We start from the raw sequence: 57,671 nt of genomic DNA, 5'->3' as shown, positions 1-57,671 counted from the left end.
AAAAGCGGCGGGTTGTCCACATGTCGATCAACAGGTGGTGGCTCGGTCGCGACGCTGGTGTTAGAACCAGCGTTCCAGGAGTTGGGCCACGCCGTCTTCGTCGTTGGAGGCGGTGACTTCGTCGGCGGCGTCGAGCGCGTCTTGGTGCGCGTTGGCCATGGCGACGCCGTGGCCGGCCCACTCCAGCATCGGCACGTCGTTCGGCATGTCCCCGAACGCGATCACGCCGGAGGCCTCGATCCCGAACCGCTCGGCGACGTCGGCCAGTCCAGTGGCCTTGGTCACGTCCGCCCGCGAGATCTCGATCAAACCGACACCCGTCGAGTACGTGATCGAGACCTCGTTCCCGAGCACCTGAACGGCGGCCTCGGTCATCGCGGCGCTGCTCATGCCGGCCTGCCTGGCCAGCAGCTTCACCGCCGGGAACCCGAAGACCTCCGCCCGCGAGTACCGGCCCGCGTTCTCCGCCCAGGCGTGCAGGTAGTCGTGCTCGGCGAGGAACGTCGGGCCGTCGCCCACGCGTTCGGTGGCGAAGGTCACGCCCGGGATCACCTCGCCCAGGGCGTGCGCGATGTCGTGCAGCTGCACCGGGCCGAGATCGCGCTGCCAGACCACCTCGTCGGCGCCGATGTCGTAGAGCACGGCCCCGTTCGCGCAGACGGCGTACCCGGTGAGCCCGGCCTGCGTGGCGACCACCGGGACCCAGCGCGGCGGACGGCCCGTGACCAGCACGAACGGCGTTTCGGCGGCGAGCACTCGGCCGACCACGGCTGCCGTGCGCGCGCTCACGCGTTCGTCCAGGCCGAGCAGGGTTCCGTCAACGTCCGATGCGATCAACAGGGGCTTCTCCACGACACCCATCCTGCCTTGCCGCTTCGCTGTAATACGGACGTGTGGATACTGTTCGGTCGTGCGTATCGGCATCGTCATCTTGCCCGAACACCGCTGGTGGGTCGCTGAACACAAGTGGCGTGCGGTCGAGGAGATGGGCTTCCACCACGCGTGGACCTACGACCACCTCGGCTGGCGGACCCTCGTGGACGGTCCGTGGTTCGGTGCTGTGCCGACCCTGACCGCGGCCGCCCTGGTGACGTCGCGCATCCGGCTCGGCACCTTCGTGGCGTCCCCGAACTTCCGCCACCCCGTGCCGTTCGCCCGCGAGCTGATGACCATCGACGACCTGTCCGACGGACGGCTCACGGTCGGTCTCGGTGCAGGTGGGGCCGGGTACGACACCACGGTCATGGGTTCGCAGCCGTTGATGCCCGCGGAACGCACCAAGCGCTTCGGCGAGTTCGTCGAGCTGCTCGATTCGCTGCTGGTCCAGGACCGCACGACCTACGCCGGCAGCTACTTCAGCGCCGTCGACGCGCGCAACGCCCCCGGCTGCGTCCAGCGCCCGCGTCTGCCGTTCGTGGTGGCCGCGAACGGGCCGAACGCGATGTCCATCGCCGCCCGCTACGGCACGGGCTGGGTGACCACGGGCCCGGCCACCGACGACGTCGAACAGTGGTGGCGCGGAGTGGCGGAGATGGCGGAGCGGTTCGACGAGAAGCTGCACGAGATCGGCCGGATGCGCCACACCGCCGACCGGTACCTCAACCTGGACTCCGCGCCGGTGTACTCGCTGTCCAGCGTCGAGTGCTTCCGCGACGCCGCGGGCCGCGCGCGTGAGCTGGGCTTCACCGACGCCGTGTCGCACTGGCCCAGGCACGACGGCGTCTACATGGGCCGCGAGTCGGTCCTCGAGCAGGTCGCCGAGGACGTGCTGCCGGAATTGATCACGAAAAAGCCCTGATGATCAGCTGAAACGTCGTCCGAGGGGGCCTCAAGGCTGCGCAGAGTAGCCAGGTATCCTCGCTTGCCGTGAGCTTCGCAGGTTATGACCTGATTGTCGTCGGATCCGGATTCTTCGGTCTCACGGTCGCCGAGCGCGCCGCGTCCCAGCTGAACAAGCGGGTGCTGGTGCTGGAGCGTCGTGCCCACATCGGCGGTAACGCCTACTCGGAAGCTGAGCCCGAGACAGGAATCGAGGTGCACCGCTACGGTGCGCACCTCTTCCACACCTCGAACAAGAGGGTCTGGGACTACTGCAACCAGTTCACCGAGTTCACCGGCTACCAGCACCGCGTCTTCGCGATGCACAAGGGCACCGCGTACCAGTTCCCGATGGGCCTGGGCCTGATCACCCAGTTCGTCGGCCGGTACCTGAGCCCGGACGAGGCCCGCGCGTGGGTCGCGGAGCAGGCGTCCGAGATCGACACCAAGGACGCGTCGAACCTCGAGGAGAAGGCGATCTCGCTGGTCGGCCGCCCCCTCTACGAGGCGTTCATCCGCGACTACACCGCCAAGCAGTGGCAGACCGACCCGAAGGAGCTGCCGGCCGCGGTCATCAGCCGCCTCCCGGTCCGCTACAACTTCGACAACCGCTACTTCAACGACACCTACGAGGGCCTGCCGGTCAACGGCTACACCGCGTGGCTCGAGAAGATGGCGGAGCACGAGAACATCGAGGTGCGCCTCGACACGGACTTCTTCGACGTGAAGGACGAGATCCCGGCGGGCACGCCGATCGTCTACACCGGTCCGGTCGACCGCTACTTCGACTACTCCGAGGGCTGGCTGGGCTGGCGCACGCTCGACTTCGAGCAGGAGGTCGTGGCCACCGGTGACTTCCAGGGCACCCCGGTCATGAACTACAACGACGCGGACGTCCCCTTCACCCGCATCCACGAGTTCCGCCACTTCCACCCGGAGCGGGACTACCCGAAGGACAAGACGGTCATCGTCCGCGAGTTCTCCCGTGCCGCGGAGAAGGACGACGAGCCGTACTACCCGATCAACACCGCCGAGGACCGCGAGAAGCTCGAGCGCTACCGCGAGCTGGCCAAGAGGGAAGCCGCGGAGAAGAACGTGCTGTTCGGCGGCCGTCTGGGCACCTACAAGTACCTCGACATGCACATGGCGATCGGCGCCGCGCTCAGCGCGTTCGACAACAAGATCGCCCCGCACCTCACCGAGGGTGCGCCGATCAACGGCGACCTCGACTGATGGTGTTCTAGACGCATTTCGCCCGGCCGTACAACCTGTGCGGCCGGGCGATCGTCTTTGGACAGTGAGTACTATTGGCGCCTGACGCGCCGCGCCACCGCATACGTTCTGTGGCGGAAGCCATCCATGAAGCTGACCCGAACCGAGTGAGTTCGGTTCGCCGGAGGAAGCACGTGACCGAGCAGGCCAAGGCCGCAAGCGCCACCAAGATCAGCCCGACCCAGGTCCTGCAGCGGGTGATCATGCCGCGGGACGAGGACCCGCTGGACGTGCGGCCTCTCTACCTCGACGAGCCCGAGAACGTGCACAGCCACGTCTCCTCCCGGCGCGCGGTGACGGTTCCGACCTCGGCCAAGGTGTCCTTCGCGTCGTACTTCAACGCGTTCCCGGCGAGCTACTGGAAGCGTTGGACCATCGTCGAGGACGTCGTGCTGCGCATGACCGTGCGCGGTGCGGGCCGCATCGACGTCTACCGCTCCAAGGCGAACGGCGACACGGTCCACCTCGACGGCCAGGTCATCCGCAGCCCCAAGGCGTGGAGCCAGGTCGAGGTGCCGGTCTCGCTCAAGCCGTTCGAGGACGGCGGCTGGATCTGGTTCGACGTCTTCACCGACGACACGACCATGGAGATCGACGAGGCGGCCTGGACCACGGACCAGCCGCTGCCCGCGCAGACGGTCGCCATCGGCATGACCACCATGCGCCCGGTCGACGCGGTCATCGCACTGCGCGCCCTGGGTGAGGACCCGGCCGTCTTCTCCGTGCTGAAGAAGGTCTTCGTCGCCGACCAGGGTTCGGTCAAGGTCCGCAACACCCCCGGCTACGACGAGGCCGTCAAGGCCCTCGGCGACAAGCTGGAGATCATCGAGCAGGACAACCTCGGTGGCTCCGGCGGCTTCACCCGCGGTCTGTACGAGGCGATCGAGCACACCGACGCCGACCAGATCATGCTGATGGACGACGACATCCGCCTGGAGCCGGACGCCGTCCTGCGCTCGAACGCGTTCGCCCGCGCCGCCGCGCAGCCGGTCATCGTCGGTTCGCACATGCTGAACCTCCAGGCCCGCGCCCGCCTGCACAGCATGGGCGAGGTCGTCGACCTGGGCACCTGCTACTGGCGGGCCGCGCCGGGCGCGCTCACCGACCACGACTTCGGCGCCGAGTCGCTGCGCGAGACCGAGGAACTGCACGCCCGCATCGACGCCACCTACAACGGCTGGTGGATGTGCCTGTTCCCGCGCGAGGTCGTGCAGCGCACCGGTTACCCGCTGCCGCTCTTCATCAAGTGGGACGACGCGGAGTACTCGCTGCGCGCGCTGGAGAAGGGCTACCCGACGGTCTCGCTGCCGGGTTCGGCCGTGTGGCACATGCCGTGGACGGACAAGAACGACGCCACCGACTGGCAGGCGTACTTCCACACCCGCAACCGGCTGATCCTGGCCGCGCTGCACAGCCCGTACGACGTGCGGTCGACGCTGCTCAAGCAGGGTCTGAAGCTGTCGCTGCGGCACCTGCTGTCGATGGAGTACTCGACGGTCGTCGTGCAGCAGAAGGCGATCGAGGACTTCCTGGCCGGCCCGTCGAAGCTGTTCGACTCGCTGCGCACGGCGCTGCCGGAGATCCGCGAGCTGCGCAAGCACTACGCGGACGCCCAGGTGCTCCCGTCGGCGCGTGAGTTCCCGCCGCCCACCTTCGACATGGTGCGCGCGGAGCAGATGCTGACCCCGCCGACCAACCCGGTGACCATCGCGTCCGAGGCCGCCAAGGCGCTCATGCACAACCTGCGCGAGCCGCAGGCGGCTACGACCCAGCGCCCGCAGATCAACGTGCCGGCGTCCAACGCCCGCTGGTTCCTGCTGGGCAACCTCGACAGCGCCACGGTGTCGAACGCGGACGGCAGCGGTGTCGCGTTCCGCAAGCGCGACCCGAAGGAGTTCCGCCAGCTGATGAGGCGTGCGGTCCGCAACTACCGCCGGCTGTCCTCGGAGTGGCCGCGGATGCAGAAGGTGTACCGCGACGCGCTGCCCGAGCTGACCTCGGTCGAGTCGTGGCGCAAGGTCTTCGAGGCCAACAGCTGAGTCTCGTGATCTGAGGAGAAGGCCCCCGAACATTTGGGGGCCTTTTTCGTGGCAACCGCGCCCTGTCGCAGTGCGTCTTGCCTGCATGGGGGACATCAAGCGAGCTGATTTCTACGACGGACCAGCCCACGACTACCTGGGCTACTGGAAGGGCCGCGACTACGAGCACGAGGCCGAGCGCATCGCGATCGACCGGCTGCTGAGCGGTCAGCACTTCACGCACGCGGTGGACGTGGGAGGCGGCTACGGCCGGATCACCGCGCTGCTGCCGCAGTACGCGGACCACGTCACGCTGGCCGAACCGAGCAAGGTCCAGCTGGACAAGGCGGCGAAGTACCTCGGCGAGAACATCGAACTCGTTCAGGCGCAGGCGGCGGCACTGCCGTTCGCGGCGGGTTCGATCGACCTGGTCACGATGATCCGGGTCATGCATCACCTGCCCGACCCGACCGCTGAGCTGGCCGAGATCGCCAGGGTGCTGGACCCGGTCGGTCTGGCCGTCGTCGAGGTCGCGAACCTCGGCCACGCCCGCAACCGTCTCCGCCACCTCGGCCGGCCTGTTCCGGCCGAACCGGTGGACATCCGGTCGCCGGAGAACCGCCACGACGACGAGATCCCGTTCGTCAACCACAACCTCGACACCGTGACCAGGCAACTCTCCGACGTCGGACTGCACGTCGTGCGCAGCCTGTCCGTGTCGAACCTGCGCTCGGGCGCGCTGAAGCGGGTTGTGCCGCACCGCGTGCTGCTGCGGGTGGAACGCGCGGCGCAACCCGCGCTCGCCCGGTGCCGGTTCGGGCCGAGCATCTTCCTGCTGGTGAGCAAGAAGGGCTAACCCTTGATCCCCGTCTCCGTCACGCCGCGCACCAGGAACCGTTGCAGCGCGACGAACACGATCACCAGCGGCGTGATGGACACGGCGGCGGCCAGGAACAGCTGTTCCACCTCGATCGACTGAGCGGTGAGGAACGTGGACAGTGCGACCTGCACCGTCCACGAGTCCTGGTCCTGCGCGATCACCAACGGCCAGAGGAACTGGTTCCAGCTGGTGATGAACGCGATCACGCCCAACGCCGCGAAGAACCCCTTCGAGTTCGGCACCACGACCCGCCAGTACGTGCCCCAGTGGCCGAGGCCGTCCATCCGGGCGGCCTCCTCGATCTCCTTCGGGAAGTTCAGGAAGTACTGCCGGAACAGGAACGTCGTGAACCCGCTGAACAGCCCGGGGATCACCAGCCCGCGCAGGTCGGAGATCCAGCCGAGGGTGGAGACGACCACGAACGTCGGCACGAACGTGACCGCCGCCGGGATCATCAGCGTCGCGATCACCAGGTACAGCACCACGTTCGCGTACCGGTAGGGGATGCGCGCGAGCCCGTAACCCGCCAGCCCGCACAACACCAGCTGTCCCACCGTCTGCAGCACGGCGACCAGCAGCGAGTTGATCAGGCTGCGCACCAACGGCACCGCGGGGTTGGCGAACAGCTCGGCGAAGTTCTCCCAGCGGATCTCGCTCGGCCAGAACGTCCACGTCGGCGAGGTGATCTCCTGCTCGCTCGCCAACCCGTTGCGCAGCACCAGGTAGAACGGGATCAGGAACAGCACCGCGGCGACCGACAACGCCAGGTACCTGGCCACCCTCATCGCGTGATCACCTTGCCCTGCACCAACGTCACGCCGGCGATCAGCAAGGTCAGGATCATCGCGCCCGCGCTGCCGTGCCCGAAGTCCTGCCCGCCGGAACCCAGCGCGGTGTAGTAGAGGTAGATCAACGGCGGCCGCGCGAACGGCGGGTACCCGCGATCGGTGCCCAGCACGTTGTAGAACTCGTCGAACGCTTGGTACGCCGCAACGAGCAGCAACAGCAGCACCGCCACCGAGGTCGTGCGCAGCTGCGGGAGAGTGATGTACCGCAACGTCTGCCAGCCGCGCGAAGCACCGTCGATCCACGCGGCTTCGTAGAGGTGCTGCGGAATCCGCTGCAGCCCGGCGATGAACAGGATCATGTAGAACCCGAGCTGCAACCACAGCCGCAGGGTCACGAGCACGAGCCAGTACCAGGGCGGCGACGTCGAGACCGTCCACGCCACCGGCTCCGCGCCGAACCAGCCCAGCACCGTGTTCGCGAGCCCGAACCGCACGCCGTTGAAGATCGACAGCTTCCACACCAGCGACGCCACCACGTACGAGCACGCCGTCGGCAGGAAGAACACCGACCGGAAGAACGCCTGCATGAAGCTGATCTGGTTGACCAGCAACGCGAGCGCCAACGCCAGCACGAACGTCAACGGCACGATGAACGCCGCGAACACGCTGAACGTGCCCAGCGACTGGAGAAACGGCCCGTCGGTCAGCATGTCCGCGTAGTTGCCCAGCCCGACGAACTCGGTGGGCGTCACCGTGTTGCGCGCGTCGAAGAACGACAGCAACAGGCTCCACCCGATCGGCACGTACACGAACACGAGCAGACCGACGGCGAACGGTCCGACGAACAGCCAGAAGGCCCGACTGTGTTTCATTTCGCGGGCTTCATCCGTACAGGCGCTTCAACTCGTCCTTCACCTTCGCCGCCGCGGCCTTGAGCTCGTCGTCGGCCTTCGCGCCGTCCCGCACGACCCGTGACACGGCGTCGTTGAACGCCGTCCGCATCACCGACGTCCAGTCCGGCGGGTTCGACGCCTTCGCGTTGTCCCGCACGAACTTCACGGCCTCGGCACCCGCGCCGGAGGTCAGCTTCGTCGCCTTCTCCGCGAGCGACTTGCGCGGCGGGATGTGGAACCCGTAGCTGAGGTTGAAGTCCTCCTGGTAGTCAGTCCTCTCGATCCACAGCCACTTGACGAACTCCTTGGCCTCGTCGATCCGCTTCGACTTGGCGTTGATCATCGCGCCGAACGCCCCGACCGGCACGCTGGTCTTGCCGCCCGCGTTGAGCTTCGGGAACGGCAGCACGCCGAAGTCGTCGCCGAGCGCCTTCTGCACCGCGGGCACCGCCCACAACCCGGTCCACTGCATCGCGACCAGGCCCTGCGTGAACGCGTCCGGCTCCGCCCAGTCCTTCACCGCGCCGAGCAGCAGCGCGCCGCTGGAGTAGAGCTCACGCAGCTTGCCGATCGCCTGCGCCGCAACGGGATCGTCGAACCCGACCTGGTGGTCGCGCACGTAGTCGAGGCCCGCCGACCACAGCGCCGGGCCGCCCAGCACACCCCCGCCGCCGTCGTTGCCGGCGAACAACCCCTTCACGCCACCGGTCGTGAGGCGTCGGGCCGCGTCGATCAGCTCATCCACAGTGGACGGTGGCTGGACGCCCGCCTGGGCGAAGAAGCTCTTGCGGTAGAACAGCATCTGCATGTCCACCGCCTGCGGTACCCCGTAGATCTTCCCGTCAGCGGTGTGCCCGGCGAGAATCGAGGCGGTGAAGTCGCTCTTGGCGTCGCCGAAGACGTCGTCGAGCGGCACGAGCTGACCCGCCCGGACCGAGCTGATCTGCAGGGTGGACTCGAAGACGTCCGGTCCGCCGTCGGACAGCAGGCTCGTAGCGAGCTTGGAGTCGTAGTCGCCGGGGTTCCACTGCACGTCCACGGGGACCTTGCCGTACGCCTTCGCATAACGTTCCACGGCTTGCTGCACACCGGGTTCGCCGTATGCGTGGTACCACTGCCGCAGGGCCTGACCGTCGCCCCCGCGACCGGTGTTCGAGCCGCACGCAGCGAGAAGCATGGTCGCGGCGCCGGCGCTGAGCAGTCTGCGTCGAGAGATCACCCCTCACGTTTACTCCCCTTACTCGAAGTAAGCGATCACAACGTGCGAGAAGTTCACTACGTATTGTTGCCCCTGGGAGCCCGCAATCGTTTGCGTGTGGCCGTTTCGCACGATCTGGACGAGCCGGTCGCCGAGGTCCTCGGCGACCTCCGGCTCCACCGCGAGCGTGATCGCGTTCGGGTTGCCGGCCATGAAGAGCACAAGATGTTTGTTCATGAACAGAGCGGACCACTGACGGCGAACCTGGGACAACAAGGTTCGCTATCAGCGGTTCTGCTCGGGGCGGATCGCCAGCTCGCTCCAGTCGACCTCGTACACCTGGATGTCCCGGTTGCGGTACACCGCCTTCAACGCCGGCACGTCGTCGAGGTCCGTCATGCCGGGAGAGCGTTTGAAGTCGGCCATCAGCCCGCTCGACACCACGGCGTAGCGGATGTTGAGGTCGCGCACGATCCGCGCCGCCTCGGGATCGGTGCCGATCCTGTTGAAGCGGTCGAGCAGCACCTTGCGCCGCGGGCTGAGGGTGGCCGGGTTGGGGTAGTGGCCGACGATCGGTTCGGCGCCGCTCAGCGCGTACATCCAGACCGTGCCGTCGACGCCGTCGTTCATCACCCGCTCGCCCGGCTTGACGATCTTCCCGAGCTCCAGCAGTCCCTCTCGCTCCTGGTCGGTCACCACGGTGCTGCGGAACGTCCAGTGCAACCGGATCGAGTTGCGGTCCGTGTACCCGCCCGACACGAGGACATAGCCACCGGCGGCCAGTGCGGCGACCACGATCAGCACCACGTGCCCGCGCGGCTCCACCAGCTTGACCAGGTGGTTCAGCGCCCACCCGGCGGCCAGCGTCGCGGGCAGGACCAGCACGGCGACGAGCCGCCAGCGGTCGTTCCACCACGGCGAGGTGATCGCGGTCGCCCAGCCGGCGTCCACGGCGTCGGCCGCGACGAACAGCCCCAGGAAGATCACGTACGTGCCGAGCACCCACCGCCACGCCGGCTCGCGGAGCAGCAGGTAGAGGCCGAAGAGCGACAACGCGGCCAGCAGGTACTGCGGCGCCTCGGCCTCGTGCCCGAGCAGCACCGCGTCCCCGAACGCGCGCGACGGCGTGGTGATGGCGGGCCAGTTGTAGGCGGACGTCCGCCCGGCCATGGTCGAGGCGCCGAGCAGGTACGGGACGGCGATCACCGCGGCACCCACCGCGAGCAGACCCAGTCGAGGCAGGTCGCGGCGCAGGAACTCGCGTGGTGCGGGCACGGCCCGTTGCACGAGGTAGCAGAGCACGAGCAGGACGGCAACGAACATCATCGCGGAGTGCACGGCGGCGAGTCCCACCGCGACCACGGCCACCAGCACGCCGAGCCGGTCTGCCCGCGTGTCCAGCCACCGCACGAACAGCGCCAGGAACGGCAGGATCAGCGTCAGGCCCGCGACGTACGGGTAGAGCTGCCCCCACTGCCACAGGTCGAACGGATACGCCGCGAACGACGTGGAGACCAGCGCCGCAGCCGCTGCGAAGCCCGCACGGCCGCCGAACGCCTTGACGAGCGCGACCGTGCCCAGCGGCACCACGAGAGCCGCGGTGACCAGCATCCCGGTGTTCATCACCAGCGGGATCGTCACGCCGGTCAGCTTGTAGATGAGCGCTTCGAACGCGTGGTAGGCGTTCGGGTAGAAGGCCCCGGCGGGATTGTCCGGCACGTCGATCCAGCCGAACGCCCTGTTGCCCGCGTTGCCGGTCTCGGCGATGAACCGGATGCCGTTGCCGTGGTAGGGCGCGTCCCAGCCCTGCGGCACCGAATCGAGCCCGTAGGTGCCCTTGAGGACGGTCAGGGCGGCGATCCCGGCCGCGGTGATCACTCCCGCGACCACGGCGAGCGAGCCGGCGAGCGACCACGCGGGCTGGGTGACGGGCGTGCGGGCGAAGCGCTGGACGACCAGCAGCACGACCGCGATGGCGACGGTGCAGCCGAGCAGGACCCAGATGTTCCAGCGGAGCCCGGCGGCTGACGTCAGAGGCGCTCCCACGCCCACGATCCCCATCGTGATGGCAGGGGCCGAACCTGCGAGCAGCCACCCTCGAAGACCGAGGATGGCTGCCAGCAGTGTTCCGGGGCCCCAGAGCAGGGCCGCCGTGAGAGCGAGTGCCTCTATCAGGGCCGGCCCAGACCGTTGACGTTGGTGAGGCCCGGGATGTCCAGCGGGTTCACGTTGACGACACCCTGCGGCGGCTGACCGGCGAGGGCGTTGACGTCGCGGACCTGGCGGATCACGTACAGCGGGCGGCGACGGGCGTCGTCACCGGCGCGGTACAGGTACTGGCCGAGCATCGCGGTGCAGCCGAGGTTCGCACCGGCCGCGAAGAGCACGACACCGACGATGATCCCGATCGCGTTCGGCGCGGACAGCGTGATCAGGGCACCGAGCAGGAAGCCGAAGATCGTGGCCAGGCCGACGCCCGTGAAGGCGACGCCCGCGACCATCATCAGCATGATCGGCATGACCGAGAACTCGACGAACGAGTCGAACACCAGCTTGATCTTCTTGCTGGTCGTCCACTTGCTGTCGTCGGCCGCCCGCGGCTTCTGCTCGAACGCCACGGTGGTCTGCTTGAAGCCGGCCCACGCGACGAGCGCCAGGATGTTGCGGTTGAGCTCCGGCATCTGGTTCACGACGTCCAGCACGGGACGGCTGACCAGCATCTGCGACGGGCCTTCCTTGGGGAAGGTCTCCGGCACGTCGGAGTGCTTGGCGAAGAAGTCGTTGAACTTCAGCGCCAGCTTGTTCGCGAGGCCCTTCGGCACCGAACGGACCGCGCGAACGGCCCACACGATGTCGTTGCCGGCGCGCCACTCGGCCAGGAAGCGGTCGATGACCTCGACCGGCTCCTGCAGGTCGGCGGACAGCGTGAGGGCGCAGTCACCGCGGCAGAGCGCGAAACCGGCGCTCAGACCCGCGTGCGAACCGAAGTTGCGGGAGAACGAGGCGACCCGGGCCACGTCCTGCTCGCCGAGCTCGGCGATGAACAGGTCGGCGGTGCCGTCGGACGAGCCGTCGTCGATGAGCACCAGCTCGAAGTCGACGTCCGGCTGGGACTCCTTGATCTGGCGGAAGAGCGAGACTGTGCCCTTCACGTTCGGGGCTTCGTCGTAGGCCGGCACCACGATCGACACCAGAGGTCGGCGCGTCTGGTCGGTCACTTTCGGTCTCCTGTTCCGACGGTCTCGCGGATCACGTCGTCCAGTGGCTCTTGGTCGGAGTTGCGTTGTGGCTCGTCACGGCGCCTGCGCCGCTGCGAGCGGTCGAGGAAGATCAGCCCCAGGGTCAGCACGATGCCCACCGCGCCGGTGATGAGGCCGATGGTCATGCCCGGCATGACCCAGTCGATCTGCAGTGTGCCCTCCCGGACGCCCTTCGGCAGCTCGACCTCGAGCAAACCGGCAGGTCCGAGCTTCGCGGGCACGTCCTGGCCGTTGACCTTGGCCACGTAGCCCGGCCACGCGAGGCGGGAGAAGACCAGCTTGCCGCCGTTCGCACCGCTGAACTTCACCTCTTCGCTGACCTTGCCGGTCATGCGGTCGGACTCGATCCTGGTGCCGTCCGGGTAGGACGACAGCCTGCCGTCCGGGAACGCGAGCTTGGCGTCGCGCTTCCAGACGACCACGCGGTCGGAGGACTCGGCCTTGTGCCAACCCTCCGGTGCAGGGACGTTCCGGGTGTCGATGAGGTTGTTCTGGACGACGACCGTTTCCGCGCGGAGCAGGTCGGCCAGCGGCTTGTCCGAGCCCTTCGGAGGAGTCCACAGGGACTTCCACGACTCGGGGCAGTCAACAGACCCGTTGTAGGCGGTGCAGAGTGCGGCGTCCATGGCGTTGAAACCGACACCGCTGTACGCGGTCAGGGCTTCGACGTTGGCGACGCTGAAGTTCGTGCCGAAGATGAAGTCCTGGTAGGCGCCACCGGGGTACAGATCGCCCGGTTTGACCTTCCCGATGTTGCTGAGCGAGACCGTCACGCCCTCGTAGCGGTGTTCGAACCGCTGTTCCAGACCCTTTTCGCTGGTCGGGAACTTGTAGTCGGCCACGCTGTAGTTGCCGGGGAACCACACGGTCTGCATCGCGAGGAAGCCGATCGTGCCGACCGCCATCACCGCGAAGCCCTTGAACGAGCCGATGCCGACCCGCAGCAGCACGAGCACCGCGACCATCACGATGACCATCGTGTAGGCCTGGCGCAGGTTGGTCTGCGGCAGCGCTGCCCAGCCGAAGTACGCCCCGACCAGCACGATTCCGAGCGAGCTGAGCGTGCGGGCCTTCGTCTTGGTCTTCTGCAGGCCCTCACTGGCCACGATCGCCCAGATGATGACCAGCGGGATGAAGAAGAACGGGATCAACCGGGCCGGCCAGCGGAACACGTTGAGGTTCGACGGGCCGAGCACCAGGAGCAGGTAGGCCAGCGTGTAGAGGTACAGGCCAAGCAGTTCCCTGCGCTTCTCCCACAGCACGCTCCAGCGGAACCACGGGAGCAGCGGCAGGAAGAACCACGCCAGGTAGAGCGCGGGGAACGTCGGGTTCTCGCCGCTCCAGATCTCCATCAACGGCTGCGCGGCCGGGTTGCTCATCCCGAAGAAGTCCTGCAGCTGCGGGGAGAGGAACCCGTCGTTGAACGTCCGGCTGTCCTTGCGGTAGCTCACCGACGAGGTCAGCGAGAACGGCAGGTACACGATCACGTTCAGCATCAGCACGGCGAAGCCGGCCGCGAACAGGTTGATGATCTTGCGCTTGTCGAACGCCAGCCACGCCTCGAGCGAGACCGCGAGCACGATCAGGAAGATCGACACCAGCACGTACGGGTTGCCGGTGGTCGCCGCGAGGAAGCCCGTGAGGACCACCCACGCCGTCGACTTGCCGAGCCGCGCGGTGCGCCTGGCCGTCCACCACACGTACGGGAGGAAGCCGTACGTCGTGAGGGCGTTGATCCAGGACGTGCCGTCCATGAACAGGACGTAGCCCGACAGCGGCAGCGCGGTGCCGATGGCCGCCGCGATCCACGGCCGTGCGCCGTACTCGCGGGCCAGCAGGAACGTGCCGATCGAGAACGCCACCAGGAACGCGAACTTCACGATCGTGATGCCGAGCGCGATGTTGTCGATCCAGCCGGTGCCCACGGCGAGGAGAACCTCGACCGGGTTCCACATGCCCGTGGCGACCTCGGCGGCGAAGTTGCCGCCGCGCCACATGTCGAGCTCGAGCAGCGGCATCCGGCCTTCGCTGAACGCCTCTCCGACCCGCTGCCACACCGGAACGGCGGCCGCGGCCGTGTCGTCCCAGAAGTAGAAGATGTGGTTGCGGTACATCGGGATGGCCGCACCGAGCAGTACCAGGACCACCATGGTGAGCGGTGGTGTCACGCGTTCCCGGAATCCGGGTTTGCCCGACTCCACCGCCGGGCTCAGAGTTGCAGTCATCTCAAGCAATCGGTTTCGAAGCGCTCACTTGCGGAAGAATTGCTCACGCCGCCCCAGGCGTACCAGGCGCAACCACTCGACGAAGGCCTTCGGGTCCTTGCGGACCCCGAGAAAGTACAGGCCGAAGCGGAAGACTTCCAACACGCCCAGCTTGCGCATGCCCGGCTGGGAGAGCAGGTAGCCGCGGTTGCGGTAGGTGTAGTAGCGCTTGACCGGGTTCTCCGGGTCCTGCGCGTGGAAGCGGCCACCGAGCATCGGCTTGAACTCGTCCGAGCCGTCCGGGTGGACGTAGGCGACCTTCAGCGACGTGCCGAACGGCAGTCCGCTGCGCACCAGGCGGCGGTGCACCTCGACCTCGTCACCGCGGAAGAACAGGCGGTAGTCCGGCACGCCGACGACGTCGAGCGTCGTGGCGCGGAACAGCGCGCCGTTGAACAGCGAGGCGATCCCGGGCAGGAAGTCGGCGCCCAGGTCGGCGGCCGAGCGCTTCCAGGTCAGGCCCCTGCGCAGCGGGAACGCGAGCTTGTCGGGGGAGTCGATGTTCGTGACGACCGGCGAGATCTCGGCGAGGCCCCGGCGCTCGGCCTCCTCCAGCAGCACGGCCAGCACGTTCTCGTCCGCCGGGCGGCCGTCGTCGTCGGCCAGCCACACCCACTCCGCACCCAGCGAGAGCGCGTGCAGGATGCCCAGCGCGAAGCCGCCGGCGCCACCGAGGTTGCGGTGCGACGCGAGGTACGTCGTGGGCAGCGGGCACTGCTCGACCAGGTCGTTGACCGGCTGGTCCGGGCCGTTGTCGACGACCACCAGGTGGTCGGGGACGCGCGTCTGGGTCGACAGCGCCTTGAGCGACTCGGAGAGCAGCTCCCTGCGGTGGCGGGTGACCACCACCGCCACCACGGAGCCCTTGGGCAGTGCCTCGGGGATCACTTACTCGCCACCATTTCCGCTGAGCACGGGGGTCGGGTCGTGCTCGTGCATCCGCTCGAACGGGTCGAAGCCCTTGTACGCGGTCAGCACCTCGCGCAGACCGCTGTGCATCTTGACGTGGCCCTCGTCCATCCAGATCGCGGTGTCGCAGAACTCCGCCAGGAACTCGTCGGAGTGGTTCGCGAACACCAGCAGGCCGGAGCGGGCCACCAGGTCCTTGAGCCGGTCGCGGGCCTTCGCCATGAACGCCGCGTCGACCGCGCCGATGCCCTCGTCGAGCAGGAGGATCTCGGGGTTGATCGAGGTGACCACGCCCAGCGCCAGCCGGACGCGCATGCCGGTCGAGTACGTGCGCAGCGGCATCTGCAGGTAGTCACCGAGCTCGGTGAACTCCGCGATGTCGTCGACGCGCTTTTCCATCTGCTTGCGGGTCATGCCGAGGAACAGGCCCCGGATCATGATGTTCTCGTAGCCGGAGATCTCCGGGTCCATGCCGACGCCGAGGTCGAAGACCGGCGCCACCTTGCCGACGATGCGCGACGCGCCGCGGGTCGGCTCGTAGATGCCCGCGAGCAGGCGCAGCAGCGTGGACTTGCCGGCGCCGTTGTGCCCGACCAGGCCGACCCGGTCGCCGTCCTTGAGGGACAGCGTGATGTCGTGCAGCGCCTCGATGATCGGGACCCGGCCCTCGGAACCGATCTTGCCGCCGACCTTGCCGAGCGCGAGCTTCTTCAGCGACCTCGACTTCGCGTCGAAGATCGGGAAGTCGACCGATGCGTTCCAAACGTCGATGCTGACCATGGGTGTCGACCTCCTCTAGACCCAGTAGGAAACGCGGGCGCGGTAGTTGCGCAGGATCACCAGCGCGGCGAACCAGCCGAAGACGGTGAAGCCGCCGACGATCGCCCAGTGGTGCCAGTCGACCGTGTGGCCGAGCAGCGGGGCGCGGACGATCTCGACGAAGTGGTACACGGGGTTGAGCTCGGCGATGAGCATGCGCCAGTCGCCGTCGCCGCCACCGGTGACCCGGTTCAGCACGCCTGCGTCCCAGACGATCGGCGTCATGAAGAACACCAGGTTGATGAAGCTGTTCACGACCGGCGGGATGTCGCGGAAGCGGGTGCTGATGACGCCGAACAGCAGCGAGATCCACACCGCGTTGACCGCGAGCAGCGCGAAGCCCGGGATCGCCAGCACGATGGTCCAGCTCAGACCGGGCTGCCACGGACTGGTCTCGCCGATCCGGTACTGGTGGTCGAGCGAGGTGAAGAAGATGGCGAGCACGACCGCGTAGACCACGAGGTTGTGCAGCAGGAACAGCACCTGGCGCCACACCATGCGCATCACGTGGACCGTGATCGGCGCCGGCAGGTGCTTGATGAGCCCCTCGTTCGCGATGAAGACGTCGGTGCCCTCGGTGACGCAGCCGACGATGAAGTTCCAGACGATGAAGCCGACCGTCACGTACGGCAGGAAGGTCGCGACGTCCGTTTTGAACAGAACGGAGTAGAGCAAGCCGAGCGCGAGTGCTGTCGTGCCCATCGAGATCGTGATCCACAACGGACCGATGACCGAGCGGCGGTAGCGCTGCTTGATGTCCTGCCAGCCGAGGTGACCCCACAGTTCGCGGTGGTCCCACGCCTCGCGCACGTCGGCGAACGCGCGCTTGAAGCTGCGCGACTTGACGGCAGGCGGCGCCTCGGGGTGGTCGGGGGTAGTGGTGGCTTGCACGAGGACTGAGCGTACCGGCGCCCTGGGAACGACCTGGACGCCGGTACGTCACGGAGTGGTCACCGGGCCGGGATCTTGATCACCTTCATGGCGACCTGCTCGTTGTCGTAGGTGAACGCCTCGTAGCTGAACTCGATGCCGGTCTGCTCGAGGTACTCGGTCCACGCCTTGTGCTCGTGGTCCTGCCAGCCCGGGAAGTTGAAGTACTCGTCGAACAGGATGACGCTGCCCTCGACCAGGCGGGGCCCGACGAGCTCCAGCACGGTCTTGGTCGAGGAGTACAGGTCGCAGTCGACGTGCAGGAACGTCACGGGGCCCTCGTGGGCCTCCAGGAAGCCCGGCAGGGTGTCGTCGAACCAGCCCACGACGAGCTCGGCGCCCGGCACCTCGGGCAGGCCCTCGACGTTGAACGTGCCCGCGGGGAAGCTGTTGCGCCAGTTCTCCGGCAGCCCCTCGAAGGAGTCGAAGCCGTAGACGCCGGCACCTTCGCGAGCGGTCGCGATGATCTTGAGCGTGGTGCCCGTGTAGACGCCGAACTCCAGCGCGAGGCCGTCCTTCGGCGCGAGCGACAGCGCGTACTCGAGCGTCTCGTGCGGGTGGCCGAACTGCGGGGTGTGCGGCATCTCGTCGCGCACGAAGTTCGCACTCTGCAGCGCGGCTTCCGCTTCTCCCTGGAACACGAGGTCGCGACGTGTGCGCACCTCCAGCTGGCGCGTCTGCTCCACGGCGCGGTCACCCTGGTGACGGATCTCGACGCGCAGCTCGTCGACCTGTTTCTGCAGGTCGTCGATCTGGGCACGGATAGGCGCCACGGCATCTGCGACGAGTTCGATGGCCTTGATGCGCAGTTTGTGGCGCAACTGCTTGGCGGACAGGCCGCGACGCACCTGCTCGAGCACGATGGCTCCTCTCACGGGAAGTTCAGCGCGCATCGTAGGGCCACCACCCGGTACCTCGGCTAGAGGTACTGGCCGGTGCCTTTGCCCGTGGTGGCACCGTCGGTGTTCTCGCCACCGCTGCCGGCGGGCAGTGCCCGGCCGCGCATCTGCTCCAGCTGTGCCCGTGCCGCCATCTGCTGGGCGAACAGCGCCGTCTGGATGCCGTGGAACAGGCCCTCCAGCCAGCCCACGAGCTGGGCCTGCGCGATCCGCAGCTCGGCGTCGGACGGGGTGCCGTCCTCGGTGAACGGCAGCGAGAGCCGCTCCAGCTCGTCGCGCAGCTCCGGCGCCAGGCCGTCCTCGAGCTCCTCGATGGACCGCTTGTGGATCTCCTTGAGGCGGTTGCGGCTCGCCTCGTCCAGAGGTGCCGCCCGCACCTCCTCGAGCAGCTGCTTGATCATCGTGCCGATCCGCATGACCTTCGCGGGCTGTTCCACCATGTCGGTGATGTCGCCGTCCTGGCCGCCGACGATCACAACGGGCTGCTCCTGGTTCATGGTCTCCATCCTTGCCTCTTTCGTTCGTTGAGGGTTATCCGGGTGGGGGCTGGCCGACACCGTGTTTGCCTTCATACGTACGGTGTGAGGCATGGCGTTCGACGTCGCACGGGTACGGGGGCTCTTCCCGGCGCTCGGCGACGGCTGGGTCCACCTGGACGCACCCGCCGGCATGCAGGTGCCCGAACAGGTCGCCACCGCCGTCTCCACCGCGCTGCGCGCCCCGGTTTCCGGCCCGGGTGGCATTTTCCCGGCCTCGCAACGGGCCCAGGGCATCGTGGACGCCGCCCGCAGGTCCGTCGCGGACCTCGTCGGTGGCGACCCGGCTGGTGTGGTGCTCGGTCCGTCCTCCGCGGTGCTGCTGCAACGCCTCGCCGACGTGATGACCGACGACTGGTTCATGGGCGACGAGGTGCTCGTGTCCCGGCTGGACCACCCGACGAACATCGCACCGTGGCTGCGCGCCACCCAGCGCACCGGCAGCGCGGTCAAATGGGCAGAGATAGACATCGAGACCTGCGAGCTGCCGAGCTGGCAGTACGACGAGCTGGTCACCGACCGCACCAAGCTGATCGCGATCACCGCGGCGTCCGGTGTCGTCGGCACCCGGCCGGACCTGGGCAAGATCTCGGCGGTGGCGCGGGCGCACGGTTCGCTGATGGTCGTGGACGCGTCGTCGGCCGCGCCGTTCGTGCCGCTGGACATCGTCGGCATGGGCGCCGACGTCGTGGCTCTTTCCGCTGGTCAGTGGGGTGGCCCGCCGGTCGGTGCGCTGGTCTTCCGCGACCCGTCGGTGCTGGAGCGCCTGCCGTCGGTCTCGGTCGACCCGGCCGCCCGCGGCCCGGAGCGGCTGGAACTGGGCCCGCACGCCTACCCGATGCTCGCCGGTCTGGTCGCGTCCGTGGAGTACCTGGCGGACCTCGACGACTCGGCTTCGGGCACGCGCCGTGAGCGGCTGGTCACGTCTTTGGGATCCGTGAAGGCCTACCAGGCCGGGCTGCTCGCTAATCTCATCAACGAACTGCGTTCGCTGCGACACGTGATGGTGATCGGCGACGCCATGCGCAGGGTTCCCTCGCTGGCGTTCACGATCGCCGGGGTCAAGGCGGAGGACGGCGTCGAACACCTCGCCTCGCGAGGCGTCTGCGCGTTCGCCGACCCCGGTCAGCACGGGGTGTTCTCGGTGCTGGGCGTCGGCGAGGTCGGCGGCGCCATCCGCGTCGGGCTCGCGCACTACACGAACGCGCTGGAAGTGGACGACCTGGTGCGGGCGGTGGCCGAACTGGGCTGAGTGTTTGGGAGATCTTGTTTGGACGACTCGCTGGCTCGCGAGCTCGCGGATCTCTCGGCCCTGCAGCGCATCGGCTCACTCAACACCGAGTACCTGCCGCAGCTCTCCGGCGACCTCCGCCCCGCTGCCCTGGTCGCGGTGATGGACGAGATCGTGCTCGGCGCCCGGACCGTCCTGGTGGAACTGGGCTGCGGCTCGTCGTCCGTCCTGTTGGCACGGTTGTTGCAGCAGCGCGGTTTCGGGCACCTGTTGGCGATCGAGCACGACGAACGCACGGCTGCTTTCGTTGCCTCACAACTACGTCGCGAAGGCCTCGGCTCGGTCGCGCGCGTTGTGCACGCACCGCTGTCGCGTCATCCGGCGGCGTTGTCGCGGCACGGCCAGTGGTACGCGCCGCAGCAGGTGCACGACGAAGTGCTCGGGTACGTCGAGCGGTTCGGTCTGGTGGACCTGTTGCTGGTGGACGGACCGGGGCTCGGCGACTCGCGTTATCCGGCGTTGCCCGTGCTGCGCGCGGTGCTGGCGCCGGGGGCGACCGTGCTGGCGGACGACGTCGATCGGCCGGACGAACAGGCGGTGCTGACGCGGTGGTCCGAGGAGTTCGGGCTGGAGTTCCGCACGGCTCCCCGGACCTCGCTGGCCGCTGCTACCGCTCTCGCCTGAGCAGCACCTTCCCGAAGACGTCGCTCGCCTCCAGCATCCGGTGCGCCTCCGCGGCGTTCGACATCGGCACGACCTGGCCGACGATCGGCTTGACCGCACCGCTCTCGATCAACGGCCACAGGTGCTCGCGGACCTGCGCCACGATCGCGCCCTTGCTGTCGACGGACCGTCCCCGCAACCCGGTCGCCATCACCGACGCCCGCTTGGTGAGCAGCTTGCCGATCGGCAGCTCGCCCTTCACGCCACCCTGCATGCCGATGATCATCAACCGGCCGTCCGGGGCGAGGACGTCGATGTTGCGCGGCAGGTAGGACGCCCCCATGTTGTCGAGGACGACGTCCGCCTGCTTGACCTCGGCCACGAAGTCCTGGGTCTTGTAGTTGACCGTGATGTCCGCGCCGAGCTCCGCGCACTTGCGCAGGCGTTCGTCCGAACCCGCCGTGACCGCGACCGTCGCGCCGAGCGCCTTGGCGACCTGGATCGCGTGCGTGCCGATGCCACCCGCACCGCCGTGCACCAGGAACGTCTCGCCGGTCTTCAAGCGGCCGTCCATCACGACGTTCGACCACACCGTGCACGCGACCTCGGGCAGCGCGGCCGCCGTGACGACGTCGACGCCTTGCGGCAGCGGCAGAACCTGCGGTGCTGGCACAGCGACCTTCTCCGCATAGCCGCCGCCGGCCAGCAGCGCGCACACCTCGTCGCCGACGTTCCAGCCGGTCACGCCCTCGCCGAGCGCCGCGATCGTGCCGGAGCACTCCAGCCCGATGATGTCCGACGCACCCGGCGGTGGCGGGTAGAAACCCTGCCGCTGCAACAGATCCGCACGGTTGACCGCACTCGCGGCAACGTCGATCAGCACCTCACCGGGACCGGGCACGGGGTCGGGAACCTCGGTCCACTGGAGCGCGTCCGGGCCGCCAGGTTCGCGAACAGTGATGGCATGCATACAGTCGACCGTAATACCGATCGACAGGTCCGGCACCATCGGATCATGAACGCTTGGCCGCTACGACAACTGGTCCTCCGCACCCCGCGCCTGGAACTGCGCCCGGACGACGACGAGGGGCTGTTCGAGCTCGTCGAGGTGGCGAAGCAAGGCGTGCACGACCCGGCCGAGATGCCGTTCTACGTGCCGTGGACCGACACGCTCCCGGACGACCACGGTTTCGGGATGCTGCAGCACTTCTGGGGCATGCGCGCGAAGGTCGCGCCGAAGGACTGGACGATCAGCTTCCTGGTGCGCCACGAGGGCGAGGTCATCGGCGTGCAGGACGTCGGCGCGCGTGACTTCGGCGTGCTGCGCGAGGTGAACACCGGCTCGTGGCTGGGCCAGAAGTACCAAGGCAACGGTTTCGGCACCGAGATGCGGATCGCCGTGCTGCAGTTCGCCTTCGACCACCTGGGCGCGCACATCGCTCGTTCGGCGGCTTGGCTGGGCAACCACGCGTCCAACCGCGTCAGCGCGAAACTCGGTTACGTGCACGACGGCACGATCGGTGCCGCACCCCGTGGCGAACGCCTTGAGCACGTGCGATTGCGCTTGGACGCGGCGAACTTCGTGCGCCCGGAGTGGAACGTCGCCGTCGAAGGCCTTGCTGACTGTGTTCAGCTGATCACCAGCTGAACACCCGCCGACCGATGGATTGTGTCCCACGTCTCCTTTTTGTGAGGGTTTCTTACATCTCGAACGAAGGGGAACGTTCATATGTCCGGCAGATCCAAGCTGGCGGCCGTGCTTGCCATCTCGGCACTGGTCGCAGCCCCCACCGCCACCGCGTCCGCCGCAACTGAACCCGCAGGCCCCGCACTCGCCAAGAAGCTCGCCAAGAAGGTGACCGTCGAGGGTGTCAACCGGCACCTCATCGCGTTCCAGCGCATCGCCGACCGCAACGGCGGCACCCGCGCCGCCACAACCCCCGGCTACGACGCCAGCGTCGAGTACGTCGCGGGCAAGCTCCGCGACGAAGGCTTCATCGTCACGACGCCGACCTTCAACTTCGACGTCCAGGTCACCGACGCCAAGCTCGCCAGCGTCGGCGGCGTGAACTACGAGGCGATCGTCATGACCGCCTCGCCGCAGACCCCGGTCGGCGGCGTGACCGGCCCGCTGCGCGTCGTCCCCGAAGACGCCACCACGGGCTGTGAGGCCACCGACTTCGCCGGCCAGGACTTCACCGGCTCCGTCGCCCTGATCCGCCGCGGCGGCTGCACGTTCGAGCAGAAGCACCTCAACGCGTTCGCCGCCGGCGCCATCGCGGTGCTGGTCTCGAACAACGCCGACGGTCCGCTGACGAACGTCACGCTGACCAACCCCGGCAAGATCCCGACCGGCGGCGTCTCCAAGGCCGACGGCACCACGCTCGCCGGCAAGGCCGGTTCCGCCATCACCGTCGACATGCGCTACCACCTCGAGACCCGCACCCAGCGCAACGTCATCGCCCAGACCCGCACCGGCCGCGCCAACAACGTCGTCATGGCCGGCGCGCACCTCGACAGCGTCGAACTCGGCGCCGGCATCAACGACAACGGCTCGGGTTCCGCGTCGCTGCTGGAGACCGCGCTGCAGCTCGGCTCGCGCCCGAAGGTCGACAACGCCATCCGGTTCGCCTGGTGGGGTGCCGAGGAGCTCGGCCTGATCGGCTCCGAGGAGTGGGTCCGCTCGCTGACGTTCGAGCAGCAGCTGGACATCGCGCTGTACCTGAACTTCGACATGGTCGGCTCCCCGAACGCCGCGTACTTCATCTACGACGGCGACGACTCCGACGCGGTCGGCGCGGGCCCCGGCCCGTTCGGCTCGGCCCAGATCGAGAAGGCCTTCGCCGACTACTTCGCGGCCAAGGGCGTCCCGACCGAGGGCACCGACTTCTCGGGCCGCTCGGACTACGGCGAGTTCATCGCGCAGGGCATCCCGGCCGGCGGCCTCTTCACCGGCGCCGAGGGCGTCAAGACCGCGGCACAGGCGGCCAAGTGGGGCGGCACCGCGGGCGTCGCCTACGACCCCTGCTACCACTCGAAGTGCGACAACCTCGGCAACGTCGACCGAGTCGCTCTCGGCCGCAACGCGGGCGCGCTCGCGTTCGTGACCGCGGCCTACGGCGTCTCGACCGAGGACGTCAACGGCGTGCCGCCGCGCTCTCAGCGCGCCGACGCCCGTTCGGCGGCCAAGATGTCGCTGACCGCGCACGAGGACCACTCGCACGCGGCCGTTTCGTAAGCAGCCTCTGAACGCGGAAGGCCGGGTCTCCCTCAGGAGGCCCGGCCTTCTCGCTTTGGCGCTCAGCCCAGGTTGTTGGTGTCGAACGTGTTGCAGCGCGCCGGATCGCCCGTCGACAGGCCGGTGTTGAACCACTTCTGCCGCTGCGCCGAGCTGCCGTGGCTGAACTTGGTCGTGTCGACCTGCCCGCCCCCGAGCTCGCGCTGGATGAAGTCGTCACCGATGCGCGCCGCCGCGTCCAGCGCCGCGGCCACGTCCTCCTTGGTGATGTTCGTGATCAGCGGCTGACCGTTGGCCGACGGAACCGTCGTCGCGGCCTTGGCCCACGCACCGGCGTAGCAGTCGGCCTGCAGTTCCAGGCGCACCGAGTCGGAGGTGGGGCCGGTGCGCGAGCTGACGCGGTCGGACGTGCCGAGCAGGTTCTGCACGTGGTGGCCGTACTCGTGGGCGAGCACGTAGGCCTCGACGAACGGGCCACCGGTCGCGCCGAACTTGGTGCGCAGCTCGTTGAAGAAGTCCAGGTCGATGTACACCTGGGAGTCGGCGGGGCAGTAGAACGGGCCGACCGCGGAGGTGGCGTTGCCGCAGCGGGTGTTCACGCTGTTGCGGAAGAAGTTGGTCTTGGTGACCTGATAGGTGTTGCCCGAGCGGGCGAACTGGTCGGTCCAGAAGCCCTGGATCGAGTTGATCGTGGCCACGACCCGGCAGTCGCTGTCGCGGTTCGCGTCGGCACCGGTCTTGCACTTCTCGGCCAGCTGGCCGGACTCGACCTGGGTGTTGCTGCCGAGGCCCTCCAGGCCGCCCGCCGGCAGCTGGATGCCGGTGAACTGCTGCACGAGGAAGTAGATGATCAGACCGACCACGCCGAGGCCACCGCCGACGCCGGCCACGCGGCCGCCGACGCCCCGCTGGTCCGAGACCTGGGAAAGATCGAGTTCCGCGCCTTCGTTGAACTGCACCGCAATCCTCCTGCCAAGGACCCCATGGGTGCCGCAAACGATAAAGCACGAAACATGCCTCGGTGCGGAGCCCGACGTCGGGGCACCGCACCGAGGCTTTCCCATTTGGTAGTGACGACTACGGCCCACGAAGGTTGGCGTGGGGCTCAGCCGGTGACGCCATGAGACGACACCGATGCCGAGCTCAACAGCGTCGAAGTGCGCCGAGCGACGCCGATGGCGCCTGGGCACCCGAAACCTCGTGTCCGTTGCTACACAGTCGCGACCGGACCGTTCACGTCCGATCCACTCGCGGGGATGCAACAGACCGCGTTTCGCCACAGCGAGGAGATACCTGCACAGCACCACCTACCCCTTCTGGGCGTGGCCTCCGGTGGTCTAGTTCATTCACCTTCCGGCGACCAGCTCGTTATCGAGCATGCGCTTGATCACCACATTTCTCAACACCTCACCCGAAACCTGAATTGGTGAAGTCGGACGGGTGACCTGCGGAGATCGACTGTGCAGACAGCAATCGCCCGGCGAGAGCCCACTCGCCGGGCGATTGTCGGAAAACGATCAGGAAACGATCAGGAAACGCAGAAAAGGCCCAGCTGGTCAGGCCTTGGTAACGCGACGCGCGCCGCGACGGGCCATCACGCCCGCGGACATCAGGCCCAGACCCACCAGCAGGAACTCCAACGGGTCGGCGCCGGTCTTCGACAGGTTCGGGATCGGCGAGGCCTGCTGCGACGCCTTCTCCCCGGTCTGCGGGTCGCCCGCGCCCGAGTCGTCACCGCTGTTGCCGCCACCGGCGTTGTCGCTGCCGTTGCCCCCGCCGGGGTTGCCGTTGCCGGGGTTCTCGCCCGGCTGCTCCGGCTGGGGGTCCTCGGGCTTCGGGTCCTCCGGCTGGGGGTCTTCCGGCTGCGGCTGCTCGGGCGCCTCGGTCTTGCCGCAGTCACCGCTCGCGGTGCCGAGCACGGCCGCGCTGGTGCCGCAGACCGTCACCGGGGCCTCGATGGTGCCGTTGGGCTCCTCGGGCTTGGTCGTGCCGCAGCTGCCGTCGCCACCGCCGGCGACACCGACCGAGTTGCCGCACACCGTGACGGGCGCGGAGACGAGCGCCTTGTCGCCCTGGACGCGCGCGGCGGGCTGCTCCTCACAGGTGGCGTCGCTGGTGCCGAGCACGTTGATCGCGTTGCCGCAGACCTTGACCGGGACGCTCACCAGGTTGCCGACGCGGATCTCGTCGTCGACGTTGAGAGGCACCGGAATCGCCTGAGCCCACCCGGCCGTGGCGACCATGATCCCGCCGGTCAGCAGTGCGGCGGACATGGTCCGGTTGAGGTTCTTGCGCATGACTGTTCTCCCTGGAGTGAATGACCTGTGCGTGGCTGTGGAGGCTTCGCACGGGTCAGTCGGGGGAGAACGTCGGTTCCTCCGCGCGCACGATGCGCGGCACGTCTTGTTGCTCGGTGCTGATGAGAGACGTCGTGGTGGTGGGCGGCCGCAGCGCGTGCGGCAGCGTGCCCGCCGGAATCTGGTTGCCTGACGTCGCCCCTGCGCCGCTTTGCGGGAGCGTGCCGGGGATCGGCTGCTCGGCCTGCGGTTGCGGCTGCCGCGGGACGGGCACGGGGTTCGTGGGCCGGGTCGTCGTCGACGGCGGCGCTGTGTGCTGTTGCGGCACCTCGGCCTGAACGGGCGTCTCGGCCGGGTTCGACGGTGCCCGCGGTGCCACGGGAGGCGGCGGCGCGGGAGTGTCGATCCGCGGGGCCGGTTTCGGCGGAGTAGGCGCGTCGGGTTGCTGAGGAGCGAGACCCGTCTCGATCTCGAGTCCGACATCGACGACGGGGAGCCGGACCTCGACCTGGAGCTGGTCGATCTCGACCTTGACGTCGGCGTTCGCCTCACCTGCGCTGCCCAGCAGCCAGGCACCGGTCACCAGACCGGCGAGCAGCAGGAGCCGACGCAACCAGGACATCGGCCCTCACCCTAGATCAAATGGAGCAACCGGGCACACGAAAAAGGCCATCTCGACGACTTTCGTCGCCGAGATGGCCTTTCAGCGCGGTCTGCGGTTACGGCAGTCGCGTGATCCGGTCGGTCGCCGGGGGCGCCTGGTTCGGGTGCGCCTTCAGGTAGGCGGAGAACGCGTCCAGGTCGATGCCACCGCCGGTGACGTTGGTGCCCTTGGTGAACTCGCTGAAGCCGTCACCGCCGCCCTGCAGGAAACTGTTGATCGTCACGCGGTAGCTCGCGTTCGGGTCGAGCGGAGTGCCGTTGATCGTGACACCCGAGATCTTCGAACCGAACGGCGCGGACGCCGACCAGCTGTACTTCAGGCCCGCGGAGGGCTGCAGCACGAACGTCCTCGTGGCGCTGAACTGCTGCTCCAGGACGTTCTTGATGTTCGCACCGGTCAACGTGACCGTCTGCAGGATGTTGCCGAACGGCTGGACGGTGAACGTCTCGCCGTAGGTGGCCACACCGTTGCCTTCGTTCTCGGTCGAGCTGGCGTAGGTGAGGTCCGAACGAACGCCACCGGGGTTCATCAGCGCGAGCACCGCGCCGTTGCCCGTGGTGGCCGCCAACTGCGAGTCGGCGATCAGGTTGCCGAGCGGCGACTCGCCGGACGCGACCGCGGCCCGCAGGATGTCGGCGGTGATCGTGCCGACCGGCCGGTTCGCGATCGGGCGAACCTTGGTCTTGGCGATGTCGACGATCGCCTGGATCTCCGGGTCCGGCGTGACCGTGCGCGTGACGATCTTGTTGTCGGCCTTCGTCTCGCCGCGGATCACGTCGCGCGTGCGGCGGTCGATCTTGAGGTCGACGACGCTGAGCTCACGCCCGAACGCGAGGCCCTCGATGAACGGGCGCGGGTTGCCGGCCGGGTCCTTGACCACGCAGTTGTAGTGCTGGTGGCTGTGGCCGGAGAAGACCGCGTCGATCTTCGCGCTGACGTTCGCCGCGATGTAGCTGCCGGGGTTCTCCGGAGCCACGTTGCACGCGTTGGGGCCGCCACCGGGCGACGTCACCTGGTCACCCTGGTGCACGAGCAGCACGATCGACTTCACACCGATCGCGTCGAGGAAGTTGGCGTACTTGTTGGCCGCCTTGACCTCGTCGCCGAACTGCAGCTCCTTGATGCCGTTCGGGTCGACCAGGATCGGCACGTCCTTGAGCGGCATGCCGATGAAGCCGATCGGCATCCCGTCGCGGATCTCCACCCAGAACGGCGGCAACGCGGGCAGCCCGGTCTTGGCCTTGGTGACGTTCGCACCGAGGATCGGGAACTGCGCGCCGGGGTAGGTGTCCCGGAACTGGCAGCCGTCCGTCGGGTGGCAACCCCCGCGCTGCATGCGCAGGAGCTCCTTGTAGCCCTCGTCGAACTCGTGGTTGCCCGCCGCGGTCGCGTCCATGCCGACCTTGTTGAGCACCTCGATCGTCGGCTCGTCGTGGAACAGCGCCGACACGATCGGCGACGCGCCGATCAGGTCACCCTGCCCGACGATGACGGAGTTCTTGACCTCCTTCTGGAGGTTCTTGATGTGCGTGGCGTTGAAAGCGGCGCCACCAGCGTCGACGGTCGTGCCGTCAGCCAGCACGACACGCCCGGACGACCCGGCCGGCGGCTCGATGTTGCCGTGCAGGTCGTTGATGCCGATCAGGCGCACGTCAACCGTGCCCCGACCGCGCAGTGACTGGACATCGGCCTGGGCAGGCCCGGTGGCGCTGATGACAGTGGCCGCGGCGGCGGTGATCGCCAGAACGGAAAGCCGTCTGAACGAACTCATGGGTTAGAAGCCCTCTCCAAGGCGTGGTTAACGCGCGTGTACGGCGCAGGAGTCTGCCTCGCCGACGCCACGTTTTCCAGAGCAATGACTGGATCGTCATGCGCGGGTTTAGCCTTGTCCGCGTGACGTCAAGTGAGCAGGAGCCGCGCTGGCTCGACGACGGCGAGATGCGTGCGTGGCGCACCTACGTGAACGGTTCCTCCATGCTCATGGATCGCCTGCACCGAGAGCTGCAAGACACCCACGGAGTGTCACTGGCGGACTACGAAATCCTCGTCAGGCTCTCCGAGCAGCCCAACCAGCGCATGCGCATGACCCAACTGGCAGAAGACGTGGCCTCCTCGAAGTCCCGCGTCTCCCACCAGGTGGCCCGAATGGAAAAAGCCGGCCTGGTGCTGCGCCGCGAGTGCACCGAAGACGGCCGCGGCGTCCTGGCCGAACTCACCCAGAAGGGCATGGCCCAGCTGGTGGAAGCCGCCCCGACCCACCTGCGCGGCGTGCGAGCCCACATCGTCGACCTCATCACACCGGAGGAGGGCGAGGTGCTGGCCAAGGTGTTCGACCGGGTCATGACACACCTGCGGGAGTCGAACGGCTAGGCTTCCCGGCTGACGCGGTTCGTGGTTCGCGTCGGGGAAGCGTGGCAGAGCGGCCGAATGCACCCGCCTTGAAAGCGGGAGACGGGCAACCGTCCGGGGGTTCAAATCCCTCCGCTTCCGCAGTTCAGAGGGGGTGTGACCGACCATTGCGGCTGGTCACACCCCCTCTGGTGTAGCAACGGGTGTAGCAACGACCTCAGCCCAGCTCGTCCGCGAGCCGCTTCAAAGCCTCCCGCTTGTCCTCAAGGGAGACGGCCGCGTAGATCATCATCGTGACCTCAATGTTCGAGTGACCGACGATGTCCCGGACGATGTGGGGCGGCACGCCGAGCCTGAGCAGCAGCGTCACGCAGGAGTGCCGGATGTCGTGGAAGCGCACCTCATCGAGGCCAGCGCGCTTCCGGATCGGGTACCAGCTCGACCGGAGGTAGGTGGGATCGATCGGCCCACCGAGGATCGTCGTGAAGATCAGTCCTGACTCCTCCCACCGATTCCCCGCAGCCTCCGCTTCGTCGTCCTGGAGGTCCCAGTGATCGACGAGCGCCCAGGCGACGAGCAGCGGCAACGGCATGACCCGCTCTGACCGGTCCGTCTTCGGCGGGACGAACACGAGCTTGGTGCCGACCCGCTGAAGCGTCTGCCGGATCTGCAACGTCGGCGCGTGCTGCTCCGCGCAGTCCTCACAGAACTCGTCCGCGTGTTCTGCGCACGGCTCGTCCCACCCGTCCCAGTCGATGTCCTTCCACCTCAGGCCGAGCAGTTCACCCCGCCGCATTCCGAGGTAGAGCGCCAGGACGTACAGAGCCTTCAGTCGATCGTTCTCCGCCGCCTTGAGAAGCGCCTTTGCCTGATCAGCGTTCAAGCCGCGGTTGATGTCATACCGAGGTGACTTGACCTGTACGAGCTTGGCCACGTTCCGCGGGATGACCTCTTCCCGCATCGCGTGCGTCAGGGCGTTTCTCAGAACGGCGTGGATCTGCTGAACGGTCCGATCAGCCAGCACCGTCTTGCAGCACTTTCCCTTGGCACAGCAACGCTGAGCGTCCTTCGGCCGGTTGGCGTCGATCTTCTCTGCGCAGCACCGGCAGTCGTGCCGAAGCCGCGTGATGAAGGTCCGGACGTCCTGCGCCGACAACCGGTGCAGCTTCTTCGTTCCGAGGTTGGGCACCAAGTGCCGCCGCACAACCACGCCGTACCCCTCGACCGTCCGAGGCCTCTTGGTGGCGGCCACGTTGGTCATCCAGTACTTGAGGTAGCTCTCCAGCGTCCACGTCTCCGCAGCTACCGGGATGCCGGCATCTGAGTCCGCGATCTTCTTGCGGAGCTTCTTCCAGCACTCCGCCTCCTCAGTTGCCGAAACAGTGACGCGCTTGCGATGCCCGGTCGTGGTGAGCACGTAGGCCGCACCGATCCACATCCCGTCTTTGCGCTGGTAGACCGAGCCCTCACCGTTGGACCGCTTGCCCCTGGTCATCACGCCGCCTCAGCGATCAGCCGGGACAGGTACGCCTGAACCGACGAAGCAGGAACCCGCCGACTCCCGCCGATCTTGATAGACACCAGCTCGCCAGCCCTGATCAAGTCGAACACCTTCGTCCGACCCACCCGAAGGGCGCGAGCAACCTCCTCGACGCGGTACGCCATGTCGTTCATCTCTTCCCCCTTGGTTGATCAAGCCGCTTGCGGTGTTGCCGAAAGATCTGGCGGTTCGGCCGCGAGCAGTGCGCGGTCGTACTCGGCCTTCCACGTCACGCGCTGAGCGATGGCGTGCATGAGCAGATGAGCCCGTGGCGGCACGTTCGGGTCGCCGGGCCGGACCTTGTACCAGACGAGCCGGGCTGGGTCCTTCTCAGGCTTCTCAATCCCCACGGCTTTGAGCGCCTGGAGCACGAACCGCTTCCGGTCGGCCTTGTGATCCGCCAACGTCTTCCCAGACCACTTGCGGGACACCAGAACCCGCCGCCCAGGCAGCCCGAGCGTCGCCCTCCGGTGAGCCCGTCCCTTGCAGCGTCCAGCGGTCGTCCGCGAGTTGGCCCCGCGTGGCTGGATGCCATAGAGGAGCCAGTTCGCGCACCGGTCAGAGCACGGCGTGACTGCCAGCTCGTCCGCCAGGCGGTCCGCGTGCCTGCGCTGTCGTTCGGTGTCCTGCTCGACCACCTCACCGATGGACTTGGTGAGGTACTTCGTCAGGTAGCCGATGTGTCGCCCAGCTTCCTCAGACCCGCCGAGGATGCCCTTGGAGTGCACCTGTCGCCCGAACTTCACGACGTGCGCCGGTTCCTCGACCTCCGCGTCTTCCCAGGTAGTCAAGGCCGTACCGGTGTCCGGGTCGATGAACGCCTTGGCGTTGCTGTCCCAGACCGGCAGCCGGTCCACGTAGACGCGTTCGTCGTGGTTGGGCCACCACACCTGGTGGTACGTGGCTGCCGTGACCAGCCGGATCACTTCGTGCGGGATGGAGCCGCGGAGCGCTGCGTGCAGGTGCGGCGCAGCTCGCTTCTGCGGTTCGACCGTGGCGAAGTACTGGATGTCCCAGCCAGCGACCCGCCGGAGGTTCTGCCACCACCGGTCAACGAGGCTTGCGAAGTGGACCGCATCCCTTGCGGCACGGCGATAGTCGTAGCTGTCCGGATCGACCGGCGTGCCGTCCTCGCGCACCTTGCCGTAGGTGTCGAGGGTGAGCGTCACGAACATCGAGGGACGGAAGGCTCCCGCGAACTCCCGTCCAACCGTCCGCTTCTCAACTCGCCGCCGAGGAAGGTCCGGCGCATCCTGCCGACGCTTCGTGGATCGCTTCACCGCCCGCTTGCCGGGGTCGTCAGGCGAAGGCAGGCGACCACGAACGCCGAGTTGCCGAAGTTCTTCGTCGACGCTGTGGATCTCCTCGCGCAGCTCGTCCGCGTTGTCTGTTCCCTCCTCTTCCTTGTAGGCCTTCATTAGGTCCGCGCGGTACGTCAGCAGCTCCGTCTGGTCCTTTGTGGGCGGTTCCGGGGTGAAGTCCGGCTCAACGTCCATGTGCCAGCCCTCGCGGCACTGAGCCATCCGCAACGCCTTGGCCTTCTTGGCGCACGGTGCACAGACGCTCTCGACCGTCGAACCACAGGGAACGGCGACGTACCGAACCTCGTAGGACTCGTGGTCTTCGACTTCCATCGTGAACGGCCGGACGCACACGCCGTGCTGCTCAGCAGCGGCCTTGGTGACGTCGATCGCGGCCGGCTGCCTCATCCGCTCCGCACGAGTCTGACCTGCAACATCGCCGGGAAAGGTAGTGATGTTCGTGCTCACGCCGCCTCCCTCTGGTCATGACCTCCAGGGAGGTGGTGAACGGTCGCCGGGGCGAGGAACAACCCGAGCTCAACTAGGTCCGCGTCCGTCACGTGGAAGGCCCGAGCCCGGTCCGGTTCGCGTTGCCCGTCCTCCTTTAGCCAGGCGACACCGGGCGTGTTCTCGCTGATCTCGTGAGCAGCCGCCCCGCGTTGCCTCACGCCGTCACCGAGCACCATGTCGACCTGGATCGGCTCGTCGAGGCGCAGCGCCACGCGGGTCGTGAACAGGTGCCGGAAGCTCACGATCTCCTTGCGCGGGTCCTGCACGAGCGCGACCGTGGCCACACCTGGAGCACGTCCCTGCGAGCTGATCGTCTGGACCGCACGAGAAGCACGTTCCCGTAGCTGCTTGTCCTGCTGGTAGGCGATCAGGTCCGCCAGCTCGTCGACCACCAGGACCGTGAACGGCTCACCAGCGGACCGCGTCCACAGTCGACGAACACCCCTGTACCGAGAGGCCCGAGCCTTGACCTCCGCCGCGATCTCTTCCAGCAGCTCGACCGCATCAGGGCCGTTGTCGTAAACGACCTTGTCGAAGGCGTCCGGACATTGGCCGAGTTCCATCCCGCCCTTGGGATCGATGCCCACGAGCCGAACCAGGCCGGCGCGAATCGCGGGAGCGAGCTGCCAGATGATCGACCACAGCACCGAGCCCTTGCCCGCGCCGGGAACACCGACCACGAGGATCTGCGAGCCCAGCAGCTTGAGCCGCCAGGGCTTACCGGTCTCCGTCCGTCCAACGACCAGCTTCTTGAGATCCACGTCCGCGGAGTCATCGAGCCGTGGGACGGGTACCGGCCGGGCGAGCGGGTCAGCGTGGATGAAGTCGAGTTCGAGCAACCGAGGCTTCAGCACCCGCACACGGCAGGACCGAGCATTGAAGGAGTGCGCCAGGTTGTCCCGTCGTGCTTCCCACTGTTCTGGAGACTGCGCAGGGATCATCCGCACTCGAACCTTGTCCCGCCAGCCCTCAGCACGAACGCGCCGCAGTGCAGGCCGGTACTCCTTGCCCCGGTGTTCCTTTGCGAGGTCGGACAGCCGCATCACCGTGCGCCACTTCGGCACGTAGACCGTTGCCCGCCGCCATTCGGTGACCACGCGGTACCAGCACTGCCGCAGGTACGAGCGCCGATGAAGCCCGTACCAGACCAGCAACCCGGCGACGAGCGTGAGCAGCGCCAGGACGAGCGGCGATAGCCCGAACTTCCGGTACGCGGCGATTCCGACGACGACCACGCTGGCCGCGACTGGATAGCGCAGCCCGAGGAGGACCAGGCGGACGCCGAGCCACACCGCGAACCCCGCCAGTACGAACGGCAGCGCAACGACCTTCGCCCACCGGGGAAGCCATATCCACCAGGGAAAGCGCGGCCGAGCACCCTCGAACGGAGCCGGATCAACCCACTTCGTCCCGCTCATCGCGCACCGTCCAAGCACGCGACGCACTCAAAGATGCTGCCCACACTCGGGATGTGGCCGACCGGTCGGAACGCTCCCTGACCGGTCTCGCACTGGCGCTTGCAGGTCAGGCACTCAAGACCTTCGGCCTGCGCCTGAGTGAGGTGGAGGCTGACGAGTTCCCCATTCTCAAGCATCACGGCGAACGTCGACACGACCTGCTTGCTGGCGATCAGCCGATCCCAGCGCTGTTGTTTCAGGGCCTTGTCTGGCGCACAGGTGCGCCCAGGCTCTACGCTCATCGTTGTTCACTCCCACGTTGGAGGGACAAGCGCAGGAGCGGCATGGTTGGTAGCCGGTTTCCGCTTCTGCGCCCACGTTTCCCTTACGCCGCAAGAAGACATGCGGCATCGCCACGTGACCCCGCAGGATCACGCGCTCCGTCTAAAAAGGACTAGCTAGGCCTTCTTGCTGCTGAGTTCCCGGTCGATCGCTTCGGCCTTCTCCCGCTCACGGGTGGCCCAGTAGAGGGCTTCGTGGTGGTGAGCCCGATCCACCTCAGCGATCCGCGCATACACAGCCGCGGAACGGACGTAGAAGTCCCGCATCACCTTGGGCGCGGAGTTCGGCGCAGGCATCAGCCCGCCCACGACGTCGTGCGCCTCCATCAGCGTGCGAGCCTCCTGCGCAGGCGCCCACTGCTCCGACTTCGCCATGCTCATTCCTCGTCCTGTTCAGCCAGGGCCGCGCGTGACTCCTCGACACGCGCCCGGCGTTCGAACTCCTCAGCCGCAATGGAGCAGGCATGCCGAGCCCACAAGGGCACCGCCAGATCGGCGGCCAAGATCCGCCATGCCTGCGCCACTGCCGAATAACCGAGAGCAAGACGGACCACTGCCCGTGCATCCCCGATGCTGGAAGCGGCGAACAGCGCCGCCGTTTGCTCCGCGTACGCGGTGTTCCAGCGGGCGACCGCCTCACGCGACGGCCGCGCCACCGTCAGGCCGCCGTCTTCTGCTCGCTCTGCCCCTGCTGACCCGCAGGCTTGTTCTCGCGCTTCGGCGGGGTTCCGGCCTGGAGCGAGGCGATGCCCGTGGCCCGGATGGTGAAGCCCTGGTACTTGAACCGGTCACCCATGACGCGCGGCTCGACCGTTAGACCCTCGAACGCGACCGGCCGGACCTCGACACCGGGCATGACCTGTACCGCATGCGGCGGGACGGGCTGGACGTCCGCGAGCACGGTCACCGTGACCGAGGCGTCCCGCTCCTTCTCCGCCGACGGGTCAGTAACGACGACCTTCCACTGCCGCTTGCCAGAGCGTTCGTCGATCTTCTGCTTGGCCTGCTTACCGCGGGCCTTGTCCTCCTGGCTCATGTACTCCATGTCCGGAGCGACCTCGCCGACCATCAGCGCGCCCATCGGAAAGACCTGGTCAAACGCCGCCTCGAAGCGCGTGCCGTACGGAACCGCCATGACAACCTCCCTAGCCTCGCTAGGTCGCCTGTACGACCTAGACAAGTTACAAGCTAGCTAGGTTGTCTAGCCAAGTCAAGCAGATCGGATTTACGCAGGTTGAGCTAGCTCACTAGGCGAGCTAGACAACTCTGCTCGTGGCTGCGAACCTTGATTTGGACAGTCCAAACGGACACTCGTCCAGATGGACACGCGTCTAAACGGGCTCCTGCCCAAACGACGCACGCATACGAGATGAGGAGCTATGGCCCTGGATCCGGACGACCCGCGCCCGCCATATGTGCAGGTAGCGAATGCCTTGCGGGCCGCCATCCTGACCAAGGTCTTCAAGGCAGGGGACAAGCTGCCGTCACGCGCTGAGCTGGCGAAGAAGTACGAAGTCGCGCCCATGACTGTGCAGAACGCGCTGCGCGAGCTGCGCGACGAAGGCCTGATCGTCTCCCGTCAGGGCAGCGGCGTCTTCGTCCGCGAGCGCACCGAACGCCCGGTAGGCCTGCGGCCCCACATCGAGCGCGCGTTCGAGGCCGAGCACGTCACGATCGACTTTGCCGGCTTCTCCGGCGAGACGCTGCAAGGCGTCATGCAGGAGCCGCTGGACAAGATCCGAATCGGCCGGCTGACGCCCGCATCGATTAACATCCGGATGCTCGTCCCGGACACGACTCAGCCGTGGGCGATCCCGTGCCAGGTCGAGGACTTGCAAGACAGCCCAGGCTTCCGCAAGCGCATGGAAGAGATCATGCGCCGCCACACCCTCGCGATCGTGGACAACGTCCAGGAACTCGGAGACCTCGGCCTGGTCAAGGACGTCACCGTCGAGATCAAGGTCCACCGGGCCGCACCGCTGTTCAAGCTCTATCTGCTCAACAACGAGGAAGCCTTCTTCGGCTTCTACCCGGTCCGCGAGCACGTCATCCGCTTCGACGGCGAACCGAAGCCGATCTACGACCTGGTAGGCAAGGAAGCCATCCTCTTCCATCACAGCGTCACTGACGACGACACCAGCACAGGCAGTCAGTACGTTGAGCAGGCTCGCATGTGGTTCGACTCTATGTGGAGCACGGTTGCTTCGGAGTACAGCCGGTGAATGCGGCAGACCGGAAGCTCGAGGGGGCTGACGTCCTACGCAGCCTGCTTTCTGACACGGAAGTGCTATTCCTAGACTTCGACGGGCCTGTCTGCTCGGTTTTCGCAGGCTTCCCTGCACCAGTCGTAGCAGGGCAGCTACGCGAAGTGCTGCACGAAAGCGGCCTGTCAAGTCTTCCAGCCGAGGTGCAAGGCGCTTCCGATCCGTTCGACGTACTTCGATACGCCGCGACCTGTGGTCCCGACCAGCTCCGATACGTAGAAGCGGCCTTGCGGGCGCATGAAGTAGAGGCGGTCATGTCAGCGGCGCCTACGCCATACAGTCGCGAACTCATTCTCGAATGGACTAACTCGGGCCGAGACCTCGCAATCGTTAGCAACAACTCGAAGGCTGCTGTCGAAACGTATCTGGACCTTCAGGGTATCCGTTCATATGTAAGGGTCGCGGTTGGTCGAACGGAAGCCGACCCGAGCCTCCTTAAGCCGCATCCACATCTTGTGGAAGTCGCTTGTGAGCTCACAAATGTGACGCCCGACCGCTGTACGCTTGTGGGTGATTCAGTAGCTGACATCGAAGCTAGCCGAGCTGTAGGGGTTCCGGCAATCGCCTTCGCGAACAAGCCCGGCAAAGCGAACCAGCTGAGAGAAGCCCGCCCGGCCGCAATCGTCGACAGTATTGCAGTCATTTTGGAAGCACTCAAAAATGACTGCTAGCTTCGCCTGATTGCGGCCTCCAGTGTCGACGAGAATCAACGCGTCGACACGCCGCTACCCCTAAATATGAAACCTCGAGTCGTCCTTGTAAGGTGGTTCAGTGTCGCGTAGCCAGCAGGTGAGAGCCGACGATGCGGCGAACCTCGCGCCGTATGTCGCGTACCTCAAGCAGCTTCGCGGCCTACAGAAGAGCTTCAACGCCAACGACCCCGACGACGCAGCCACGGCTGCCGCGCACCTTGACGGTGCCGCTTACACGGCACTTCGCAGTCTCGTTCCGCTCTCAGATCGGAGGACTGCCGGCACCTTCTTCACCTCGTCAGCGCTCCGCTCACGTTTGGTTCAGCCTTACGCAGAGCGCATAGGTGCTGGTGCCGTCGTGCTTGACCCAACGTGTGGCGCCGGTGACCTGCTCCTCGCGGCAGCCGAGGTTCTACCCACCGCATGGAGTAATGCCCAAGTCCAGACGGTTGTCGATCAGAACTTTCGTGGACGTGACCTATACGACGTTCTGGCCCAGGTCACCCGTACTCGTCTGGAGCTATTCGTAGCCACCCGCGGCCAACCTGAAGAACGGCATGGTTCTTCATTGTCAGGAGTATCGTGGCCGCGGCTAGACGTGCGGAAGGGTGACGCGCTAGGCGAATCGACTCCATATGGGTCGGCTGATATTGTTCTTCTAAATCCGCCATATACGCTCAGGTCCTGCCCTGCGGAAACAAGCTGGGCGACAGGTCTTGTTTCGCTGGCTGCGGTGATTACCCTAGACGCAATTAGGCGTTCCCGAGCGGGCACGACAGTGGCCGCAATCCTTCCCGACGTGCTCAGAGCGGGCTCACGCTACGCAAAGTGGCGCGAGGAAGTGAACAAACTGCTCGACGTCAACAAGGTTGAGGTTGTCGGCCTTTTTGATCGATGGACCGACGTCGATGTCTTCATTCTGCACGGCACGGTCCGCGCCGACGAGAAGTCAGACGAATCCGGCAGGGGTTCGAGTATGATCGTCGGCGATATTCCCTCGACGTCGAATACCGCCGATAGCACTGTGCAGGTCTTGGGACAGGTTGCAACGATATCGATCGGTGACGTTGTGCCCCACAGGCATGATCCTTCGTTCGTTGACAAGCGAACGCCAAATGCAGTGCCGTATATTACGACATCCAATCTGCCAATCGGCCAGTCGATACGGGACGTATCGGAGTCAATCGAATGGTCCGGACGAACTCACAAGGCGCCATTTGTGGTCCTTCGGAGAACATCTGCACCATCTCGCGGAGGGGCTCGTCTTGCGCCTTCGATCGTGAGGGCAACCTGCGGAACCTTGGCCGTCGAAAATCACTTGATTGTTGTTCGGCCGAACGACGGCCTCCTGAAGACGTGCGAGCAGCTAGCTGAATATCTGGTGACATCTGACGTCACGGAATGGCTAGATCAAGCAATTCGCACGAGGCACCTGACAAAACGGGTGCTGATGCAACTGCCTATGCGTGGTTCAGCAGGATCTGCGGGTTTGGATTAGTTTTGACGCTGGCACAAGGCTGTAGGCGCGCAGGCCGCGATGTAGCCCTTATGTGCCGCTTCGTCTGGAAGAACCGAGATACGAGTGTCGTCACAGACTATTCGCCAGGTGCCTCCGCAGCACTTCCGTGCGCTTGAGCCATGTGCGACTAACGGAAGTAAGTGTTGACCTGCAGTCTCGTCTTCCAATGCGGGTGCCTCTGTCGCGCAACCTCGACTCAGTTGAGTGCAGCCTAGCCTTGCGGAAGGTGCAATCTCTCGGATTTGGGCGACGACCTCTGCCCGAGGTAAGTCGTAACTTCCGCGGCCATTCGAAAAGATCACCGTCGACGGCGATACCAGATCAATTATCGAGCGAATGTATGGAGACGATCCTTCGCCTCTGCCTCGACCACTTGCTCCACCGTGGTGTGGGTAAACCAAGACCTGCGCGTTAAGTTTGTCGGATTGGCCGTCCTCCGTTAAATGCTCCAAACCTACGTCGTCGAGATCTGCAGGAAGAAGCGCAACAGGTTTGTCAGCGGCATCGATCCGAATAACGGCTGACCGACTGTTAGCAGTGATGGTGCGACCGGCTTTATCCTTTGCGCCAGCTGCCAGTGCTGACAATTGGATACCTGGTGCCAGCACATTGATTCGGACAGGGCCTTCGCCGAAGACCATGCCCTGCCTGAGCTGTAATTCGATCAAGCCTCCAGTTCGGTCGTGCCATTGTTTCAACTCCCATGCGAGACTGGCCCATATAGAGCTGGGCTTGCTGTCTGGGTTGACATACACAGCTCGGACATCGAACGTTTCCGATGCAAGCAGGTTGATCGTTCCCGCGACATGATCGCGGTCTGAGTGGCTTAGTAACACGCGGTCGATGCGGTTGATTCCCTCAGCTTCGAGGAACTTGATAAGCGTGACACCGAGCCCTGCATCGATGACGGTAACGCTGTCGCCGGCCTGTAGTACCGCTGCGTTTCCATGGCCGACGTCCAGGACATCCAGGGTACATAACGAAGTCACGCTGCTTCCCAGTCCTTGAAATAGAGGGTAGACGGGTCTTCGGCTTCCAAGTTGACCTGTGCGTGGCATCGATACTGAGCACGTACTGTGCTTCTAATCGTATCTGGAAGCATCTTCCGTGGAAGTTGAATGAACTTCTCGCTGTGCCACCCCGGAATCTCCACTGTAACGTGGTTCTCTTCGACTTCCACCACGCAGATCTGCGTCCGATATGGCCTTCGATGGGGCGCAAATGTGCCTGTGAGCTCGGCGATTGTTATTTCTAGAGACATGAGAAGACGTTCGGGTTCGAGGTCTTCCCAAGAGAGCAGCACTGGGATTCGATCTAGAAACGGGCGGATTTCGTCGAGGTGCGCGGAGTTTTCCCATCTCGTGCATAGCACGGCTGGAAACCCGCGACTGTATAGGGTGGCGGCAATCTGTGCGCCATCGACAGGTGCGAATTGACTCACCCGTAGATGCTGATCACAAAGTACAGCGTCAACTCTTCCCAGCAGATCATCGGTGTACCTAGCGAGGTCCACTATCGGGTCGTTCTGAGCAACCGCTTCTAGTTGCGCATCTTGCACGGCCCAAGAGTAACTCTGGCGCGCGTGCTCGTCGTCGTCGATCACGCCTACCCGGTGGACGGTTCGTCCGCCGATTTCCACCCTTAGACCTCCAGTAGTGGTAGTTCGATGCTGAACGCAGCGCCACCAAGTTCGCCGTGAGCTTCTGCGCTTACCTTACCGCCAAGATCTGCTACGGCGTCTCGAACAATCGTGAGCCCGAGTCCAGTTCCATTTTCCTTCGAGGTTTGCCCGGCAAGCCAGATATCCTTCATGGGAAGGTCTTCAATGCCTGGACCATTATCGGATACTCGCAGCGTGAAGGATTGACCGTCTGCAGAACTTTGAATCTTAATTCTTCTACTATTGGTCGCAGACTCTTCAAGGGCAACTAGCGAGTTGTTAACGAGATTGGTGAGCACAGACTCCAGTGCTGCCTCTGTTCCATGGACATGCGGGCTTCCGGGGTACAGATCCACTTCCACGGAAACTCTGCGTTGTTCGAGAAAGGGCGCTAATGTGCCTAGGAGTTGATTGACTACCAAATGTACATCAACGCGACGCGACCGCCGCTTTCGTGCCTCGATCAAGCGTAGAGTAACTGACCCCAGGACCCCTAGTGAGCGCAAAGCGCGATCGAGCGCGTCCAACTGTTCCTGGAGGAGGTCGAGAAAACCTTGGCCGAACGTCGTGGCTCCGCGTCGACGGATCGCCTTAGCGCACTGATCGATTACCTTCAGTGGACTGCCAGCACTCTCGTGTGCGAATGTTGCAGCTGTAATTCCCGCAGTCGCAAGGGTCCTGTAGAGCTGAATCTCTGAACGCAGCGTATCGCGCTCTTTTTCGTTTGCTCGCTCATACTCGTTGAAGGCTTTTTCAAGCTGTTGTATGTTGCTCGAGCCGCTCTTGCGGATCTCTTCCACCACCGTCGTTCGACGGCTCTTGCTTGCTGCTTCAGCAGCTTCTTTCTCTTCGCGACGCCGCTTATCCGACGCTGCTTGGCGCCTTCTTGCCATGAACTCGGCTGCATCGACGGCAAATCGGTGGAGCTCTTGGAAAGCCTCCGAGTCGATTATCCCGTGGCGATCGGTCTTCTGTTTGAGTAGTTCCTTTTCGTCCTGGACGGTTACGCGGCCGATGGCTGTGTTGGTGCCTGGACGATTCTCTGGACTGCGGACACGGGCCAGGTTGAGGCCAAGCCAGTCGTCGCCAGGGTCTCCATAGGGAGCGACCCTAAGCCCGTTTAGATAGAGGTGGACACCACCGAACGACCGTAGCCACTCTCTAACCTCCTGCAGCGATACTGCACGCATTCGAAAGTCTTCGGCGGAGAGGATAAACACCCATAGGTCAAGCCTGGCAGCTGGGCATTGATACGGCCGCTTCTCGCGATTCAGCTCGGACGGCTCAGCGACGTACAGAGGTCCGTCGAACGCATCAAGAACTTGAGCTGTTGCATTCCCTTCACTGTCTACCTCTGCTACCAGATGGTACTCCGCTTCGGTGAAGTATGATCCGGCAACGAGCTTGCTGAGATCTTCGTACTCCGTCGATATCAGCTGTGGACGAAACGCTTCTGGATCGTCTCCGAACGGATCAGCGAGCAGAAGCAGGCCTCTTGCTAGACGCTTTGCGTCCGATCGACCAATTCGTCCTCGAAGCTTCTCGATAGCTATTTCTGTTCCGTGTGTTTCGTCTGTTGGGTGTGACGAAATTTCGAGGTCTACTTGGTCGATTAGCTCAACTTCGTCGAATCGGTCCCAGTCGAGAACAAGCGTGTTCTCCTCGCCAGGCTTTGCTTCTGCCCTAGTTGTTAGCCGTGCAGTGTGGCCCAGCCGGAGGGCGGCGAGACGGCCTAGGCCCTTGTTTCCCGCAGGAAGGCGGTCACGCTTGGTCCGGACACTTGTAACCTTGGTACTCCGGCCGAGGACAAGCCAGCCATCTTTGATTTGCTCGCTGGTCATGCCAGTACCGTCGTCGACGACTCTGACGGTTCCGCCTGGTTGCTCTACGCCGACCAGCTCGATCGTGCACCCCGTCGCGTCAGCGTCGTACGCGTTCTTTACGAGCTCGATGATGCCTTGGTCGATGCTCGGGTTTAGTTCTTCGCCGAGTCGGCGAAGGACCTCAGCTGCGAACCGAATCTGTGCGCGCGGTGTTGGGTCCACGACACCTCCCGTGGTCATTGTGCACGGCGAGCTGGTTACCGCCATAGAGATGATCGCCGGGGTAGCGTCGGTGCACGGCAAGGTGAAGGTGCGTAGGTCTCGCTGCACGAGTTGGGTGGTGCCGAACTTGGCTCTATGGGATCAAGGCGCGCCGCCGTCGGCGGCGCGCACGGGGCCTGTCACGCTGGCACCGGCTCCCCATCCATCACGGCACGCCGGGCTCCCGCTTCGCTCCGCCCGTCGGCCGTGCGGCGCGGCCGGCGTCCATCCATGGCAGCGCGCCGCCGACGGCGGCGACAACCAGGAGCTCCCGGCACCCAACCTCCAGGACGATCGCGCGATCCAGGACCTGACCGAGCTGGGCACGGCGATCGACGCCCGCCAACGCTCCGCGCCGACGGCCACCGGACACGCCAAAGCCGCCCGACCGAGGAGCCAGCGGGACGGGACAACCACATGATCAGCCACCAGGACGAGGTGTAGCTACGGGTGTAGCAACGGTCCGGGACGGGTTGGGACGGGACAGCACCCCTGACCAGGCAACACCGACAACCGCGGACTACCCCGAACGAGCCGGAACAGCCAGATGCAGCCTTGAAAGCGGGAGACGGGCAACCGTCCGGGGGTTCAAATCCCTCCGCTTCCGCAAACCAGAAAGGCCGGGGCCAATCGCCCCGGCCTTCCCAGCTATCAGCGTCGCGCCACGACCAACAACCGATGGCTGCCGATCCCGAACGCGCTGCCGTACGTGTCGCCGAACAGTTCGACCGACCCATATCCAGCAGACCGCAGCATTCGACTGAGCTCAGCCGCCGTGTACACGTGCTGAACGGCAGTCGACCGCTGAGTCCGCTCACCATCGGTGAACTCGAAGTCGATCGACAGCCGCCCAGCCGACACGTCGTACGAGTTCGCGGCGACCATGTCGACACCGCCCGCCGACATCCGGATCTCGCCCGGCAACGACGGCAGCAACGACTCGGCCGCGCAGCCGTAGTCGAGCACCGCGACGGGTGCGACGGCGGCCAGGGCGGTGAGGAACTGCTGGTTCTCCGCGTGGTCCAGGTAGCCGAAGCTGTTGCCCATGCAGATGGCGAGATCCGCGGAGAACCCGTGCGACGAGAGATTGCGGACGTCGTCCAAATGCCAGTCGACGTCCGCGCTCGACTCACGCGCGTGCGAAATGGCCTCGGCGGAGATGTCGAGACCGGTGACCGAATAGCCGCGGCTGGCCAGTTCGACGCTGTGCCTGCCGCTGCCGCAAGGTGCGTCCAGCACCCGGCGCCCCGAGCTGAAGCCGACCACGAAGTCGATCTCGGCACGAGTCTGCGAGGGCTGGACGGCACCGCGCCAGAACCCGTTCGCGAGGTCGGTGAAGAAAGAGGTGTACCACGTCAAGGTGAAGCTCCTGGTGATCGCAACGAAAAGGATGCGAGGTATCACCGGGTACTGCGGAGGCACCCGGTGTGTCCGGGGCTGCCCATGGCATCGACCTTGTCTCGTGTGGAACGGAAGACCTGACTAAAGCACACTGACACCCAAACGAAAAAGCGATTTACGGAGCAACGGAACGCGGCGTGGAGAAGCGGATCATGTTGCCGGACGGGTCGCGGAACGCGCAGTCGCGGACGCCGTAGAACTGGTCGATCGGCTCCTGCAGGACCTCGGCGCCGGCCGCGCGGACCTGCTCGAACTTCGCGTCCACGTCGTCCAGTTCGAAGATGATGCCCTGCAGGGATCCCTTGGCCAGCAACGCGTTCAGCGCTTCGTAGTCGGTCGGCGGGACGGGTGGACCCACCAAGGACAGGCCGATCTCGATGTCCGGCTGGTCGGCCGGGCCGACGGTGAGCCAGCGGTAGTCCTCGACCGACTCGTCGGTGCGGACCTCCAGTCCCACGACGTCGCGGTAGAACGCCAGAGCGGCGTCCTGGTCGTGGACGAACATGAACGTGTGCGAGAGCTTCATGAGCGAAACCCTAGGTAGAGCGGGCGCGCGACGCTTCTCCAAACCTGCTCGGTCTCGTCAGGCCCTTCAGGTGACATCCCGGCACCCGTGCCAACGAATCGTGAGTGCGGGCTCGGTAGGCGGACGGCGTCTCGCCGACGAGCGCGGTGAACCGGGCCGAGAACGAGCCCAGGGACGTGCAGCCGACTTCCACGCAGACCTCGGTGACCGAGAGGGTTCCCAGGCGCAGCAACGCTTTGGCGCGCTCGATCCGCCGGGTCATCAGGTAGCCGTACGGGGTCTCGCCGTAGGCCGCGCGGAACTGGCGGGAGAAGTGCGCCGGCGACATCAGGGCGGCGCGGGCCATCGCGGGCACGTCCAGCGGCCTGGCGTACTCGCGGTCCATCAGGTCACGTGCCCGGCGCAGGTGCGCTAGGTCCTCCGGCGTCACGAACAACAGCATGCCACCCGCGGGCACAGTCCTCCCCGCGATGCTCACGCTTTTCCAACCCCGTCGGTTGCCCTCATAAGAGGAAAATCTTGAACGCATTTTCGTGACCGCTTTGACACTTCCGCGAACACCTGGGCTGCGGTACTTTTCGGACGTCTTGCGGGCGTGTGCGGGGGCTCTGACGTCGGCAGATGCCATCATCTCGGGGTCTTTTGGGGGATCCGTTGTCAGGTAGATCGTTCAGTGCTGCGCTCAGAATCGGTGCGTTGACCACTGCCGCGGCGCTCGTGTTCAGCACGGCGGCGTTCGCGCAGGACGAGCCGACGAGCACACCGCCGGCGCCCACCGAGACCACGACGCCGGCACCGGTCGAGACGCCCGCGCCGCCGACGAGCACCGAGCCCGCGCCCACCAGCGAACCGGCACCGCCCCCCGCCCCAGCGCAGCAACCGGCCCAACAACCGGCGCAGCAGCAGGCGCAGAACAACGTGACCGGTGTCCTCTACGCCGACAAGAACGGCAACGGGCAGCAGGATCCCGGCGAGGCGATCTCCGGCGGCAAGATCGCCCTCTGGGGCAGCACCCGGCACGAGACGACCAGCGACGCGGACGGCAAGTTCGGCTTCGCGGGGGTCGCTCCCGGCACGTACAACCCGTTCTACGAGCTGCAGGACGGCTGGGTCGTGCACCGCCCCGACCTCAACGGCAACATGCTCACGGTCACCGCGAACGCCACGACCCACGTCGTGGCACGGGCTGAGCGGCCCTACTCGGAGCAGTTCGAGGTGAGCGCGTCGCTCGACCGCGACAGCTACGAGTACCCCGGCTTCGTGAAGATCGCGATGGCCTTCACCAACAACACCGACCGCCGGATCGCCCACATCGGCCCGCAGTGCAACCGCGCGAACAAGCAGAACGCGCTCGGCAACAGCGCCGAGTGGTACCTGCAGTTCCCGCTCTCGCTGGAACCCGGCCAGACGCGCAAGTTCACGGTCACCGAGAAGGTGCCGCAGGGCGCGCTCACCGAGGGCGTCGCCACGCTCGACTGCGTCTTCGCGCCGAACAGCGGCTGGAACACCGACGGTCCGTCGGTGTTCGCCCAGGCGACGGTGGTCGGCGGCATCAACTACACGATGGTGCTCGGCCAGGACAAGAACGCCAACCAGCGCATCGACGCCGACGAGACCGTCAGCGGCGCGCAGGTGGTGCTGCTGGACCCGAAGGTCGGCGTCCAGATCGCCGAACGCACGAGCGGCGCGGACGGCAAGGTCGTGTTCACCGGGCTGAAGGCCGGTGAGTACCGGGCGGTGCTCCTCGGGTCGTGGGACTTCACCGACGAGGGCCAGAAGCTGGTGCAGGTCACCGAACAGGGCGGCGCGAGCGACAAGTTCCTGAAGTTCGCCTCGCCCCCGTCGCTGACGACCACCATGAAGTTCGACAAGCCGCGCTACGAGTCCCACGAGATCGTCCGCGTCGACGTCACCGTCACGAACAAGGGCGGCAAGACCGCCGAGCGCTTCCGGCTGTTCGACTCGTTCTACGACCTCGACCTCGGCTATCCCAACCAGTGGGGTGACGTCCGGCGGGACGGTCCTGGCGTGCGGATCGCGCCGGGGGAGACCCGCACGTTCAGCGTCTCCGGCAAGATCCGCTCCTTCCCCAACGGCAAGCTGTCGCTCTGGGGGATGGTGGAGTACATCGGCGTGCCGAACCCCGGCAACAACAGCTTCTCCGCCCAGGCCGAGGTCGTGCAGACCAACGGCGACCTCGGTGGCGTGGTCTACATCGACCGGAACCACAACAAGCGGCAGGACCCCGGAGAGGAAGCCGCGGACGTCCTGGTCGAGGCGAACGGCGGTGCGCCGTACGGCTACGTCAAGACCACGACGGACGCCAACGGCCGTTACTCCTTCAAGAACATCCCGTCCGGCAACTATTGGGTCGGCTACACGCTGGCCGGCGGGTGGATCGTGCACAGCGAGGGCGACGGCCCGGAGATCCGCGTGACGCCCGGCGCGCCCGTGCAGCTCACCGCGCGTGCGGAGCGCCCGTACACCGAGGCGCTCAGGGCGACGATGGTGCTCGACAAGTCGGTCTACTCGATCGGCGAGGAAGCCAAGGTCACCATCACCCTGTCGAACCGGGCCGACTACGAGGTCGGCCGCATCATCGCCGCGTGCGACCGGGCGGGCAACGGCAACCAGCTCGGCAGCGGCTGGCCGATGGCCGAGGGCTGGGGCGATCTGCGCGAGACGGGCGTGACGCTCGCCGCCGGGGAGACCAAGACGATCATCGTCAAGGAGAAGGTGCCCGCGACCGCGCGCTGGGAGAACCGCGTGCACGTGGCGTGCGACTTCGCGCCGTGGGCCGGGTGGAACTACGACGTCGTGAGCGCCTACGACTGGGCCAGCGTTCCCGGTGGCACGGGCTCATTGGCTGGTCCGCTGGCGTACGACCGCAACAAGAACTTCGTCGTGGACCCCGGTGAGGCCATCGGCAACACCAGGGTCTTCCTGATGACCGACCGCGAGTTCGGCGGCATCGTCGCCGAGACGGTCTCGGACGCCGAGGGGAACGTTCGCTTCGACGGCGTCCCGGCGGGTGACTACTGGTCGGTGGTCGACGGCCCGTGGAAGTCCGAGGGCGAATGGGGCGGCCACCACCAGATCCTCGCCGACCAGCTGGCGCGGACGTCGTTCTTCGTGGTGCCCGGTCCGGACGTCGCACCTCCGGCCGGCGGCGACAACGGCCAGCAGGGCGGACAGTCCGGCGGCGGCAGCAGCACCGGGGGTGCGCTCGCCAAGACCGGCGCCAGCGTGCTCGGGCTCGGCGTGGTCGCCGTGCTCCTCGTCGCGTTCGGCTTCGGCGCTCGCATCGCCGGCCGTCGCAAGACTTCTTGATCCTTCCGCACTAACTCTGGGGTACCGATGTCAGAGAGATCCGCCAGAAGAGGCATGCTGAGACTCACCGCGCTGGCCACCGCCGCCCTGCTCGCGTTCGGCGGCTCGGCCAGCGCGCTCGCGCAGGACGACCCGACCGGCGCCCCGCCGACGCCGACGGAAACGGTGACGCCGCCGTCCTCGACCGACCCGGAACCGCCCGCGTCGACCGAGCCGTCCACGCCACCGCCGTCGTCCACGGAGCCGTCCACGCCGTCGACACCTCCCGCGGACCCGTCGACGCCGCCCAGCGAGACCCCGGCTCAGCCGCCCGTCGTCCCACCTGCCACGACGGTCGAGCCCGAGCTGAAGCCCGCCGAGCAGAAGCCCGCCGAGCAGAAGAACGAGCAGCAGGCCGAACAGGCCGCTCCGGACCTCAAGCTGTCCGTGAAGTTCGACAAGCCCGAGTACTCGTTGGGCGAACCGCTCGGCATCACGGTGACCGTCCGCAACGACGGTGACGCTCCCGCCAACCAGATCCGGTTCGCCAGCGAGCCCTTCTCGATGCACCTGACCACCGGCGTCGAGGACCTGGTCTCCCGTCCGAGCCTCGCGCCGGGTGAGGCCAAGACGATCAAGCTCGGCGCCAAGGCCCAGTGGGGTGCCCCGAGCGTCGCGCTGACCGTGCGCACCTACGTCGAGGGCGCGACCGACAAGACGCCGAACGACAACATGGTGCGGGCCGAGGCGAAGTTCGTCAGTGAGGCCGGCGTCGTGAACGGCGTGCTGTTCGAGGACCGCGACGGCAACGGCGTCGTGAGTCCGGGCGAGGGCATCGACTTCCAGTCGCTGCGGCTGTCCGGCGGTCCCGAGTTCCCGAACTCGGCCACCACCTACGACGGCGGCCGGTTCACGATGCGCGATGTGCCGCCCGGCACGTACCAGGTGCGCTACCAGGGCCGGACCGGCATGGGTCCGGACCTCACGGTCAAGCCCGGCCAGTTCGTCGTGGTGAAGAAGGGCGAGACCACCGAGGTCGCGCTGCAGGCCGTGCCGACGCTGTCGCGTTCGCTGTGGATCCAGGGCGTCTCGTTCGACAAGCCGAGGTACGCCAAGGGTGACGCGATCACCGCGAGCGTCAGACTGCAGAACAACGGCGCGGCACCGATCACCGGTCTCGTCGCGGTCTGCGACCCGGAGAACGACCCGGCGACGCTCGACGGCACCGGCGACGGCTGGGGAGACCTGCGCCCCGACCGCGCGGGCGTCACGATCGGCGCACACGAGACGAAGACCGTCACCGTCACCGACATCGTGCCCGACGTCGACTACCCGACCGGCAAGGTCTACTTCGCCTGCACCTTCAGCGTCGACGGCCGCAACACCGACTTCAGCGGCGGCTACGGCTCGGCGAACCCCGGCATCACCGCCGGCGTGGACGTCGCCGGCACCCGCGGCAGCCTGTCCGGCCGGGTGCTGAACAACAACGGCGGCGGTGTCAACGGTGCCAAGGTCGTCGCGTACAACCCGGCGAACAACCGGATCGTCGGCCAGGCGGAGACCTCCTGGGGCGGGGCCTGGAACATCCGGAACCTGCCGCAGGGCAAGATCGCGCTGCAGGTCGTCGGCGACTGGAAGCTCGAGGACGGCAGCCCGCGACGGCTCGTCGACGTCATCGCGGAGCAGGACGTCGAGGTCGACCTCGTGGTCGTGCAGGGACCGTTCGTGAAGGACCCCACGGTGTTCGCGCCTGATCTCAAGGTCTCGGTCTCCTTCGACAGGCAGACCTACGACATCTCCGAGCCGGTCCGGCTGACGATCAAGGTCGAGAACATCGGCACCGGCACCGAGCCCGCGCGGGGCAGCTGGCACGGCACGCCGCTCAACGAGCAAGAGCCCTACTACGACTACCAGGAGCTCCGGAAGTTCCTTGACCCGCAGATCGAGCTGTGGCCGGGTGAGAGCAAGCAGGTCACCGTCAGCGCCCGGCCCAGGGACGGCGGCAGCGATCTGGAGAAGCTGCGCAAGCTGCGGTATCTGGCCGAGGTCGGCACCTTCACCGGTGACCCGAACTACGACAACAACAAGGCCGAGGCAAGCGCGGACGTCACGTGGGGCACCGGTTCAGCGTCGGTTCTCGTGTACGGCGACCGCAACCTGAACGGCAAGGTGGACGCGGGCGAGGAACTCGCGAACCGCAAGGTCCAGTTCGGCGGCGGCACGCCGTGGGTGAACAAGGACGGCAGGACCGACGCCTCGGGCCGGGTTCGGTTCACCGACCTGCCCGCGGGCCAGTACCGCGCCTCGGACCAGTACGACCGCGAGTCCGGCTGGCTCCCCGGCGGCAGCAACACCGACGCGGAGCAGACCGCGGTCGTGAACCCCGGCGACGAGGGCACCGCGACGGTGCGGCTGGTTCGGCCGTTGTCGGACGAGCTGAAGGCGACGGTCAAGTACGACAAGGCGACCTACCAGCCCGGTGACACGGTCGGCATCTCCGTCTCGATCACGAACGGCACCGCGAAGTCGTTGCTGGTCAAGGGAGGCTGCTGGAACACCCAGGACGCGTACATCGGCAACGACACCGCTGAGTGGGGCCTGTTGCACAGGGACGCTGCCGGTGTGGAGATCGCGGCCGGCGCGACTTTCAACCTCCACGTCAACGCTCCGTTGCCCGCCGCTGCGGCGGATTACGGCTTCGTGCGCACCGGCTGCACCTTCGGTCCGGACCTCGTGTGGGGCAGCCCGACCACGCTCACGACGGCCAGGGTTCCCGGTGCTGCTGAGACGTTCGACGGCTTCGTGCGCACCGACTTCAGGGACCCGAAGCCGGTGCCGAACGTGAAGCTCGTGCTGCTCGACCCGGAGACGAAACAGCCGGTCGCGAGCACCACCACGGATGCGAACGGCGGCTGGGTCTTCCCCGACTTCCCCGTCGGTGAGTACACGGCGCTCGTCGTCGGTCCGTGGCGGGTCGTCGTGGACAGCGAGAGCGAGGGGCTCGTCAACGTCCGCGGCCGCGAGTGGCCGTCGTACATCTGGGTCGAGCCGGGCCCCGACGTCGCCGACCCGACCATCGTCCGCCCGGGACCCGGTGGTGGTGCCAACACCGGCACGACTCCGGTCGCGGCGATCAAGAACAGCGACGCGCTCGCGAACACGGGCGTCAGCGTTCTCGGTCTCGGGCTCTTCGGGGTCCTGCTCGTGCTGGCGGGCGCGGCGTTGCGGCGGAAGCCGACCGCACCACGCGTTACAGCTTGAGCCCAACCTCACACGCTCCATCCACAGTGGAGCGTGTGAGGTACTTTTCAGTGGTCTGACCGGCGCGTGCGGGGGCTATGACGCCGAAGGACCCACCACCAACGGGATCTATGGGGGATCCATTGTCCGAGAGATCGGTCAGCCGCGCCCTGCTCAGAATCGGGGCATTGGCCACCGCCGCGGTACTCGCGTTCGGCACCGCCACCACTGGTGCGTTCGCGCAGGAGCCGGAAACGCCCACGTCGACCGTCGAGCCGACGCAGCCGGAAACGCCGGCGCAGCCGCCGACGACCGAGCCGAGCACGCCTCCGTCCACTTCGGAGGAACCGGCACCACCGTCGACGACCGACCCGGCGCCGCCCACCTCGACGGAGCCGGGCACGCCGTCGGCCCCGGTCGAGCCGAGCACGCCGACGACACCGTCGACGCCGGTCGAGCCGTCGACCCCGGACACCAGGCCGGAGCAGGACGGGAAGCTCGCGCAGCTGCCGGCGAACGTGCCGCCACCCGATCTCGCCGTGCAGGTGCAGTCCGACAAGGCCGAGTATCTGCCGGGTGAGGACATCAACGTCACCGTCACGGTGACCAACAAGAGCGAGACCGTCGCGGCGAACGTCCGGTTCGGTCACGTGATCCAGAGTGCTTGGCTGGCGAAGGGTGCCGACGAGCTGAGCTCGCGGCCGTCCATCGCGAAGGGCCAGCCGAAGGTCATCCGCCTCGTGCTGCGGCCGTCGAACCTGTCCCTGCCGTCGGTGCCGTTCCAGTTCCGCGCGACCGTGGATGGCGTCGCCGACCCGACGCCGGGTGACAACGGCACGGACATGTACTTCAACGTGCGTCAGCTCCGTGGTGACGTGTCCGGCGTCGTCTACTCCGACAAGAACGGCAACGGCGCGTTCGACGCGGGCGAGGGCCTGGCGAACTCCTGGATCAGCACGCGAGGTGGCACGCCCTCCGAGACGAGGTCGAGCTTCACCGACGCGAACGGCGCGTTCAAGATGTGGACCTTGCCCGCCGGTGCGCACAAGGTCTGGTCCGTCGACTGGCTCAACCAGTACGTCGTGCAGCCGGGCTTCGCGGACTTCGTCGTGGAGAACGGCAAGGAAACCAAGATCATGGTTCCGGTCGCGTCGCCGGTGAAGACGACGCTGACCGCCGCCCTGGCGTTCGACAAGCGGTCCTACGCGCCGACCGACGAGGTCGGCCTGGACATCACCCTGAAGAACAGCGGCAGCCAGGCCCTCACCGGCGTGGTCGCGGTCTGCGAGAGCTACAACAGCCAGTACCTCACCAGCGCCGGCTGGGGCGCGTTGGCGCCGAACGGCGCCGGTGTCACGGTGCCCGCCGGTGGCGAGTTGAAGGTCCGCGCCACCGACAGCGTGCCGAAGGGGCTGAACTTCACCACGTTCTACGCCTCCTGCTCGTTCGGCAACGCCGGTGCCAACAACAGCGGCTACGCCTACGCGGGCACGGCATACGCACAGGTGCACGGCATTTTCGGCCGTGTGTTCGGCAAGGTCGTGAACGCCGAGAACAACGAGCCGGTGCGCAACACGCCGGTCAGCGTGCTCGACGCCGTCACCCGTCGGCCGCTGAAGGACGCGCGGACCTGGGAAGACGGCAGCCTTTCGGTGTGGGACGTGCCGGTCGGCAAGGTCGTCTTCGTGGTGGCCGGCAAGTGGGCGCCCAAGGACGGCAAGGAGTTCACCGCCGACATCGTCGCCGACACCGAGAACAGCGCTGATCTCCAGGTCGTGCCGAGTGATGTCGACGTGCCCGCGCCGGCCGCGCACAAGCCGGACTTCACGGTCACCGCGAAGTTCGACAGGGACGCGTACGACATGGGCGAGCCGATGAGCATGCACGTCACGGTGAAGAACGTCGGCACGGGCTACGACGCCGACGTGAGCCTCTCCACCGAGTGGTCGAGCGACATGAACGAGTTCGAGTTCGACAAGTCGCAGCTCGGCGAGTTCGCCGACTCGAAGTCGGTGCGCTTGTGGCCCGGCGAGAGCCGCGAGCTGACCCTGGTCGGCCGCGCGCCGTTCTACCTGCGTGACAACAAGGTCTCCCTCAAGCTCAAGACCACGTCCTTCCAGGACCAGAACCCCGAGAACAACACCTCGGCCGCGGTCACCACGGTCAACTTCCTCAAGGGTGACGCGGTGATCGTGCTGTACGGCGACCGCAACGCCAACGGCAAGAGGGACGCCGGCGAGGAGCTCGCCGACACCCAGGTGACGGTGTCCGGCGGCAGCAACCCGAACATCTGGAGGGACGGCAAGACCGACGCTTCCGGCCGCGCCTCGTTCAAGGACCTCCCGGTCGGTGTGCTCAAGGTGTGGGCGTACTACAACGACGGGTGGGTCCGGCACGAGACCGCTGAGCTGACCGTCAGCGCCGACGTCGAATCGGTGCTCGAGGTCGGCGCGGTGCGGCCGTTGTCCGACAAGCTGCCCGCCTCGATCAGGTTCGCGAAGCGCGAGTACGCGCCGGGTGAGCGCTACGAGGCCGCCATCACGATCACCAACAACACGGGCGCGGACCTGCCCGCGGTGAAGGCGTTCTGCAGCGGTCCGGGTGAGCCCGGGGAGATCCACAACTCGGAGGCGAGCTGGGGACCGCTGGCCGCGGACGGCGCGGGCGTGTCCGTGCCCAACGGGCAGTCGAAGGTCTTCCACGTCTCCGGTGCCCAGCCGGAAGAGGCGGCGCGCATCGGGTACGCGATCGTCGGCTGCAACATCGCGCCCGACCCGTCCGATCCGGGTGCGGCCGACGCCACGGACGTGTTCCGGGTGCCCGGTCAGCGCGCCGACGCCATCGGCGAGCTGCTGAAGGACGACCCGAACGGCGGTCAGGAAGACCTGCCGGTGGCGGGCCAGACCCTCGTGTTGCTCGACACCATCTCGAAGAAGGTGGTCACGCGCACCATCACCGGCGCGGACGGCAAGTTCAAGGTCTTCAACCTGCCGGTCGGCCGGTACGACGTGGTCGCGCCCGGTCCGTGGCAGATCGAGTACCGCCGGATGAACCCGTACTTCCACGTCCGGGTCGGCAGCGAGACCTGGGAGCAGACGCTCTTCCTGGTGCCGGGCCCCGAGGTCGGGGACCCCGGTTACCCGCTGCCGGAAGACCAGACCCCCGGCACCAACGTGCCGCCTGTCGCGGGTTCGGCCGGTGGAGGTTCGGGTGACGCTCTGGCCAAGACCGGTGCGAGCGTGCTGGGCCTCGGCCTGATCGGTGCGCTGCTCGTGGCCTTCGGTCTCGGTGCCAGCGTCATGGGCCGCAGGCGCCAGACCGCATAAATCGCACCACAGAACCGGCGGGCCCCGGCACTCACCCCGAGTGCCGGGGCCCGCCGAACATCACCACATTCGCTCACTTTGGGGAATCCACATGTCCGAGAGATCGGCCAGACGCGCCCTGCTCAGGGTCGGCGCCTTGGCCACCGCTGTCGTCCTGGCCTTCGGCGGCACGTCCGCCGCGTTGGCGCAGGACGACCCGACGAGCACCCCGCCGGTGCCGACACAGACGTCCACGCCGTCGGCGGAGCCCACTCCGTCGTCGAGCGAGCCCGCACCACCCTCGTCCACGCCGACCAGTGAGTCCGCTCAGCCGACCGAGCCTGCCGAGCCGACGACCGAGGCTCCCACCGCACCCGTCGAGGCCCCGGCCACACCGGTCGAGGCTCCGGCCGCGCCCGCCGAGCCGCCCAAGGCCGCCGTCGGCAAGTTCACGGTCAAGTTCATCCACGACCAGGACGGCGACTCCTGGGACGACCCCGGTGAGGAGATCGTCGGCCTCAAGGTGGCCGTGCTGAACCCGGCCACCGGCACCAAGGTCGCCGACTTCGTGAGCGGACCAGACGGCAAGATCGTGTTCACCGGGATTCCGGCCGGGCAGTACTGGGGTGTGTTCGACACCGCCTGGAAGTTGCGCAGTGGCCAGGGCGGCATACCGGTCTACGTCCCGGAGTCAGACACGGGTGGCGGCGGCATGTACCTCATGGAGCCGGGGACGTCCGCCGCCGACCTGCGCGGCTCGCTGACGTTCGAGAAGTCGAGCTACGAGTCGCACGAGACGGTGCGCATGACCGCGACCGTCACCAACATCGGTGGGCAGACCGCCCGGCGCGCCAAGCTGATGTGGTCGCTGTTCGCCGTGGAGACCGCTGAAGAGCAGTGGGGCGACTTCGGCTGGCGCGGTGCCGGCATCGACCTGGCCTCCGGGGAGTCGCGCACGTTCCAGGTCTCCGGTCCGATCCGCGACATCTCGAACGGCAAGGTGCGGCCGTCGACGATCATCGACTGGGACGGCCGGCCGAACCCGTGCCAGTGCGGGCTCTCGGGCGAAGTCACCGTCGTGCAGACCAAGGGCGAGATCTCGGGAGTCGCCTACGCCGACAAGAACCGCAACGGACAGCAGGACGCCGGCGAAGCGGCCGCGGGCGTCGTGGTCGAGGCCAACGGCGGTACGCCGTACGGCTACTTCAAGACCACCACGGAAGCGGACGGCCGTTACGCGTTCAAGGATTTGCCGTCGGGCGACTACTACGTCGGTTACACCTTCGCGGACGGCTGGGTCGTGCACTCGGACGGCACGGACTCGAAGGTCCGCGTACAGCCGGGCGCACCGGTCCACCTCACGGCTCGCGGTGAGCGTCCGTACACCGAGTCGCTCAGCGCGACGCTGACCCTCGACAAGGACGTCTACCAGGTCGGCGAGGAAGCCAGGATCACGATCACGCTGACGAACTCCGGTGATCGCGCGCTCAGCGGCATCCAGGCCTGGTGCAACCGCATCGGCGACGACAACCAGCTCGGCGGCTCGCCGGGCAACGGTCCCGCCACGGGCTGGGGTGAGCTGATTCCACCCGGCAAGGGCGTGACCGTCGGCGCCGGTGAGACCAAGACGTTCATCGCCACCGAGAAGGTGCCGCAGGCCGCGTTCAACTTCGGCACGGTGGTCGCCTCCTGCGGCTTCGCGCCGTACGCCGGCTGGAACACCGACGCCGCCGAGGCGTTCGACTCGGCCCGCGTTCCCGGTGGGTTCGGTTCGCTGGTGGGCAAGCTCTACCACGACCGCAACGGCAACTGGACGGTCGACGAGGGTGAGGCCATCGGCAACACCCGGATCGTGCTGCGCGACCGCGAGCGGAACGTGGACGTCGCCGAGACGATCTCGGATGCCGCGGGCAACGTGCGCTTCGACCGCGTTCCCGCCGGTGACTGGTGGGCGTGGGTCGACGGGCCGTGGAAGTTCGAGGGCGAGTGGGGCGGCCACGTCCGGGTCCACGCCGGCGGCGAGTGGCGCAGCGACTTCACGGTCGTGCCCGTCCCGCAGCCTGAGACGCCTGCCGGTGGTGCCGGTGGTGGCGGTGGCGGCACTCCGCCGCCCGCACCTGCAGCTGCTGGTGGCGGTGACGCGCTCGCCAAGACCGGTGCCAGCGTGCTGGGCCTCGGCCTGATCGGTGTGCTGCTCGTGGCGTTCGGTTTCGGTGCCAGCGTGATCGGTCGCAGGCGCCAGATCGCATAACTGAAAGTCGAATTGCAGGCCCGGCACTCACCCTGAGTGCCGGGCCTGTTGTTGTCAGCGACACACTTCGCTGTCCCGAGTGGAGTGTTAGCGTCGCTAACTGTTGGGTATCTGGGGGTGGACATGACGGTCTGGGAAGCAATCGCGGTGGTCATCGCGGGTGTGTTCGCAGGCGGCATCAACACCGTCGTCGGCAGCGGCACGCTCGTGACGTTCCCCGTTCTGCTCGCCGTCGGTTACCCGCCCGTCGTCGCGAACGTGTCCAACAGCCTCGGCCTCGTGCCCGGCTCGCTGTCCGGCGCGTGGGGTTATCGCGAGGAGTTGAAGGGGCAGAGGTCCCGCATCGCGAAGCTGCTGCCGGCCTCGATCCTCGGTGGCATCGTCGGCGCGATCCTGCTGGTGACGTTGCCGGACAAGGCGTTCAAGGCGATCGTGCCGGTGCTGATCGTGATCGCGCTGGTCCTCGTCGTGATCCAGCCCTGGCTCAACCGCAAGCTCTCGCACAAGCGCGGCAACGGCGACGGCGGCGTGCTGCTGTGGCTCGGGGTCTTCGCCGCGGGCATCTACGGCGGCTACTTCGGCGCCGCGCAGGGCGTGCTGGTCATGGGGATCATGGGCGTGCTCGTCAACGAGCACCTGCAGCGGATGAATGCGCTGAAGAACCTGCTGACCGCGTTCGTGAACCTGGTCGCGGGCGTCATGTTCATCTTCATCGCCGACGTGGCGTGGCTGGCCGTGCTGCTGCTGGCCGTCGGGTCCGTCGTCGGCGGCCAGATCGGGGCCAAGATCGGCCGCAAACTCCCACCCGCCGTGTTGCGCGGCGTCATCGTGGTGGTGGGAGTCGCGGCGATCGTTCAGCTGCTCATGAAGTGAAGGTGCGGGCGGCGGCGAGGAAGGCGTCGTTCTCCTCGGGTTCGCCGATGGTGACGCGGGTGCCGTCGCCTGCGAACGCGCGTACGACGACTTTGTGTGCGAGGCAGTGTTCGTTGAACGCGGCGGTGCGTTCGCCCAGTGGCAGCCAGACGAAGTTGGCCTGGGTTTCGGGGACGTCGTAGCCCATGGCGAGCAGTTCGCCGCGGACGCGGGTGCGTTCGGCGACGATGGCGCGGCAGCGGACCATGAGTTCGTCTTCGGCGTCGAGTGAGGCCATCGCGGCGACCTGGGCGAGTGCGTTGACGGAGAACGGTACGTAGACCTTGCGCAGGGCTTCGGCGACGGCGGGGGGTGCGACGGCGTAGCCGATGCGCAGGCCGGCCAGGCCGTAGGCCTTGGAGAAGGTGCGCAGCACCGCGACGTTGTCGCGGCCGGCGGCCCACTGCTGTTTGGCGAGTTCGACGCCGTCGGGGATGTGGGCGTCGTCGACGAACTCCTTGTAGGCCTCGTCGATGACCACGAGCACGTCGCT

At 66.7% G+C, this 57,671-nt stretch carries 50 protein-coding genes, 1 tRNA gene and 1 pseudogene; 18 read left to right on the top strand and 34 right to left on the bottom strand.

The features are described 5' to 3' along the window. Positions 1-60: 60 nt before the first annotated feature. Positions 61-852, bottom strand: coding sequence for an HAD family hydrolase (locus G7043_RS22305; protein ID WP_166048406.1), 792 nt, complete (start codon positions 850-852; stop codon positions 61-63). 58 nt (positions 853-910) lie between these two features. On the opposite strand from G7043_RS22305, the gene G7043_RS22300 reads away from it, so the two are divergent. From G7043_RS22300 to G7043_RS22285, 4 genes are all read left to right on the top strand, one after another. Next, the gene (locus G7043_RS22300) at positions 911-1,798 is read left to right on the top strand and encodes an LLM class flavin-dependent oxidoreductase (protein WP_166048404.1); all 888 of its coding nucleotides are present in this window, start codon (positions 911-913) and stop codon (positions 1,796-1,798) included. 68 nt (positions 1,799-1,866) lie between these two features. Beyond that, positions 1,867-3,051 carry a UDP-galactopyranose mutase gene (gene glf / locus G7043_RS22295; RefSeq protein WP_166048402.1) on the top strand — a complete coding sequence of 395 codons (1,185 nt, stop codon included), beginning with the start codon at positions 1,867-1,869 and terminating at the stop codon, positions 3,049-3,051. A gap of 173 nt (positions 3,052-3,224) precedes the next feature. Next, positions 3,225-5,129 (top strand): glycosyltransferase, encoded by a 1,905-nt coding sequence (locus G7043_RS22290; protein ID WP_313888020.1) that lies wholly within the window; start codon positions 3,225-3,227, stop codon positions 5,127-5,129. 85 nt (positions 5,130-5,214) lie between these two features. Then, a complete protein-coding gene (locus tag G7043_RS22285) occupies positions 5,215-5,964 on the top strand; it encodes a class I SAM-dependent methyltransferase (RefSeq protein ID WP_166048400.1) in 750 nt (249 codons plus the stop codon). Here the strand turns inward: G7043_RS22285 and G7043_RS22280 are convergent. From G7043_RS22280 to G7043_RS22225, 12 genes are read right to left on the bottom strand one after another with little or no spacing between them, the layout of a single operon-like run. Next, the gene (locus tag G7043_RS22280; protein ID WP_166048398.1) at positions 5,961-6,773 is read right to left on the bottom strand and encodes a carbohydrate ABC transporter permease; all 813 of its coding nucleotides are present in this window, start codon (positions 6,771-6,773) and stop codon (positions 5,961-5,963) included. The genes G7043_RS22285 and G7043_RS22280 overlap by 4 nt on opposite strands. After that, on the bottom strand, positions 6,770-7,648 hold the full coding sequence (locus G7043_RS22275; RefSeq protein WP_166048396.1) for a carbohydrate ABC transporter permease: 879 nt from the start codon (positions 7,646-7,648) through the stop codon (positions 6,770-6,772). The genes G7043_RS22280 and G7043_RS22275 overlap by 4 nt, the downstream gene beginning before the upstream one ends. A gap of 10 nt (positions 7,649-7,658) precedes the next feature. Beyond that, positions 7,659-8,846: an ABC transporter substrate-binding protein gene (locus G7043_RS22270; RefSeq protein ID WP_166049318.1), complete on the bottom strand. Its 1,188-nt coding sequence runs from the start codon at positions 8,844-8,846 to the stop codon at positions 7,659-7,661. 60 nt (positions 8,847-8,906) lie between these two features. Beyond that, the gene (locus G7043_RS22265) at positions 8,907-9,104 is read right to left on the bottom strand and encodes a hypothetical protein (protein ID WP_166048394.1); all 198 of its coding nucleotides are present in this window, start codon (positions 9,102-9,104) and stop codon (positions 8,907-8,909) included. Positions 9,105-9,152: 48 nt separating this feature from the next. Continuing rightward, positions 9,153-11,012: a DUF6541 family protein gene (locus G7043_RS22260; RefSeq protein WP_313888054.1), complete on the bottom strand. Its 1,860-nt coding sequence runs from the start codon at positions 11,010-11,012 to the stop codon at positions 9,153-9,155. 26 nt (positions 11,013-11,038) lie between these two features. Then, positions 11,039-12,085, bottom strand: a complete 1,047-nt coding sequence (locus G7043_RS22255) for a glycosyltransferase family 2 protein (RefSeq protein WP_166048389.1) — start codon at positions 12,083-12,085, stop codon at positions 11,039-11,041. Then, a complete protein-coding gene (locus tag G7043_RS22250; protein ID WP_166048387.1) occupies positions 12,082-14,352 on the bottom strand; it encodes a YfhO family protein in 2,271 nt (756 codons plus the stop codon). The genes G7043_RS22255 and G7043_RS22250 overlap by 4 nt, the downstream gene beginning before the upstream one ends. 24 nt (positions 14,353-14,376) lie before the next feature. Then, positions 14,377-15,279, bottom strand: coding sequence for a galactofuranosyltransferase GlfT1 (gene glfT1 / locus G7043_RS22245; protein ID WP_166048384.1), 903 nt, complete (start codon positions 15,277-15,279; stop codon positions 14,377-14,379). Continuing rightward, positions 15,280-16,080 carry a galactan export ABC transporter ATP-binding subunit Wzt/RfbE gene (wzt, locus tag G7043_RS22240; RefSeq protein ID WP_166048382.1) on the bottom strand — a complete coding sequence of 267 codons (801 nt, stop codon included), beginning with the start codon at positions 16,078-16,080 and terminating at the stop codon, positions 15,280-15,282. It abuts the gene before it with no gap. 15 nt (positions 16,081-16,095) lie between these two features. After that, positions 16,096-17,010 (bottom strand): galactan export ABC transporter permease subunit Wzm/RfbD, encoded by a 915-nt coding sequence (wzm, locus tag G7043_RS22235; RefSeq protein WP_166048380.1) that lies wholly within the window; start codon positions 17,008-17,010, stop codon positions 16,096-16,098. Between the two features lie 59 nt (positions 17,011-17,069). Next, positions 17,070-17,909 carry a class I SAM-dependent methyltransferase gene (locus G7043_RS22230; RefSeq protein ID WP_166048378.1) on the bottom strand — a complete coding sequence of 280 codons (840 nt, stop codon included), beginning with the start codon at positions 17,907-17,909 and terminating at the stop codon, positions 17,070-17,072. A 59-nt stretch (positions 17,910-17,968) separates the two neighbouring features. Continuing rightward, positions 17,969-18,445 (bottom strand): bacterial proteasome activator family protein, encoded by a 477-nt coding sequence (locus G7043_RS22225; RefSeq protein ID WP_390827695.1) that lies wholly within the window; start codon positions 18,443-18,445, stop codon positions 17,969-17,971. Between the two features lie 91 nt (positions 18,446-18,536). Between G7043_RS22225 and G7043_RS22220 the strand changes: the two genes are divergently transcribed. Both G7043_RS22220 and G7043_RS22215 read left to right on the top strand, forming a co-directional pair. Continuing rightward, entirely contained in the window at positions 18,537-19,736 is a 1,200-nt protein-coding gene (locus G7043_RS22220; protein WP_166048374.1) for a cysteine desulfurase-like protein, read from the top strand. 18 nt (positions 19,737-19,754) lie between these two features. After that, positions 19,755-20,399 (top strand): class I SAM-dependent methyltransferase, encoded by a 645-nt coding sequence (locus G7043_RS22215; protein WP_166048372.1) that lies wholly within the window; start codon positions 19,755-19,757, stop codon positions 20,397-20,399. Here G7043_RS22215 and G7043_RS22210 read toward each other — a convergent pair. Continuing rightward, the gene (locus G7043_RS22210) at positions 20,383-21,348 is read right to left on the bottom strand and encodes an NAD(P)H-quinone oxidoreductase (protein ID WP_166048370.1); all 966 of its coding nucleotides are present in this window, start codon (positions 21,346-21,348) and stop codon (positions 20,383-20,385) included. The two genes, G7043_RS22215 and G7043_RS22210, sit on opposite strands and share 17 nt — an antisense overlap. A 45-nt stretch (positions 21,349-21,393) precedes the next feature. Between G7043_RS22210 and G7043_RS22205 the strand changes: the two genes are divergently transcribed. Then, positions 21,394-22,026: a GNAT family N-acetyltransferase gene (locus tag G7043_RS22205; RefSeq protein ID WP_166048368.1), complete on the top strand. Its 633-nt coding sequence runs from the start codon at positions 21,394-21,396 to the stop codon at positions 22,024-22,026. Positions 22,027-22,107: 81 nt separating this feature from the next. After that, entirely contained in the window at positions 22,108-23,616 is a 1,509-nt protein-coding gene (locus G7043_RS22200) for a M28 family metallopeptidase (protein ID WP_166048366.1), read from the top strand. Positions 23,617-23,678: 62 nt separating this feature from the next. Here the strand turns inward: G7043_RS22200 and ypfJ are convergent, their stop codons facing one another. The 4 genes from ypfJ to G7043_RS22180 form a co-directional block, all read right to left on the bottom strand. Beyond that, positions 23,679-24,575, bottom strand: coding sequence for a KPN_02809 family neutral zinc metallopeptidase (gene ypfJ, locus G7043_RS22195; protein ID WP_166048364.1), 897 nt, complete (start codon positions 24,573-24,575; stop codon positions 23,679-23,681). 597 nt (positions 24,576-25,172) lie between these two features. Beyond that, the gene (locus tag G7043_RS22190; protein WP_166048362.1) at positions 25,173-25,913 is read right to left on the bottom strand and encodes a hypothetical protein; all 741 of its coding nucleotides are present in this window, start codon (positions 25,911-25,913) and stop codon (positions 25,173-25,175) included. Positions 25,914-25,968: 55 nt separating this feature from the next. Further along, positions 25,969-26,535: a hypothetical protein gene (locus G7043_RS22185; RefSeq protein WP_166048360.1), complete on the bottom strand. Its 567-nt coding sequence runs from the start codon at positions 26,533-26,535 to the stop codon at positions 25,969-25,971. Positions 26,536-26,632: 97 nt separating this feature from the next. Beyond that, positions 26,633-28,348: a bifunctional metallophosphatase/5'-nucleotidase gene (locus G7043_RS22180; RefSeq protein WP_166048358.1), complete on the bottom strand. Its 1,716-nt coding sequence runs from the start codon at positions 28,346-28,348 to the stop codon at positions 26,633-26,635. A gap of 167 nt (positions 28,349-28,515) precedes the next feature. On the opposite strand from G7043_RS22180, the gene G7043_RS22175 reads away from it, so the two are divergent. Together G7043_RS22175 and G7043_RS22170 are read left to right on the top strand one after the other, a co-directional pair. Next, entirely contained in the window at positions 28,516-28,947 is a 432-nt protein-coding gene (locus tag G7043_RS22175; RefSeq protein WP_242642580.1) for a MarR family winged helix-turn-helix transcriptional regulator, read from the top strand. A 35-nt stretch (positions 28,948-28,982) separates the two neighbouring features. After that, positions 28,983-29,067 (top strand) — tRNA-Ser (locus G7043_RS22170). 76 nt (positions 29,068-29,143) lie between these two features. Here G7043_RS22170 and G7043_RS22165 read toward each other — a convergent pair. From G7043_RS22165 to G7043_RS22130, 8 genes and pseudogenes are all read right to left on the bottom strand, one after another. After that, a complete protein-coding gene (locus G7043_RS22165) occupies positions 29,144-30,421 on the bottom strand; it encodes a tyrosine-type recombinase/integrase (protein WP_166048356.1) in 1,278 nt (425 codons plus the stop codon). Then, positions 30,421-30,591, bottom strand: a complete 171-nt coding sequence (locus G7043_RS22160) for a helix-turn-helix domain-containing protein (protein WP_242642562.1) — start codon at positions 30,589-30,591, stop codon at positions 30,421-30,423. The genes G7043_RS22165 and G7043_RS22160 overlap by 1 nt, the downstream gene beginning before the upstream one ends. 27 nt (positions 30,592-30,618) lie before the next feature. Beyond that, positions 30,619-32,175, bottom strand: coding sequence for a replication initiator (locus tag G7043_RS22155; protein WP_166049316.1), 1,557 nt, complete (start codon positions 32,173-32,175; stop codon positions 30,619-30,621). A 308-nt stretch (positions 32,176-32,483) separates the two neighbouring features. After that, positions 32,484-33,218 (bottom strand): annotated as a pseudogene (locus tag G7043_RS50410) (FtsK/SpoIIIE domain-containing protein); the annotation flags it as partial. A 473-nt stretch (positions 33,219-33,691) separates the two neighbouring features. Further along, a complete protein-coding gene (locus G7043_RS22145; protein WP_166048351.1) occupies positions 33,692-33,976 on the bottom strand; it encodes a hypothetical protein in 285 nt (94 codons plus the stop codon). Positions 33,977-34,132: 156 nt separating this feature from the next. Beyond that, a complete protein-coding gene (locus G7043_RS22140) occupies positions 34,133-34,390 on the bottom strand; it encodes an AMED_5909 family protein (RefSeq protein ID WP_166048349.1) in 258 nt (85 codons plus the stop codon). Between the two features lie 2 nt (positions 34,391-34,392). After that, positions 34,393-34,671 (bottom strand): hypothetical protein, encoded by a 279-nt coding sequence (locus G7043_RS22135; RefSeq protein ID WP_166048347.1) that lies wholly within the window; start codon positions 34,669-34,671, stop codon positions 34,393-34,395. Positions 34,672-34,673: 2 nt separating this feature from the next. Next, positions 34,674-35,150, bottom strand: coding sequence for a hypothetical protein (locus tag G7043_RS22130; RefSeq protein ID WP_166048345.1), 477 nt, complete (start codon positions 35,148-35,150; stop codon positions 34,674-34,676). Positions 35,151-35,394: 244 nt separating this feature from the next. On the opposite strand from G7043_RS22130, the gene G7043_RS22125 reads away from it, so the two are divergent. The 3 genes from G7043_RS22125 (at position 35,395) to G7043_RS22115 (ending at position 38,469) form a co-directional block, all read left to right on the top strand. Further along, positions 35,395-36,237, top strand: coding sequence for a GntR family transcriptional regulator (locus G7043_RS22125; RefSeq protein WP_207311556.1), 843 nt, complete (start codon positions 35,395-35,397; stop codon positions 36,235-36,237). After that, positions 36,189-36,950 carry an HAD family hydrolase gene (locus tag G7043_RS50405; protein ID WP_390827686.1) on the top strand — a complete coding sequence of 254 codons (762 nt, stop codon included), beginning with the start codon at positions 36,189-36,191 and terminating at the stop codon, positions 36,948-36,950. Before G7043_RS22125 ends, G7043_RS50405 begins: the two co-directional genes overlap by 49 nt. An 862-nt stretch (positions 36,951-37,812) precedes the next feature. Beyond that, on the top strand, positions 37,813-38,469 hold the full coding sequence (locus tag G7043_RS22115) for a hypothetical protein (protein WP_166048341.1): 657 nt from the start codon (positions 37,813-37,815) through the stop codon (positions 38,467-38,469). Here G7043_RS22115 and G7043_RS22110 read toward each other — a convergent pair. The 7 genes from G7043_RS22110 to G7043_RS22080 form a co-directional block, all read right to left on the bottom strand. Next, on the bottom strand, positions 38,466-39,479 hold the full coding sequence (locus tag G7043_RS22110) for a ComEC/Rec2 family competence protein (RefSeq protein WP_166048339.1): 1,014 nt from the start codon (positions 39,477-39,479) through the stop codon (positions 38,466-38,468). The two genes, G7043_RS22115 and G7043_RS22110, sit on opposite strands and share 4 nt — an antisense overlap. Continuing rightward, a complete protein-coding gene (locus G7043_RS22105; protein ID WP_166048337.1) occupies positions 39,476-40,129 on the bottom strand; it encodes a hypothetical protein in 654 nt (217 codons plus the stop codon). Before G7043_RS22105 ends, G7043_RS22110 begins: the two co-directional genes overlap by 4 nt. Positions 40,130-40,131: 2 nt before the next feature. Further along, positions 40,132-42,195 (bottom strand): sensor histidine kinase, encoded by a 2,064-nt coding sequence (locus G7043_RS22100; protein WP_166048335.1) that lies wholly within the window; start codon positions 42,193-42,195, stop codon positions 40,132-40,134. A gap of 205 nt (positions 42,196-42,400) precedes the next feature. After that, complete coding sequence (locus G7043_RS22095) at positions 42,401-42,607, bottom strand: hypothetical protein (RefSeq protein WP_166048333.1); 207 nt, start codon at positions 42,605-42,607, stop codon at positions 42,401-42,403. A 278-nt stretch (positions 42,608-42,885) separates the two neighbouring features. Then, complete coding sequence (locus G7043_RS22090; protein WP_207311555.1) at positions 42,886-43,593, bottom strand: class I SAM-dependent methyltransferase; 708 nt, start codon at positions 43,591-43,593, stop codon at positions 42,886-42,888. A gap of 157 nt (positions 43,594-43,750) precedes the next feature. Then, positions 43,751-44,161 (bottom strand): VOC family protein, encoded by a 411-nt coding sequence (locus tag G7043_RS22085; protein ID WP_166048331.1) that lies wholly within the window; start codon positions 44,159-44,161, stop codon positions 43,751-43,753. A 10-nt stretch (positions 44,162-44,171) separates the two neighbouring features. Further along, positions 44,172-44,603, bottom strand: coding sequence for a helix-turn-helix transcriptional regulator (locus G7043_RS22080; RefSeq protein ID WP_207311604.1), 432 nt, complete (start codon positions 44,601-44,603; stop codon positions 44,172-44,174). A gap of 254 nt (positions 44,604-44,857) precedes the next feature. Here G7043_RS22080 and G7043_RS22075 point away from each other — a divergent pair, with 254 nt between their 5' ends. The 5 genes from G7043_RS22075 (at position 44,858) to G7043_RS22055 (ending at position 57,139) form a co-directional block, all read left to right on the top strand. Next, entirely contained in the window at positions 44,858-47,491 is a 2,634-nt protein-coding gene (locus G7043_RS22075; protein WP_166048329.1) for an SdrD B-like domain-containing protein, read from the top strand. 54 nt (positions 47,492-47,545) lie between these two features. Then, positions 47,546-50,731, top strand: a complete 3,186-nt coding sequence (locus tag G7043_RS22070) for a carboxypeptidase-like regulatory domain-containing protein (RefSeq protein WP_166048327.1) — start codon at positions 47,546-47,548, stop codon at positions 50,729-50,731. 122 nt (positions 50,732-50,853) lie between these two features. Then, positions 50,854-54,036, top strand: coding sequence for a hypothetical protein (locus G7043_RS22065; protein ID WP_166048326.1), 3,183 nt, complete (start codon positions 50,854-50,856; stop codon positions 54,034-54,036). Positions 54,037-54,127: 91 nt separating this feature from the next. After that, the gene (locus tag G7043_RS22060; protein WP_166048323.1) at positions 54,128-56,266 is read left to right on the top strand and encodes an SdrD B-like domain-containing protein; all 2,139 of its coding nucleotides are present in this window, start codon (positions 54,128-54,130) and stop codon (positions 56,264-56,266) included. Between the two features lie 123 nt (positions 56,267-56,389). Beyond that, positions 56,390-57,139 carry a sulfite exporter TauE/SafE family protein gene (locus tag G7043_RS22055; protein ID WP_166048321.1) on the top strand — a complete coding sequence of 250 codons (750 nt, stop codon included), beginning with the start codon at positions 56,390-56,392 and terminating at the stop codon, positions 57,137-57,139. Here the strand turns inward: G7043_RS22055 and G7043_RS22050 are convergent. Continuing rightward, positions 57,129-57,671, bottom strand: a 543-nt coding sequence (locus G7043_RS22050) for an aminotransferase class I/II-fold pyridoxal phosphate-dependent enzyme (protein WP_166048319.1), incomplete at its 5' end; no start/stop codon positions are given. The two genes, G7043_RS22055 and G7043_RS22050, sit on opposite strands and share 11 nt — an antisense overlap.

It is taken from the genome of Lentzea alba (assembly GCF_011067745.1).
Lineage (GTDB): Bacteria > Actinomycetota > Actinomycetes > Mycobacteriales > Pseudonocardiaceae > Lentzea > Lentzea alba.
Note: the sequence above shows the minus strand (reverse complement) of the source record. Positions and strands in the feature narration are given on the sequence as shown.

Excerpts from the sequence above, each read along its gene's own strand:
- G7043_RS22285 (WP_166048400.1), top strand. The coding sequence starts at position 5,215 with ATGGGGGACATCAAGCGAGCTGATTTCTACGACGGACCAGCCCACGAC.
- G7043_RS22175 (WP_242642580.1), top strand. The coding sequence starts at position 28,516 with ATGCGTGCGTGGCGCACCTACGTGAACGGTTCCTCCATGCTCATGGAT.
- G7043_RS22130 (WP_166048345.1), bottom strand. The coding sequence starts at position 35,150 with ATGGCGGTTCCGTACGGCACGCGCTTCGAGGCGGCGTTTGACCAGGTC.
- G7043_RS22180 (WP_166048358.1), bottom strand. The coding sequence starts at position 28,348 with ATGAGTTCGTTCAGACGGCTTTCCGTTCTGGCGATCACCGCCGCCGCG.
- G7043_RS22270 (WP_166049318.1), bottom strand. The coding sequence starts at position 8,846 with ATGCTTCTCGCTGCGTGCGGCTCGAACACCGGTCGCGGGGGCGACGGT.
- G7043_RS22225 (WP_390827695.1), bottom strand. The coding sequence starts at position 18,445 with ATGAACCAGGAGCAGCCCGTTGTGATCGTCGGCGGCCAGGACGGCGAC.
- wzt (WP_166048382.1), bottom strand. The coding sequence starts at position 16,080 with ATGGTCAGCATCGACGTTTGGAACGCATCGGTCGACTTCCCGATCTTC.
- G7043_RS22085 (WP_166048331.1), bottom strand. The coding sequence starts at position 44,161 with ATGAAGCTCTCGCACACGTTCATGTTCGTCCACGACCAGGACGCCGCT.
- G7043_RS22060 (WP_166048323.1), top strand. The coding sequence starts at position 54,128 with ATGTCCGAGAGATCGGCCAGACGCGCCCTGCTCAGGGTCGGCGCCTTG.
- G7043_RS22155 (WP_166049316.1), bottom strand. The coding sequence starts at position 32,175 with ATGAGGCAGCCGGCCGCGATCGACGTCACCAAGGCCGCTGCTGAGCAG.
- G7043_RS22055 (WP_166048321.1), top strand. The coding sequence starts at position 56,390 with ATGACGGTCTGGGAAGCAATCGCGGTGGTCATCGCGGGTGTGTTCGCA.
- G7043_RS22265 (WP_166048394.1), bottom strand. The coding sequence starts at position 9,104 with ATGAACAAACATCTTGTGCTCTTCATGGCCGGCAACCCGAACGCGATC.
- G7043_RS22070 (WP_166048327.1), top strand. The coding sequence starts at position 47,546 with ATGCTGAGACTCACCGCGCTGGCCACCGCCGCCCTGCTCGCGTTCGGC.
- G7043_RS22080 (WP_207311604.1), bottom strand. The coding sequence starts at position 44,603 with ATGCTGTTGTTCGTGACGCCGGAGGACCTAGCGCACCTGCGCCGGGCA.
- G7043_RS22220 (WP_166048374.1), top strand. The coding sequence starts at position 18,537 with ATGGCGTTCGACGTCGCACGGGTACGGGGGCTCTTCCCGGCGCTCGGC.
- G7043_RS22200 (WP_166048366.1), top strand. The coding sequence starts at position 22,108 with ATGTCCGGCAGATCCAAGCTGGCGGCCGTGCTTGCCATCTCGGCACTG.
- G7043_RS22210 (WP_166048370.1), bottom strand. The coding sequence starts at position 21,348 with ATGCATGCCATCACTGTTCGCGAACCTGGCGGCCCGGACGCGCTCCAG.
- G7043_RS22140 (WP_166048349.1), bottom strand. The coding sequence starts at position 34,390 with ATGGCGAAGTCGGAGCAGTGGGCGCCTGCGCAGGAGGCTCGCACGCTG.
- G7043_RS22160 (WP_242642562.1), bottom strand. The coding sequence starts at position 30,591 with ATGGCGTACCGCGTCGAGGAGGTTGCTCGCGCCCTTCGGGTGGGTCGG.
- G7043_RS22125 (WP_207311556.1), top strand. The coding sequence starts at position 35,395 with ATGGCCCTGGATCCGGACGACCCGCGCCCGCCATATGTGCAGGTAGCG.
- G7043_RS22205 (WP_166048368.1), top strand. The coding sequence starts at position 21,394 with ATGAACGCTTGGCCGCTACGACAACTGGTCCTCCGCACCCCGCGCCTG.
- G7043_RS22145 (WP_166048351.1), bottom strand. The coding sequence starts at position 33,976 with ATGAGCGTAGAGCCTGGGCGCACCTGTGCGCCAGACAAGGCCCTGAAA.
- G7043_RS22250 (WP_166048387.1), bottom strand. The coding sequence starts at position 14,352 with ATGACTGCAACTCTGAGCCCGGCGGTGGAGTCGGGCAAACCCGGATTC.
- G7043_RS22275 (WP_166048396.1), bottom strand. The coding sequence starts at position 7,648 with ATGAAACACAGTCGGGCCTTCTGGCTGTTCGTCGGACCGTTCGCCGTC.
- G7043_RS22190 (WP_166048362.1), bottom strand. The coding sequence starts at position 25,913 with ATGCGCAAGAACCTCAACCGGACCATGTCCGCCGCACTGCTGACCGGC.
- G7043_RS22165 (WP_166048356.1), bottom strand. The coding sequence starts at position 30,421 with ATGACCAGGGGCAAGCGGTCCAACGGTGAGGGCTCGGTCTACCAGCGC.
- G7043_RS22280 (WP_166048398.1), bottom strand. The coding sequence starts at position 6,773 with ATGAGGGTGGCCAGGTACCTGGCGTTGTCGGTCGCCGCGGTGCTGTTC.
- G7043_RS22185 (WP_166048360.1), bottom strand. The coding sequence starts at position 26,535 with ATGTCCTGGTTGCGTCGGCTCCTGCTGCTCGCCGGTCTGGTGACCGGT.